Origin of the sequence: Mycobacterium sp. SM1 (genome assembly GCF_018361265.1) — a bacterium.
GTDB lineage: Bacteria > Actinomycetota > Actinomycetes > Mycobacteriales > Mycobacteriaceae > Mycobacterium.
This window is the reverse complement of the sequence record NZ_JAFLNH010000001.1, coordinates 344,978-401,355: the sequence shown is the minus strand read 5'-3', so window position 1 is coordinate 401,355 and position 56,378 is coordinate 344,978. Positions and strand designations below refer to the sequence as shown.

At 67.2% G+C, this 56,378-nt stretch carries 54 protein-coding genes, 1 tRNA gene and 4 pseudogenes (2 of these 59 running past the window's edge); 37 read left to right on the top strand and 22 right to left on the bottom strand.

Annotated elements, in window-relative coordinates:
- Together MSM1_RS01855 and lepA are read left to right on the top strand one after the other, a co-directional pair.
- Positions 1-194, top strand: the end of a protein-coding gene (locus MSM1_RS01855) for a CBS domain-containing protein (protein ID WP_213439934.1). The gene continues 235 nt to the left of window position 1, outside the view; 194 of the gene's 429 nt are visible here — the last part of the coding sequence; its start codon lies beyond the left edge, outside the window; the stop codon is at positions 192-194.
- An 83-nt stretch (positions 195-277) separates the two neighbouring features.
- On the top strand, positions 278-2,185 hold the full coding sequence (gene lepA / locus MSM1_RS01850) for a translation elongation factor 4 (protein ID WP_307857255.1): 1,908 nt from the start codon (positions 278-280) through the stop codon (positions 2,183-2,185).
- A 5-nt stretch (positions 2,186-2,190) separates the two neighbouring features.
- Here the strand turns inward: lepA and MSM1_RS01845 are convergent, their stop codons facing one another.
- On the bottom strand, positions 2,191-2,778 hold the full coding sequence (locus tag MSM1_RS01845; protein ID WP_374101681.1) for a PepSY domain-containing protein: 588 nt from the start codon (positions 2,776-2,778) through the stop codon (positions 2,191-2,193).
- Positions 2,779-2,990: 212 nt separating this feature from the next.
- On the opposite strand from MSM1_RS01845, the gene MSM1_RS01840 reads away from it, so the two are divergent.
- The 6 genes from MSM1_RS01840 (at position 2,991) to MSM1_RS01815 (ending at position 7,555) form a co-directional block, all read left to right on the top strand.
- Entirely contained in the window at positions 2,991-3,185 is a 195-nt protein-coding gene (locus tag MSM1_RS01840) for a hypothetical protein (protein ID WP_213439931.1), read from the top strand.
- Positions 3,186-3,376: 191 nt separating this feature from the next.
- Complete coding sequence (locus MSM1_RS01835; protein WP_374101680.1) at positions 3,377-4,357, top strand: sulfate ABC transporter substrate-binding protein; 981 nt, start codon at positions 3,377-3,379, stop codon at positions 4,355-4,357.
- 468 nt (positions 4,358-4,825) lie between these two features.
- Entirely contained in the window at positions 4,826-5,266 is a 441-nt protein-coding gene (locus MSM1_RS01830; protein WP_213439929.1) for a hypothetical protein, read from the top strand.
- Positions 5,263-5,697, top strand: coding sequence for a transglycosylase family protein (locus MSM1_RS01825; protein ID WP_213439928.1), 435 nt, complete (start codon positions 5,263-5,265; stop codon positions 5,695-5,697). The genes MSM1_RS01830 and MSM1_RS01825 overlap by 4 nt, the downstream gene beginning before the upstream one ends.
- 63 nt (positions 5,698-5,760) lie before the next feature.
- Positions 5,761-6,933 carry a radical SAM family heme chaperone HemW gene (gene hemW, locus MSM1_RS01820; protein WP_213439927.1) on the top strand — a complete coding sequence of 391 codons (1,173 nt, stop codon included), beginning with the start codon at positions 5,761-5,763 and terminating at the stop codon, positions 6,931-6,933.
- 124 nt (positions 6,934-7,057) lie between these two features.
- The gene (locus MSM1_RS01815; protein ID WP_213441272.1) at positions 7,058-7,555 is read left to right on the top strand and encodes a hypothetical protein; all 498 of its coding nucleotides are present in this window, start codon (positions 7,058-7,060) and stop codon (positions 7,553-7,555) included.
- 3 nt (positions 7,556-7,558) lie between these two features.
- On the opposite strand, the pseudogene MSM1_RS01810 reads toward MSM1_RS01815, so the two are convergent.
- The 3 genes and pseudogenes from MSM1_RS01810 to MSM1_RS01800 form a co-directional block, all read right to left on the bottom strand.
- Positions 7,559-8,234 (bottom strand): annotated as a pseudogene (locus MSM1_RS01810) (sigma-70 family RNA polymerase sigma factor).
- On the bottom strand, positions 8,231-8,839 hold the full coding sequence (locus tag MSM1_RS01805; RefSeq protein WP_213439926.1) for a carboxymuconolactone decarboxylase family protein: 609 nt from the start codon (positions 8,837-8,839) through the stop codon (positions 8,231-8,233). The pseudogene MSM1_RS01810 and the gene MSM1_RS01805 overlap by 4 nt, the downstream one beginning before the upstream one ends.
- Positions 8,840-8,908: 69 nt before the next feature.
- Positions 8,909-9,229: pseudogene (locus MSM1_RS01800) on the bottom strand (type II toxin-antitoxin system VapB family antitoxin).
- A 149-nt stretch (positions 9,230-9,378) separates the two neighbouring features.
- Between MSM1_RS01800 and hrcA the strand changes: the two are divergent.
- From hrcA to era, 8 genes are all read left to right on the top strand, one after another.
- Entirely contained in the window at positions 9,379-10,410 is a 1,032-nt protein-coding gene (hrcA, locus tag MSM1_RS01795) for a heat-inducible transcriptional repressor HrcA (RefSeq protein ID WP_213439925.1), read from the top strand.
- A gap of 69 nt (positions 10,411-10,479) precedes the next feature.
- Positions 10,480-11,628 carry a molecular chaperone DnaJ gene (gene dnaJ / locus MSM1_RS01790; protein WP_213439924.1) on the top strand — a complete coding sequence of 383 codons (1,149 nt, stop codon included), beginning with the start codon at positions 10,480-10,482 and terminating at the stop codon, positions 11,626-11,628.
- A gap of 12 nt (positions 11,629-11,640) precedes the next feature.
- Positions 11,641-12,456: a 16S rRNA (uracil(1498)-N(3))-methyltransferase gene (locus MSM1_RS01785; RefSeq protein ID WP_213439923.1), complete on the top strand. Its 816-nt coding sequence runs from the start codon at positions 11,641-11,643 to the stop codon at positions 12,454-12,456.
- A gap of 45 nt (positions 12,457-12,501) precedes the next feature.
- Positions 12,502-13,551 carry a PhoH family protein gene (locus MSM1_RS01780; protein ID WP_213439922.1) on the top strand — a complete coding sequence of 350 codons (1,050 nt, stop codon included), beginning with the start codon at positions 12,502-12,504 and terminating at the stop codon, positions 13,549-13,551.
- Positions 13,552-13,585: 34 nt separating this feature from the next.
- Positions 13,586-14,119 (top strand): rRNA maturation RNase YbeY, encoded by a 534-nt coding sequence (ybeY, locus tag MSM1_RS01775; RefSeq protein WP_213439921.1) that lies wholly within the window; start codon positions 13,586-13,588, stop codon positions 14,117-14,119.
- Positions 14,116-15,423, top strand: a complete 1,308-nt coding sequence (locus tag MSM1_RS01770; protein ID WP_213439920.1) for a hemolysin family protein — start codon at positions 14,116-14,118, stop codon at positions 15,421-15,423. The genes ybeY and MSM1_RS01770 overlap by 4 nt, the downstream gene beginning before the upstream one ends.
- Positions 15,424-15,472: 49 nt before the next feature.
- Positions 15,473-15,739 carry a cytidine deaminase gene (locus MSM1_RS01765; protein WP_236055033.1) on the top strand — a complete coding sequence of 89 codons (267 nt, stop codon included), beginning with the start codon at positions 15,473-15,475 and terminating at the stop codon, positions 15,737-15,739.
- Positions 15,740-15,872: 133 nt separating this feature from the next.
- Positions 15,873-16,787: a GTPase Era gene (gene era, locus MSM1_RS01760; RefSeq protein ID WP_213439918.1), complete on the top strand. Its 915-nt coding sequence runs from the start codon at positions 15,873-15,875 to the stop codon at positions 16,785-16,787.
- 12 nt (positions 16,788-16,799) lie between these two features.
- On the opposite strand, the gene MSM1_RS01755 is transcribed toward era, so the two are convergent.
- Complete coding sequence (locus tag MSM1_RS01755) at positions 16,800-18,275, bottom strand: amidase (protein WP_213439917.1); 1,476 nt, start codon at positions 18,273-18,275, stop codon at positions 16,800-16,802.
- A gap of 109 nt (positions 18,276-18,384) precedes the next feature.
- Between MSM1_RS01755 and recO the strand changes: the two genes are divergently transcribed.
- Genes recO through MSM1_RS01740 form a run of 3 tightly spaced genes read left to right on the top strand, consistent with a single transcriptional unit; the run spans position 18,385 to position 20,511 of the window.
- Complete coding sequence (recO, locus tag MSM1_RS01750) at positions 18,385-19,215, top strand: DNA repair protein RecO (RefSeq protein WP_213439916.1); 831 nt, start codon at positions 18,385-18,387, stop codon at positions 19,213-19,215.
- Positions 19,175-20,089, top strand: a complete 915-nt coding sequence (locus tag MSM1_RS01745) for a decaprenyl diphosphate synthase (RefSeq protein WP_213439915.1) — start codon at positions 19,175-19,177, stop codon at positions 20,087-20,089. The genes recO and MSM1_RS01745 overlap by 41 nt, the downstream gene beginning before the upstream one ends.
- The gene (locus tag MSM1_RS01740; protein ID WP_213439914.1) at positions 20,089-20,511 is read left to right on the top strand and encodes a hypothetical protein; all 423 of its coding nucleotides are present in this window, start codon (positions 20,089-20,091) and stop codon (positions 20,509-20,511) included. The genes MSM1_RS01745 and MSM1_RS01740 overlap by 1 nt, the downstream gene beginning before the upstream one ends.
- Here the strand turns inward: MSM1_RS01740 and MSM1_RS01735 are convergent.
- Both MSM1_RS01735 and MSM1_RS01730 read right to left on the bottom strand, forming a co-directional pair.
- Positions 20,508-20,906 carry a Fur family transcriptional regulator gene (locus tag MSM1_RS01735; RefSeq protein WP_213439913.1) on the bottom strand — a complete coding sequence of 133 codons (399 nt, stop codon included), beginning with the start codon at positions 20,904-20,906 and terminating at the stop codon, positions 20,508-20,510. The two genes, MSM1_RS01740 and MSM1_RS01735, sit on opposite strands and share 4 nt — an antisense overlap.
- Entirely contained in the window at positions 20,903-21,322 is a 420-nt protein-coding gene (locus MSM1_RS01730; protein WP_374101679.1) for an ArsR/SmtB family transcription factor, read from the bottom strand. Before MSM1_RS01730 ends, MSM1_RS01735 begins: the two co-directional genes overlap by 4 nt.
- A 199-nt stretch (positions 21,323-21,521) precedes the next feature.
- Between MSM1_RS01730 and MSM1_RS01725 the strand changes: the two genes are divergently transcribed.
- The gene (locus MSM1_RS01725; protein WP_213439911.1) at positions 21,522-22,913 is read left to right on the top strand and encodes a glycine--tRNA ligase; all 1,392 of its coding nucleotides are present in this window, start codon (positions 21,522-21,524) and stop codon (positions 22,911-22,913) included.
- 114 nt (positions 22,914-23,027) lie between these two features.
- Here the strand turns inward: MSM1_RS01725 and MSM1_RS01720 are convergent, their stop codons facing one another.
- Complete coding sequence (locus MSM1_RS01720) at positions 23,028-25,013, bottom strand: TPM domain-containing protein (RefSeq protein WP_213439910.1); 1,986 nt, start codon at positions 25,011-25,013, stop codon at positions 23,028-23,030.
- Between the two features lie 138 nt (positions 25,014-25,151).
- On the opposite strand from MSM1_RS01720, the gene MSM1_RS01715 reads away from it, so the two are divergent.
- Together MSM1_RS01715 and dnaG are read left to right on the top strand one after the other, a co-directional pair.
- Complete coding sequence (locus MSM1_RS01715; RefSeq protein WP_213439909.1) at positions 25,152-26,405, top strand: deoxyguanosinetriphosphate triphosphohydrolase; 1,254 nt, start codon at positions 25,152-25,154, stop codon at positions 26,403-26,405.
- Between the two features lie 132 nt (positions 26,406-26,537).
- Positions 26,538-28,451, top strand: coding sequence for a DNA primase (dnaG, locus tag MSM1_RS01710; protein WP_213439908.1), 1,914 nt, complete (start codon positions 26,538-26,540; stop codon positions 28,449-28,451).
- A gap of 12 nt (positions 28,452-28,463) precedes the next feature.
- Here the strand turns inward: dnaG and MSM1_RS01705 are convergent, their stop codons facing one another.
- Positions 28,464-28,712, bottom strand: a complete 249-nt coding sequence (locus MSM1_RS01705) for a hypothetical protein (protein WP_213439907.1) — start codon at positions 28,710-28,712, stop codon at positions 28,464-28,466.
- A gap of 137 nt (positions 28,713-28,849) precedes the next feature.
- Between MSM1_RS01705 and MSM1_RS01700 the strand changes: the two genes are divergently transcribed.
- The 5 genes from MSM1_RS01700 (at position 28,850) to MSM1_RS01680 (ending at position 33,648) form a co-directional block, all read left to right on the top strand.
- A tRNA-Asn gene (locus MSM1_RS01700) sits at positions 28,850-28,922 on the top strand.
- Between the two features lie 166 nt (positions 28,923-29,088).
- A complete protein-coding gene (gene mtnA / locus MSM1_RS01695) occupies positions 29,089-30,750 on the top strand; it encodes an S-methyl-5-thioribose-1-phosphate isomerase (RefSeq protein ID WP_307857254.1) in 1,662 nt (553 codons plus the stop codon).
- Positions 30,747-31,319, top strand: a complete 573-nt coding sequence (locus tag MSM1_RS01690; protein ID WP_213439905.1) for an acireductone dioxygenase — start codon at positions 30,747-30,749, stop codon at positions 31,317-31,319. The genes mtnA and MSM1_RS01690 overlap by 4 nt, the downstream gene beginning before the upstream one ends.
- Entirely contained in the window at positions 31,316-32,005 is a 690-nt protein-coding gene (mtnC, locus tag MSM1_RS01685) for an acireductone synthase (protein WP_213439904.1), read from the top strand. The genes MSM1_RS01690 and mtnC overlap by 4 nt, the downstream gene beginning before the upstream one ends.
- Before the next feature lie 215 nt (positions 32,006-32,220).
- Entirely contained in the window at positions 32,221-33,648 is a 1,428-nt protein-coding gene (locus tag MSM1_RS01680; RefSeq protein ID WP_213439903.1) for a NarK/NasA family nitrate transporter, read from the top strand.
- A 35-nt stretch (positions 33,649-33,683) separates the two neighbouring features.
- Here the strand turns inward: MSM1_RS01680 and MSM1_RS01675 are convergent, their stop codons facing one another.
- Positions 33,684-36,419, bottom strand: coding sequence for an ATP-binding cassette domain-containing protein (locus tag MSM1_RS01675; RefSeq protein ID WP_213439902.1), 2,736 nt, complete (start codon positions 36,417-36,419; stop codon positions 33,684-33,686).
- Positions 36,420-36,519: 100 nt separating this feature from the next.
- The gene (locus MSM1_RS01670; protein ID WP_213439901.1) at positions 36,520-37,020 is read right to left on the bottom strand and encodes a MarR family winged helix-turn-helix transcriptional regulator; all 501 of its coding nucleotides are present in this window, start codon (positions 37,018-37,020) and stop codon (positions 36,520-36,522) included.
- 110 nt (positions 37,021-37,130) lie between these two features.
- Here MSM1_RS01670 and MSM1_RS01665 point away from each other — a divergent pair, with 110 nt between their 5' ends.
- Both MSM1_RS01665 and MSM1_RS01660 read left to right on the top strand, forming a co-directional pair.
- On the top strand, positions 37,131-39,167 hold the full coding sequence (locus tag MSM1_RS01665; protein WP_213439900.1) for an ATP-binding cassette domain-containing protein: 2,037 nt from the start codon (positions 37,131-37,133) through the stop codon (positions 39,165-39,167).
- Entirely contained in the window at positions 39,164-40,009 is an 846-nt protein-coding gene (locus tag MSM1_RS01660) for an energy-coupling factor transporter transmembrane protein EcfT (protein ID WP_213439899.1), read from the top strand. The genes MSM1_RS01665 and MSM1_RS01660 overlap by 4 nt, the downstream gene beginning before the upstream one ends.
- 44 nt (positions 40,010-40,053) lie before the next feature.
- On the opposite strand, the gene MSM1_RS01655 is transcribed toward MSM1_RS01660, so the two are convergent.
- Positions 40,054-41,418 carry an HNH endonuclease signature motif containing protein gene (locus MSM1_RS01655; RefSeq protein WP_213439898.1) on the bottom strand — a complete coding sequence of 455 codons (1,365 nt, stop codon included), beginning with the start codon at positions 41,416-41,418 and terminating at the stop codon, positions 40,054-40,056.
- A gap of 115 nt (positions 41,419-41,533) precedes the next feature.
- On the opposite strand from MSM1_RS01655, the pseudogene MSM1_RS22845 reads away from it, so the two are divergent.
- Together MSM1_RS22845 and MSM1_RS01645 are read left to right on the top strand one after the other, a co-directional pair.
- Positions 41,534-41,784, top strand: a pseudogene (locus tag MSM1_RS22845) (ArsR/SmtB family transcription factor); the annotation flags it as partial.
- Between the two features lie 155 nt (positions 41,785-41,939).
- The gene (locus MSM1_RS01645) at positions 41,940-42,395 is read left to right on the top strand and encodes a maleylpyruvate isomerase family mycothiol-dependent enzyme (RefSeq protein ID WP_213439897.1); all 456 of its coding nucleotides are present in this window, start codon (positions 41,940-41,942) and stop codon (positions 42,393-42,395) included.
- Positions 42,396-42,445: 50 nt separating this feature from the next.
- Here the strand turns inward: MSM1_RS01645 and MSM1_RS01640 are convergent, their stop codons facing one another.
- The 4 genes from MSM1_RS01640 to MSM1_RS01625 all read right to left on the bottom strand — a co-directional run bounded on the left by MSM1_RS01640 (position 42,446) and on the right by MSM1_RS01625 (position 45,245).
- The gene (locus tag MSM1_RS01640) at positions 42,446-42,889 is read right to left on the bottom strand and encodes an anti-sigma factor antagonist (protein ID WP_213439896.1); all 444 of its coding nucleotides are present in this window, start codon (positions 42,887-42,889) and stop codon (positions 42,446-42,448) included.
- Positions 42,890-43,278: 389 nt separating this feature from the next.
- A complete protein-coding gene (locus MSM1_RS01635; RefSeq protein ID WP_213439895.1) occupies positions 43,279-43,935 on the bottom strand; it encodes a DedA family protein in 657 nt (218 codons plus the stop codon).
- 611 nt (positions 43,936-44,546) lie between these two features.
- On the bottom strand, positions 44,547-44,870 hold the full coding sequence (locus MSM1_RS01630) for a hypothetical protein (RefSeq protein WP_213439894.1): 324 nt from the start codon (positions 44,868-44,870) through the stop codon (positions 44,547-44,549).
- A 78-nt stretch (positions 44,871-44,948) separates the two neighbouring features.
- Positions 44,949-45,245, bottom strand: a complete 297-nt coding sequence (locus tag MSM1_RS01625; RefSeq protein ID WP_213439893.1) for a hypothetical protein — start codon at positions 45,243-45,245, stop codon at positions 44,949-44,951.
- 447 nt (positions 45,246-45,692) lie between these two features.
- Here MSM1_RS01625 and MSM1_RS01620 point away from each other — a divergent pair, with 447 nt between their 5' ends.
- Positions 45,693-46,121 (top strand): cellulose-binding domain-containing protein, encoded by a 429-nt coding sequence (locus MSM1_RS01620; protein ID WP_213439892.1) that lies wholly within the window; start codon positions 45,693-45,695, stop codon positions 46,119-46,121.
- 108 nt (positions 46,122-46,229) lie between these two features.
- Here the strand turns inward: MSM1_RS01620 and MSM1_RS21405 are convergent.
- From MSM1_RS21405 to MSM1_RS01595, 5 genes and pseudogenes are all read right to left on the bottom strand, one after another.
- Positions 46,230-46,528 (bottom strand): annotated as a pseudogene (locus MSM1_RS21405) (transposase family protein); the annotation flags it as partial.
- Between the two features lie 74 nt (positions 46,529-46,602).
- Positions 46,603-48,699: an adenosylcobalamin-dependent ribonucleoside-diphosphate reductase gene (locus tag MSM1_RS01610; protein ID WP_307857326.1), complete on the bottom strand. Its 2,097-nt coding sequence runs from the start codon at positions 48,697-48,699 to the stop codon at positions 46,603-46,605.
- A gap of 115 nt (positions 48,700-48,814) precedes the next feature.
- Positions 48,815-49,561 carry a GAF and ANTAR domain-containing protein gene (locus MSM1_RS01605; protein ID WP_213439889.1) on the bottom strand — a complete coding sequence of 249 codons (747 nt, stop codon included), beginning with the start codon at positions 49,559-49,561 and terminating at the stop codon, positions 48,815-48,817.
- Positions 49,558-50,148, bottom strand: a complete 591-nt coding sequence (locus MSM1_RS01600) for a GAF and ANTAR domain-containing protein (RefSeq protein WP_213439888.1) — start codon at positions 50,146-50,148, stop codon at positions 49,558-49,560. The genes MSM1_RS01605 and MSM1_RS01600 overlap by 4 nt, the downstream gene beginning before the upstream one ends.
- 276 nt (positions 50,149-50,424) lie before the next feature.
- Complete coding sequence (locus MSM1_RS01595) at positions 50,425-50,859, bottom strand: CBS domain-containing protein (protein ID WP_213439887.1); 435 nt, start codon at positions 50,857-50,859, stop codon at positions 50,425-50,427.
- A 200-nt stretch (positions 50,860-51,059) separates the two neighbouring features.
- Here MSM1_RS01595 and MSM1_RS01590 point away from each other — a divergent pair, with 200 nt between their 5' ends.
- On the top strand, positions 51,060-51,860 hold the full coding sequence (locus MSM1_RS01590; protein WP_213439886.1) for an HPF/RaiA family ribosome-associated protein: 801 nt from the start codon (positions 51,060-51,062) through the stop codon (positions 51,858-51,860).
- A gap of 296 nt (positions 51,861-52,156) precedes the next feature.
- Here MSM1_RS01590 and MSM1_RS01585 read toward each other — a convergent pair whose 3' ends face one another.
- Complete coding sequence (locus tag MSM1_RS01585) at positions 52,157-53,305, bottom strand: hypothetical protein (RefSeq protein WP_213439885.1); 1,149 nt, start codon at positions 53,303-53,305, stop codon at positions 52,157-52,159.
- A 258-nt stretch (positions 53,306-53,563) separates the two neighbouring features.
- Here MSM1_RS01585 and MSM1_RS01580 point away from each other — a divergent pair, with 258 nt between their 5' ends.
- The 4 genes from MSM1_RS01580 to MSM1_RS01565 all read left to right on the top strand — a co-directional run.
- A complete protein-coding gene (locus tag MSM1_RS01580) occupies positions 53,564-53,746 on the top strand; it encodes a hypothetical protein (RefSeq protein WP_213439884.1) in 183 nt (60 codons plus the stop codon).
- 360 nt (positions 53,747-54,106) lie between these two features.
- On the top strand, positions 54,107-55,135 hold the full coding sequence (gene gnd, locus MSM1_RS01575) for a phosphogluconate dehydrogenase (NAD(+)-dependent, decarboxylating) (RefSeq protein ID WP_213439883.1): 1,029 nt from the start codon (positions 54,107-54,109) through the stop codon (positions 55,133-55,135).
- 160 nt (positions 55,136-55,295) lie between these two features.
- A complete protein-coding gene (locus MSM1_RS01570) occupies positions 55,296-55,859 on the top strand; it encodes a mammalian cell entry protein (RefSeq protein WP_213439882.1) in 564 nt (187 codons plus the stop codon).
- A protein-coding gene (locus tag MSM1_RS01565; RefSeq protein WP_213439881.1) for a hypothetical protein crosses the window boundary here: on the top strand, positions 55,856-56,378 show its 5' portion. The gene runs 23 nt beyond the window's last position; 523 of the gene's 546 nt are visible here — the first part of the coding sequence; its start codon is at positions 55,856-55,858; its stop codon lies off the right edge, out of view. Before MSM1_RS01570 ends, MSM1_RS01565 begins: the two co-directional genes overlap by 4 nt.

The window sequence follows — 56,378 nt, the reverse complement described above, 5'->3', positions numbered from 1 at the left end:
TTGTCACGTGCACCAAGGCGGACACGGTGGACAACCTCAGCGTGTTGATGACCGAACACCGGGTGCGGCATGTGCCAGTGATCGAAAACGGACGGCTGGCCGGCATCGTCAGCATTGGCGACGTGGTCAAGACGCGGATGGAAGAACTTGAGGCCGAGCAGCGACAGTTGCAGTCCTACATCACGCAGGGTTAGCCGCCGGGTAGCTCTGATTGCCGTGATTGCCGGCGTTGCCTGCACGCTGGCGGGGCTTCGCCCGGCGTGATCGTGCCGTCGGTGTGCCGTCGCAACCGAGCGTGGATACGCTGGACGTGTCGTCGCTGGAGCACCGTTACCAGGAGATTCCCATCAACAGTTTCGCCGACCAGACCTTCACCGCGCCGGCGCAGATCAGGAACTTCTGCATCATCGCCCACATAGATCACGGCAAGTCCACGCTGGCGGACCGGATCCTGCAGCTCACCGGGGTCGTGGACGAGCGGTCGATGCGGGCGCAGTACCTGGACCGGATGGACATCGAGCGCGAACGCGGAATCACCATCAAAGCGCAGAATGTGCGCTTGCCCTGGCGGGTAGGGGATACCGACTATGTCCTGCACCTGATCGACACCCCCGGCCACGTTGACTTCACCTACGAGGTCTCTCGCGCGCTGGCCGCCTGCGAGGGGGCGGTGCTGCTGGTGGACGCGGCGCAGGGTATCGAGGCGCAGACGCTGGCCAACCTGTATCTGGCGCTGGATCGCGACCTGGTGATCATCCCGGTGCTGAACAAGATCGACCTGCCCGCTGCCGACCCCGACCGCTACGCCGGCGAGATCGCCCACATCATGGGCTGCCAACCCGGCGAGGTGCTGCGGGTATCCGGCAAGACCGGAGTGGGTGTGGCCGAACTGCTTGACGAGGTCGTCAAGCGGGTGCCGGCGCCGACGGGCGACCCGGACGCCCCGACGCGCGCGATGATCTTTGACTCCGTCTACGACATCTATCGGGGTGTGGTGACCTATGTGCGCGTGGTAGACGGCAAGATCACTCCGCGCGAGCGGATCACCATGATGTCCACCGGCGCTACCCACGAGCTGTTAGAGGTGGGCATCGTTTCGCCGGAGCCGAAGCCCACCGCCGGGCTGGGCGTGGGGGAGGTCGGCTATCTGATCACCGGAGTGAAAGACGTCCGCCAATCCAAGGTCGGTGACACGGTGACGACGGCGCGCCATGGCGCCAGCCGGCCGTTGACCGGTTACCGCGAGCCGAGGCCGATGGTGTATTCGGGGCTTTACCCGGTCGACGGGTCGGACTACCCCGCGTTGCGCGACGCGTTGGACCGGCTGCGACTCAACGACGCGGCACTGGCGTACGAGCCGGAAAACTCGGTGGCGCTGGGCTTTGGCTTCCGCTGCGGTTTTCTGGGATTGCTGCACATGGAGATCACCCGCGAGCGGCTGGAGCGTGAATTCGGCCTCGACCTGATCTCCACCTCACCTAACGTGGTCTACCGGGTAGTGCTCGACGACGGGACCGAGACTGTGGTGACAAATCCCTCGAACTGGCCCTCGGGCAAGAAGATCCGCGCCGTGTATGAACCCGTTGTCAAAACCACCATCATCGCCCCCAGCGAGTTCATTGGCACCATCATGGAACTCTGCCAATCCCGCCGCGGCGACCTCGGCGGCATGGACTACCTGTCCCCCGAACGCGTCGAGCTGCGTTACACGATGCCGTTGGGGGAGATCATCTTCGACTTCTTCGACGCGCTGAAGTCGCGCACCCGCGGCTACGCCAGCCTGGACTACGAGGAAGCTGGCGAGCAGGAAGCGGCACTGGTCAAGGTGGACATCCTGTTGCAGGGCGAGCCCGTCGACGCGTTCAGCGCGATCGTGCACAAGGATTCCGCGCAGGCCTACGGCAACAAGATGACCACCAAGCTCAAGGAACTCATTCCACGCCAGCAGTTCGAAGTGGCGGTTCAGGCTGCGATCGGCTCGAAAATCATTGCCCGCGAGAACATCCGGGCGCTGCGAAAGGACGTGCTGTCAAAATGCTACGGTGGCGACATCACCCGCAAGCGCAAACTGCTGGAAAAGCAGCGGGAAGGCAAGAAACGCATGAAGACCATCGGCCGGGTTGACGTGCCGCAGGAGGCCTTCGTTGCCGCGCTGTCCACCGATGCCGATAAGGCCAAGAAGTAAATCGGCTATACCTGGGTGTTGGCGATGAGCTCTCCGGACGCCGCGTTGATCGTGACTTTGTGCTCGACGATGTAGGTGTCCCACACATCGGCTTCCCAGACGGTGGCGCCGTTGCGCTCGGCGAGTTTCATTTCGGTGATAGCGCCGTCGTGCACCGCGGCCAGCATCTTGCCCACCGCCGCACGGTAATCCAGACGGGCGGCCTGTACGCGGGCGCGGATTTTGGCTTTGTCGGCGTCGCTTTCCCTCCTCGGGGTCGGCCCGACCATCACGGTGACGCCGTCGGATGAAACGTCCATCGACTCATCCGTCCCGTCCGGGGTGGCCACCTGGACCTTCCACGCCCCGCTTTGCTCGGATCTGATCGAGATCAGTGTGCCGCCCGGTACCTGCTTGACCGCAGCGGCGCCGGCGCGCAACAACACCTGCGGATCCGGCGGGGACGCCGGGCGGGACCAGGTCGCGGTCTTCGTGGTAGTGGCCGTCGAGGTGGCGCCGGGGTTGCCGCGGTGCGCGCACCCGGCCAGCCCGACGATCGCCCCGACGACTGCTACGGAAATAAGCGCTGCGCAAAGCCGGGACCGGCGTGTCATAACAGGCACCGGCGCATGCTACCGCAACGCCGGTGCCGCGGGTGACCTGGCGTGTGCGCCGTCCGAGACACAGCTTCCGTCACCGGCGCATGGGCAGGTTGATCTGGGCGAACAGCCCTTAGGGCACCCTGCGAGTCGCATCGGATGCCGCGGCCATCCGCGGACTGTGACACGTGTTGGCTTCGCGCACCAGGGCGCATAGTGTGAGCGGGGTGGGCGGGTTTCTGAGTTGGTGGGACAGCGTCGAGTTGTGGCTGTCGGGGCTCGGCTTTGTGCTGCAGACCATCGTGGTGATGCCCGTCGTGCTGGGGTTGGCCTACGTCGCTGCGGTCCTGCTGGACGGCCTGCTGGGCAAGGGCATCCGGCTGATGCGTCGCATCCGCCGCGCCGGGGAGGATTCCCGATGAGCGGGATGCCGCGCTCGCGGGTGACGTTGGTGCTGGTGGTGCTGGTGGCGCTGGTGATCGCCACCTGGCTGCTGACGCGCTGAGGCGCAGGAGTGACCGCCGGGAGACATGGCCGGGCAGCGAAATTGAGAGAGCGAAATGAGAGAAATCTGCTAGGAGCCGGGCGTTGGCGGCACGCCGTGTCCCTTGCTCTGACCGCGAGCCTGCTCGGGGCGTGTCACACAGGCACCGGCGGCGTTGCCGACGGCGCGCCGGGCGCCGCGCACATCAGTATCACCCTGGTGGCCTGCCCGGCTCCAGAACCTGGGTGGAGCAGAGTGATTGGCGCGTTCCAGGCTTCCGAGGCAGGTAAGGGCGTGCAGGTTCTCACCTCCTACGGAGCCTCCGCCGAGCAGTCGCGCGCCGTCGCCGATGGCAAGCCGGCAGACGTCGTGAATCTTTCAACAGGACCGGACATCACCCGCTTGGTCAAGGCTGGCAAGGTCTCTCAGGAGTGGGACAAAGATGCCACCAAGGGGCTTCCTTTCGGGTCGGTGATCACCTTGGTGGTGCGCACCGGTAACCCGAAGAACATCCATGACTGGGATGACCTCCTGCGGCCCGGCGTGGAAGTCGTGACTCCCAGTCCGCTGAATTCCGGCTCAGCCAAGTGGAACCTACTTGCCCCGTACGCCGCCAAAAGCAATGGTGGCCGGGACCCGCAAGCGGGCCTGGAGTTCATCAGCAAGTTGGTGCACGAGCACGTCAAACGGCGCCCAGGCTCCGCGCGGGAGGCAACCGACGTCTTTGTCCACGGTAGTGGTGATGTCCTGATCGCCTACGAGAGCGAGGCTATCGAGATTGAGCTGCGGGGCAAAGCAATTGAGCACACGAACCCACCGCAGACGATCAAAATCGAAAACCCGCTGGCGGTGGTGATCACTAGCGCGCACCTGAATGCCGCGACCGCGTTCAAAAACTTTCAGTACACCGTTCAGGCCCAGAAGCTGTGGGCCGAAGCCGGTTTCCGGCCGGTCGATCCGGCGGTCGCCGCCGAGGTCAGAAGCCGGTTTCCGGAACCGGTTCAGCTGTGGACCATCGCCGACCTGGGTGGCTGGGATGCCGTCGACCCGCAACTGTTCGACAAGAACACCGGCGCCATCACCAAGCTCTACCGGGGCGCTACCGGATGATCGGAAACCTGCTGCGGCGTAGCCCCGACCCGGAAAAGCTTCCGGACCGAACGCCGCCGCCCCAGGCGGCGTCGTGTCATGAGGAACTCGGCGATGGTGGCACGGCGACGGTAGACGCGGTCGACAGGTCATGATTCCCGACCCGCGCTGGCCTGTTGGCTCGTAACCGACGTGAAAACTCCGGGCGTGTCGATCGCCGCAGCAAAGGGGCGGGCAAGGGACAATCTGCTCTGATCGCAGAGAGGCTAGGTGATGGAACTGGACTCGTGGGCAGAGACCGCATCGGCTGATCCTCACAAATCAGCCGGGGGACCGCTTGGCCGGTCTCCTGCCGGCGGCTGCGCCGAGCCCGACGGGCCGGGACCGATCACCCCAGGCGTCGGCTCGCAGGCCGGCGGAGCCGCTGACGGCGACCGCGGCACTCGGTACCGGCGGCACAGCCCAACCCGCCTGCTGGTCGCTGCCGCGATGGCTGCCGCGCTGGGCGGAAGCTGCTATGCCGGGTGGCTGCTCTTTGAGCGGCACCAGCGGGATGTCGCTGGCCAGCAGGCGCTCGCCGCCGCCGAGAGATTCGTCGTCACACTGACCAGTGTCGACAGCGCGGACATCGACAAACACGTCTCCGATGTCCTCAACGGCTCGACCGGGGAGTTCAATGACAAGTACGCCAAAACCACCAGCGGGCAACACCGTCAGGCCGTCGTCGACAACAAGGTAGTAACGCATGGGAAGGTTGTCGAATCGGCGGTCAAATCCGCTACTCCCAACAAGGTTCAGGTGCTACTGATGGTCGATCAGTCGGTGAGCAGCCTGGCTGTTCCTGAGCCACAAATCGATCGCAGTCGCATCAAGATGACCATGCAGAAGGTCGACGGCCGCTGGCTCGTCAGCACGGTGGAGTTGTTGTGAAGGCGTGGCGCACGGTGTCCTCGGCCGCGGTCGCCGGATCAATCGCCGCGGCGCCAATCGCTTTCTCCAGCGGTGCCGCCCGCGCGGACAGCGTCAACTGGGAGGCAATCGCGCAATGCGAATCCGGCGGCAACTGGGCAGCCAACACCGGCAACGGTGATTACGGCGGCCTGCAGATCAGCTTGCCCACGTGGGATGCCAACGGCGGCGGCGCGTTATCCCCGTTGCCGTCGACCGCCAGCCCGCAGGAGCAGATCCTGATTGGGCAGCGGATCCTGGCCACCCAGGGACCCGGAGCATGGCCGAGATGCGCATCCTGCAGTCAGGATGAGGCCCCGGTGGGTTCTCTGACACATCTCCTGACATTCATGTGGAGTCAGGCCGGTGGGTGCCCGGGGTCGTCGCGCGCGGTCGAGGAGGGAGCGGCGTAGCGTCCGGCCGTATGGCGTCCGCGGATGCGGGTCGGTCGGCTCGCCGTGCGATGATGTGGTGGCATGGCACCGAATCCGGCACCGGTGGGCCTGCCCGATGTGCGGTTGGCAGCGGGCAGGCCGTTCGGGGTCTACGTGCACGTGCCGTTTTGCTTGACCCGCTGCGGGTATTGCGACTTCAACACCTACACCCCCGCCGAGTTGGGCGGCGTCAACCCCGACGGCTGGCTGGCGGCGCTGCGCGTGGAGCTCGAGCTGGCGGCGGCGCGGCTGGACCGGCCGACGGTGCACACCGTGTTCGTCGGCGGCGGGACGCCGTCCCTGCTGGGCGGTGAACGCTTGGCCGCGGTGCTTGACATGGTGCGAGCGCATTTTGCACTGGCGCCGGACGCGGAGGTCACCACCGAAGCCAACCCGGAATCGACTTGGCCGGAATTCTTCGCGACGATTCGCGCGGCCGGCTACACCCGGGTGTCGCTGGGCATGCAGTCGGTGGCGCCGCGGGTCCTCGCCGTGCTAGATCGGGTGCACTCGCCGGGCCGGGCGGCGGCCGCCGCCCGGGAGGCGCAGGCCGCGGGGTTCGAACACGTCAACCTCGACCTGATCTACGGCACGCCGGGGGAGTCGGACGAGGATTTGTTGCGCTCGGTGGACGCGGCGATCGAGGCCGGTGCCGATCACGTGTCGGCCTACGCCCTGGTGGTTGAGGACGGCACCGCTTTGGCCCGCCGGGTTCGGCGCGGCGAACTGGCCGCGCCCGACGACGATGTGCTGGCGCGCCGCTATGAGCTGGTGGACGCCCGGCTGTCGGCTGCCGGGTTGCACTGGTACGAGGTGTCCAACTGGTGCCGTCCCGGCGGTGAGTGCCGACACAACCTCGGGTACTGGAGCGGTGGGCAATGGTGGGGTGCCGGGCCGGGGGCGCACGGATACGTCGGCGTCACACGGTGGTGGAATGTCAAGCACCCCAACACTTATGCGCAGACGTTGGCGGATGCCAGGCTGCCGGTCGCGGGTTTCGAGCAGCTCGGCGCCGACGAGCGGCACACCGAGGACGTGTTGCTGGGCATTAGGCTGCGCCGCGGCCTGCCGCTGGGCCTTCTCGGCCCCGGGGAACGCGAGCGCGCGGGGGCCGCGGTCACTGCGGGCTTGCTGAGCTGTGAGGGCGACCGGCTGGTGCTCACCGAGCAGGGACGGCTGCTGGCCGACACCGTAGTGCGCACCCTGCTGGGCTAACGCAGTGGCGGGCGGGATCCCAGGCGCCCCGGACCGGCCTGCCGATCAGGCGACGCGGCACCCGCAACAGTCCGAACGGGTAACCTGCTGGAACGACAGCGACGTGACAGCAGAGAGGACCGCCATGACCGCGAAATTCCTTGCCACCGGGCTGGCAGCGGTAGCCGTAATCGGCGCCGCCGCCGACGGTGCCGCCAGCCACCCGGCCGTATTCCAGGTGCAGCCCGTCGCACTCGAGTCGCCGCTTCCGCTGGACCCACCACCCCCGCCGCCCGGCTTGCCGACCGCTGACCAGTTGTCCAGCCTTTGCGCCCAGGTTACCGATCCCGGCGTGTCGTACACGACCAAGACCAGCATGGTCCAGGGCGGCATCAGCCCGGAGGAGGGCCATGTAGCCGACCATGACCTGAGAAAGGCGTACCGGGACGGGAAGTTTCCGGAGTCGTTCACCGTGACAAATATCCAGCCGGCCGGTCCGAATGCGGCCACCGCCGACGTGGCCATCTCGGGTCCGAAGTTCGCGGGGCCGGTGACGAAGCACCTCTTGTTCGTCAATGAAGACGGCAACTGGGTCCTGTCGCATGATTCCGCGCTGGCGCTGCTGCAGGCGTCCACGGCCTGACGGTTATCGACGCGGCTTTCCGAGCACCGCGCTCACCTCGATTCGCGCGACGCGCGCCGGATCGGCCAGCACGTCGATCGCGGTGATCCGTCCTTGGCGCACGACGAATCCCATGATCGCGGTTGGCCGGCCGGCAAGGAAAATGACCGCGCCCGCGGCGCCGTTGACGGTGGCGGCCCGCGCCTGCCGCTCCGGCGTCGCGTAACCGCGGGCCAGCTTGCGTGTCGCTTCCGGTGACCGGTCCAGGATCGGCGCGATCTGATCGAACGGAACGGCGAAGACGTCGTGCAGCACGAAAGCCAGCCGCTCTGCGGGCGACAGGGTGTCCAGCACCACGAACAACGCCAACCCGCCGCGTCAGCCAGCATCGCCCGGTGCTCGGGGTCGAACTCCCCAACGAGATCCGCCACGGGGTCGGGCACCTGCGCGACGAGTTCCTCCCGGGCTCGGGCGCGGCGGGCACGCAACGTGCTCAGGCAGATCCGTGCCACCGCGGTGGTCAGCCAGGCGTCGAGATTGACGACGTTGTCAACACCCTGGGCGTCGTTGCGGCTCAACCGCAGCCACGCCTCCTGCACGGCGTCCTCGGCGTCGTCGATGAAGCCCAGCATGCGGTAGGCGAGCGCGCCCAGCTGCGGGCCGCCTGGAACCGCGCCGTCAGCGACGCATCTGCGGTCACGTGTTGCCCGCTGGCCGGCTGCCGTCGGGCAGCGCGCACACCCTGCCGGCGGAGAAGCCCGACGAACCGATACCGAGCGCAAGGTTGAACCGGCCCCGAAGATTAGCCAGCGTGATGATGTGGGTGAGCCCGACGAGCTGAGCCGTGTCGAAGTGGGCTCGCAGGCGGTCGAAAAGCTCGTCGCTCACCTCGACGGGTGTGCGGCTGATAGCCGTCGCGTAGGCCAGGATCAGCTTGTCGAGATCGGAGAAGCACGAGGCGTTCTGGTAATCGGACAGCGCAAGCAATTCCTCGTCGGTTATCCCCCAGCCGCGCGCGATCTGCGAACCGAGATCGATGCAGTACTCGCAGCGCACCGTCGCCGCCGCTTTGAGTTCGGCGAGCGCTCGGTGCCGCGGACTCAGAATGTCCAGTTTCGACTCCGCCAGCTCCAGTCGCCCGTAGGCGTTGAGCAACTTGGGGATATGCGCATACATCCGCAGCGGTTCGAGCATGGTCGCGGTTTGCAGTCCGGTCATCTGCTTGAAGCGTCGCCTGGTGAAAAAGAAGGCGATCTTCGCGCCTAGGCCGGCGTCGCGGTCGGAGACTCCGGTAAGCCGTGGCATCCTATTTCCTCCTGGAAGGTGGTCTCTACTATCTCGACACCCGGCCCGACCAGAACGTGACCACCCCGCTCAAGCCTGATCGCCCAGCGGCATGGCCATATCGAATACCGCGCGTGTAGCACGGTGCGGTTGCGCAGCGCCGCACGCCCGGCGCAGGCCGTCCTCCAGATAGACCCCTAGGCATTCAAGCCCTTCCATTTCACCGCATGCGGGAACAGATCGCCGTAAAACGTCGCGTCCTCGGAGAGCAGTCGGTCCAGCGCCAACACCGTCGTGGTGGTGACCAGTTCATCGAGCCGGATCTGCCGCGGCGGTATCTGAGACCAGTCCCGGTAGGACAGGCCATCGTCGGGGTATGGCCTGCCTTCCCCGCACGCCCTTGAAGATCATTCGACGATCGTCCTCGGTGCGTCTCCCGGCGTGAGCATGGGGAAAAGGCTAGCGCGGCGACGGTGCGCTCCGGGCAGCGGTGACGGCCGACGACGGCAAGTCCGCTGCTGATGCCCGTAAAATGGACCCGGTCAAGGAGGTGGACGTCGATGGGAAGCGCTGAGGAGCGACGCTTTGAAGTGCTGCGCGCCATCGTCGCCGACTTCGTCGCCACCAGGGAGCCGATCGGCTCGAAAGCGCTGGTGGAACGCCATAACCTGGGGGTGTCCAGCGCCACCGTGCGCAACGATATGGCGGTGCTGGAAGCCGAGGGTTACATCACGCAGCCGCACACCAGCTCCGGGCGGGTGCCGACGGAGAAGGGCTACCGCGAGTTCGTCGACCGGCTCGATGACATCAAGCCGCTCTCGGTCGCCGAGCGGCGTGCCATCCACAAGTTTCTGGAGTCCGGCGTCGACCTCGACGACGTGCTGCGCCGGGCGGTTCGGCTGCTGGCCCAGCTCACCCGCCAGGTGGCCATTGTGCAATACCCGACGTTGTCGACCTCGACGATCCGTCACGTGGAAGTGATCGCGCTGACGCCGGCGCGGCTGCTGATGGTCGTTATCACCGACAGTGGCCGGGTCGATCAACGCATCGTCGAGCTGGGGGACGTCATCGACGATCAGCAGCTATCCCGCCTGCGGGAGCTGCTGGGTCAGGCGCTGGAGGGCAAGAAGCTCCCGGTGGCGTCGGTGGCGGTGTCAGAGCTGGCCGGACATTTCGAGCACAGCGACGGGCTGGGCGACGCCGTTGGCCGCGCGGCGACGGTGCTGCTGGAGGCGTTGGTGGAGCATAATGAGGAACGGTTGCTGCTGGGCGGTACCGCCAACCTGACACGTAACGCGGCCGATTTCGGGGGATCGCTGCGACCCATCCTGGAAGCCCTCGAGGAGCAGGTCGTGGTGCTGCGGCTGCTGGCGGCTCAGCAGCAAGCCGGGAAAGTGACGGTGCGGATCGGCCGAGAGACGCAAGTAGAGGAGATGGCGGGCACGTCGATGGTGTCCACCGCCTACGGCACTTCGGATACGGTGTATGGCGGCATGGGCGTGTTGGGGCCCACCCGAATGGACTATCCGGGAACTATCGCTAGTGTCGCAGCAGTTGCTATGTACATCGGCGAAGTGCTGAGTGCCCGATGAGCACGCACGTGCCGCCGAACTCCAGGACAGCGGCGTAACGCGGACAAGACGCGGACAGAAAGGTCAAGCGTGGCACGCGACTACTACGGTCTGCTCGGTGTCAGCAGAAACGCGAGCGAGGCGGAGATCAAACGCGCTTACCGCAAGCTGGCGCGTGAGCTGCATCCCGACGTCAACCCGGATGAGGAAGCGCAGGCGAAGTTCAAGGAAGTCAGCATCGCCTACGAGGTGCTATCCGACCCGGAGAAACGCCGGATCGTCGACATGGGCGGTGATCCGCTGGAGAGCGCCGGCGCGTCGGCCAACGGGTTCCCCGGCTTTGGCGGGCTCGGCGACGTGTTCGAGGCGTTTTTCGGCGGCGGTTTCGGTGGTGCTACGGCCTCACGTGGCCCCACCGGGCGGGTGCGGCCCGGCTCGGACTCGCTGCTGCGGATGCGGCTGGACCTGGAAGAGTGCGCTGCCGGCGTGACCAAACGGGTGACCGTCGACACCGCGGTGCTATGCGACCGCTGCCACGGGACGGGCACCAACGGCGACTCCTCACCGGTGCGCTGCGACACCTGCGGCGGCAGCGGCCAACTGCAGATGGTCCAGCGCTCGCTGCTGGGGCAGGTGATGACATCGCGGCAGTGCCCGACCTGTCACGGTGTCGGTGAGGTCATCCTCGACCCGTGCTACCAGTGCGGCGGCGACGGCCGGGTGCGGGCCCGCCGGGAGATCAGCGTGAAGATCCCCCCCGGCGTGGCCGATGGGATGCGGATCCGGCTGGCCGCCCAAGGCGAAGTCGGACCCGGCGGGGGACCGGCGGGGGATCTGTACGTCGAGGTCCACGAACAACCCCACGACGTCTTTGTCCGCGAAGGCGACAACCTGCACTGCACGGTCTCGCTGCCGATGGTCGATGCCGCGTTGGGCACCACCGTCGTGATCGACGACATCCTCGACGGTGCCACCGAGGTCACCATTCCACCGGGAACCCAGCCGGGCTCGACCATTACCCTGCGCGGCCACGGCATGCCGCAGCTGCGTTCCAGCGCGCGCGGCGACCTGCAGGTCCACGTCGAGGTGGTGGTTCCCACCCGGCTGGATCATCGCGAAACCGAGTTGCTGCGCGAGCTGAAGATGCACCGCAACCGCGATGTCGCCGAAGTGCGATCGGTGCACGGCACCAGCAGCGGGCTGTTCAGCCGGCTGCGTGAGACCTTCACCGGCCGTTAGCCTCGGGCCGCGATGGTGGCGCCGTTGTTCTACGTCGACGCGCTGCCCGCTGCCGGTGCGCTGGCCATTGTCGGCGGTGACGAGGGTTTCCATGCTGCCAATGTGCGGCGGATTCGGGTTGGCGAGCAGCTCGTGCTCGGTGACGGCGCCGGCGTGCTGGCGCGCTGTGTGGTGGAGCGCGCCGGGCGCGACGGGCTGTGCGCCCGGGTGCTGGGCCGCTGGAGTGTGACACCCGGGCAGCCGCCGGTGACGGTGGTCCAGGCGCTGCCCAAGTCGGAGCGCTCCGAATTGGCGGTCGAACTGGCCACCGAAGCCGGTGCTGACGCCTTCGTAGCCTGGCAGGCGGCGCGATGTGTGGCCCGCTGGGACGGTGCCCGCGCTGCCAAGGGTCTGCGGCGGTGGCGCGCGGTGGTCCGCTCGGCTGCTCGGCAGGCTCGCCGCGCCCATATTCCGCCGGTCGACGGTCCGCTATCCACGGCGGAGCTGGCTCAGCGGGTCCGCGAGCAGGTCGCCTCGGGGACCGTGGTGCTCGCCTTGCATGGGTCGGCAACCAATAGGCTCACGGATCTTTCTCTGACACAAGCGAACTCGCTGATGCTCCTGGTCGGCCCAGAGGGTGGTATCGCCCCCGGCGAGCTCGCCGCGTTGACCGGCGCGGGCGCGGTCGCGGTGCGGCTGGGGTCCACGGTGCTGCGCACGTCGAGCGCGGCCGCGGTCACGCTGGGCGCGCTGGGCGTGCTGACCCCGCGCTGGGACGGAACCGGCTGCGATTGCGGGTCGCCGACGCTGCTGGGCGCTGACCGCCCCCAGCCCCCGGCGGTAGACTGAGGCGGCAAGCACCCGAAACCACAGAAAGCAGGCACCAGAAACCACGTGACGCCCCGCGAGACCGCTGCTGACCCTTCTTCGTCGTCGTCTTCTCAGGTGCGCAGCAGCATCGATGTTCCGTCCGACCTCGTCGTGGGCCTGCTGGGTTCCGCCGACGAGAATTTGCGGGCGCTTGAACGTACCTTGGCCGCCGACCTGCACGTGCGGGGCAATTCGGTCCGCCTGACTGGCGAGCCCGCCGATGTCGCGCTCGCCGAGCGGGTGATCTCCGAGCTGGTGGCGATCGTGGCCGGTGGGCAGACGCTGACGCCCGAGGCGGTGCGCCACAGTGTAGCCATGCTCGTCGGCACCGGTAACGAGTCACCGGCCGAGGTGCTGACCCTCGACATTTTGTCACGCCGCGGCAAGACAATCCGGCCGAAGACCCTCAACCAGAAACGCTACGTCGACGCGATCGACGCCAACACCATCGTCTTCGGGATCGGCCCGGCCGGCACCGGCAAGACCTATCTGGCGATGGCCAAGGCGGTCAACGCGCTGCAGACCAAGCAGGTCACCCGCATTATCTTGACCCGGCCCGCGGTGGAAGCCGGTGAGCGCCTTGGCTTTTTGCCGGGCACGTTGAGTGAGAAGATCGACCCGTATCTGCGGCCGCTCTACGACGCGCTCTACGACATGATGGAGCCGGAGCTGATCCCCAAGCTGATGACCGCCGGGGTGATCGAAGTAGCGCCGCTGGCGTACATGCGTGGGCGGACCCTAAACGACGCGTTCATCATCCTCGACGAGGCCCAGAACACCACCGCCGAGCAGATGAAGATGTTCCTCACCCGGCTGGGATTTGGCTCCAAGGTCGTGGTCACCGGCGATGTCACCCAGATCGACCTGCCCGGCGGCGCCACGTCGGGTTTGCGGGCCGCGGTCGACATCCTGGGGCACGTCGACGGCATCCACATCGTGGAGCTGACCAGCGTTGACGTGGTGCGCCATCGGCTGGTTTCGGAGATCGTCGAGGCCTACGCCAAACACGAGGCGCCCGGCCTGATGATGAACCGGGCCGCACGGCGCGCGGCCGGCGTCCGTCATCGCCGGTGATGGTGCAGTTGGAGCGCAAAAGGCAGGTCAGCGCGTGAGCATCGAGGTTGCCAACGAGTCGGGCTTTGACGTTTCCGAAACGGAGCTGATCAGCGTGGCTCGCTTCGTCCTCAACAGCATGGGCGTCCACCCGGCCGCCGAGCTGTCGCTGCTGCTGCTGGACACCGCGGCCATGGCCGATCTGCATATGCGCTGGATGGACCTGCCCGGGCCGACCGACGTGATGAGCTTCCCGATGGACGAGCTCGAGCCGGGGGGTCGCCCGGATGCCCCCGAGCCCGGGCCGTCGATGCTGGGCGACGTTGTGCTCTGCCCGGAATTCGCCGCGCAGCAGGCCGCCGCCGCAGGCCACAGCCTCGGCCAGGAACTGGCGCTGCTCACCATCCACGGTGTGCTTCATCTGCTCGGCTACGACCACGCCGAGCCGGACGAAGAAGAGGAAATGCTTGCCTTGCAGCATCGGTTGCTTGAAGAGTGGGTCGCTGACCAGGTCGAGGCCTACGAGCAAGATCGCCAGCGCGAAAAGGATCGCCGGTTGCTGGACAAGTCAAGGTATTTCGAGAATTGACCGGATTGGCTCCGCTGCTCGAGGCGATCGCTTTGATCGGTCTGGGCGGGTTGTTCGCGGCGATCGACGCCGCGATCAGCACGGTGTCGATGGCCCGGGTGCACGAGCTGGTCCGTGAGCAGCGACCCGGAGCGGTGCGGCTGGCCAAGGTGATGGACCAGCGGCCGAGCTACATCAACTTGGTGGTGCTGCTGCGGATCATCTGTGAGATCACCGCGACCGCATTGTTGGTGGCTTTCCTTTATGTGTACCTCAGCCTGGATTGGGGGTTGGTCGCCGCCGCGGCGATCATGGTAGTGACCAGCTTCATCGTCATCGGTGTCGGCCCGCGCACCCTCGGCCGTCAGCATGCGTATCCCATAGCGTTAGCGTCCGCTCTTCCGCTGCAAGCGATCTCGTGGCTATTGATGCCGATCAGCCGACTGCTGGTGATACTGGGCAACACGCTCACACCGGGCCGTGGATTTCACAACGGGCCGTTTGCATCCGAGATCGAGCTGCGCGAAGTCGTCGACCTGGCCCAGCAACGCGGGGTGGTCGCCGCCGACGAGCGCCGGATGATCCAATCGGTCTTCGAGCTGGCCGACACGCCGGCCCGCGAAGTGATGGTGCCGCGTACCGAGATGATCTGGATCGAAAGCAACAAACCGGTGAGTCGTGCGATATCCCTGGCGGTACGCAGCGGCCATTCGCGCATTCCGGTGATCGAGGAGAACGTCGACGACATTGTCGGGGTGGTGTATCTGAAAGACCTTGTGCAGCACACATATCACGCGACAAAGCGCAGCACCGAGCCAACCGTGGCGCAGGTGATGCGCCCGGCGGTGTTCGTTCCGGACTGCAAGCCCCTCGACGCTCTGCTCCGCGAAATGCAACGCGACCGCAACCATATGGCCTTGCTGGTCGACGAGTACGGCGCAATCGCCGGGCTGGTGACCATCGAGGACGTGCTGGAGGAAATCGTCGGTGAGATCGCCGACGAGTACGACCAGGCCGAGGTCGCACCGATAGAGGACTTGGGAGATAACCGTTACCGGGTGTCGGCGCGGCTGCCGATCGAAGACCTCGGCGAGCTTTACGGTGTGGAGTTCGGCGATGACCTCGACGTCGACACCGTGGGCGGCTTGTTGGCGCTGGAACTGGGCCGGGTTCCGCTGCCCGGCGCCGAGGTGGTGTCGCACGGCCTGCGGCTGCACGCCGAAGGCGGCCCGGATCATCGCGGCCGGGTCCGGGTCGGGACGGTGTTGTTGAGCCGGGTTGACTCCGACGGCCGGCACGATGCGGGGGCCGACCGTGCGGACTGAGCCGTTGGATGCCGAGGACGCCAAGCTGGTGACGCTGGCGCGGGCGGCCATGGCCCGTACCGAAGCCGGCAGCGGCGCCGCGGTGCGGGACAATGACGGGCGCAGCTACACCGGTGCGCCGGTGCGGCTGTCGAGCCTGGAGCTGACCGCGTTGCAGGCGGCGGTGGCGGCGGCGGTGTCCAGCGGAGCAACCGGGTTAGAGGCCGCGGTGCTGGTGGGGGGCTCCGCCGATGACCCCGGTGTCGCCGCGGTCCGGGAACTATCGGCTGCCGCCGAGGTCATCATCACCGATCGCAACGGTGTGGTGCAGCAGTGACCGTGCCGACGGTGCGCGCCGGGCGCGCAATCACGCGAAAAGACGCGCCGTGCGCAGGCTCGGCAAGCCGGGAAGAGCCGAGCGCCCGGCTTTTCCCCGCGCCGCTTCACGGCCCCCGTCGTCGCCGGCGCCTATGAGCGAGTTCCATTCGGGCTTTGTGTGTTTCGTCGGACGGCCGAACACCGGGAAGTCCACGCTGATGAACGCCCTCGTCGGTTCGAAGATAGCTATCACCTCGACTCGGCCACAGACCACCCGGCATGCGATCCGCGGCATCGTGCACCGGGAGAACTGCCAGATCGTCCTGGTGGACACCCCGGGCCTGCACCGGCCGCGCACCCTTTTGGGGCAGCGACTAGATGACCTGGTCCGGAACACCTACACGCAAGTCGACGTGATCGGGCTGTGCATTCCCGCCGACGAGGCGATCGGCCCCGGTGACCGATGGATCGCTCGGCAGCTCCGCACGGCAGCGCCGCAGACCACGCTCGTCGTCGTCGTCACCAAGATCGACAAGGTTCCCAAACAGCGGGTCGCCGCGCAGCTGGTGGCCGTCGACGAGCTGATGCAATCCGTTGGTGGCCAGCATGTCAGCGATATTGTCCCGGTGTCGGCGGTCACCGGCGAGCAGATCGAGGTGCTGATCGACGTGCTGGCCGCCGCGTTGCCGCCCGGCCCGGCCTATTACCCCGGCGGTGAGCTCACCGACCAACCCGAGGAGGTTCTCATGGCCGAGTTCATCCGCGAAGCCGCGTTAGAGGGCGTGCACGACGAGCTGCCACATTCGTTGGCGGTGGTCATCGACGAGGTCAGCCCGCGCCCGGGGCGCGATGACCTGATCGACGTGCGCGCCGTGCTCTACGTAGAGCGGCCCAGCCAGAAGGGCATCATCATCGGCAAGGGCGGGGAACGGCTGCGGCAAATCGGCACCGCCGCGCGCGGCCAAATCGAGCGGCTGCTGGGCAGCAAAGTCTATCTCGACGTGCACGTCAAGGTGGCCAAGAACTGGCAGCGTGATCCCAAACAGCTTGGCAGACTGGGATTTTGACCGATCCAGCCGTCATCGCACGGGCTGCTGCCCGGTGGGGACCGGAGGCATGTCTGTGTCGGTGTCCCACCACACATCCGGTTGCTTGGTCGCCCAACCGCAAAAAGCCTCCAGTTCGGCGGCCAGCGACACCAGTATGCCCTCGCTGTTGGCCGGCCCCATCAGCTGGACACCGATCGGCAGCCCCGTCGAGGTGAATCCGGCCGGGATGTTGATCGCCGGCCAGCCCAGCAGATTCCACGGCCATGTCACCGGGCAGGCGCTGATCATAAGTCGATCCGTCGCCCACCCGCCCAGCCCGTCGAAGGCATGCACCAGCGGTGGTGGCTGCGCCGTCGTGGGGGCCAGCACCACGTCGACATAAAGGAAGATCGAGCCCACCCGGAGCCGATCCGCGGCTTCGCGCGCCAGCGCGGCGCGCAACGCCGACTCCGAGAGCAGCCGGCCCAGGCGCATGTTGGCCACCGTGCGGGGATCCCACCTGATGTCGTGTCCCAGCCGTTCCGCCCAGTCCAGCAGGCCCGCGGTGGCCCGGCACAGAAAATCCCACGACAACCGCACACCGTAGTCCGGGTTGGCCGGCACCACGGTGTGGCCCAGCCGCTCCAGCTGCCCGGCCACGTGGTGCAGCGCGGCGCGGATCTCCGGGTGCAGTGAGGCCCGAAACCCGGTAAACGGGAACTGCGTCGACATCGCGATCTTCAGCGGGCCCGGTGCGGTGCCGACATAGTCGGACACGGTCAGCGGCGGGGGTTTGTGGCGATCACCCTCGACGTTGCCGGACGCGGCGTCGAGCACCAGCGCCGCATCGGCCACCGTGCGGGCCAGCACGCCGTGGACGGTGACGCCGTTGAACGCCTCCGGCAACGGCCAGGTGGAGATGCGGTCGCGTTGCGGCTTGATGCCCACCAGGTGCGTCCACGCCGCAGGGATGCGGACACTGCCGGCCCCGTCGGAACCGATCGCCGCGGTAACCAGGCCCGCGGCCACCGCAGCCGCGCTGCCACCCGACGACCCGCCCGGTGTGTGGATTCGCGACCAGGGGTTGCGGGTGTGCCCGAATCCGGGTCCACTGGTAAACGGCCACTGGCCGAGCTCGCAGGTGTTGGTCTTCCCGACGATCACCGCGCCCGCCGCCTTCAGCCGGCGCACCACCTCCGCGTCGGCGGTGGCCGGCGGCACGTATCCCAGGGTGCCGAAGGCCGTTGGCACTCCGGCGATGTCGACGTCGTCTTTGACCGCGATCGGCACACCCAGCAGCGGAGCCGTGTCACCGGCGGCCCGCCGCCGGTCCGCCTCAGCGGCATCGGCCAGCGCCGACTCGGTCAATACCACCCGGAACGCGTTGAGGGTGGGCTGGCTGAGGTTGATGGCGTGCAGCGAACGACGGACCAGCTCTTCGGAAGTCACCTCACCGTTGGCCAGCTGGTAGAGCTGATCGGTCAGGGTGGGAAGCCGCGGATTGCCGGAGCTGCAAGGGCGTGTCATCACCGTCAAGCGTATGGGCTATCAAGACGATTGGTGTGCATAACGTCTGCGGGCGCGCAATGCCGGGAGCATTCCCAGGATATTTCAGCACAAATGCGAGACTGGTGTGATGCGGCTATACCGGGATCGGGCGGTGGTGCTGCGCCAGCACAAGCTCGGCGAAGCCGACCGGATCGTCACCCTGCTGACCCACGACCATGGGCTGGTCCGCGCGGTGGCCAAGGGAGTGCGGCGCACCCGCAGCAAGTTTGGCGCCCGCTTGGAGCCGTTCGCGCACATCGACGTGCAGTTGCATCCCGGCCGTAATCTGGACATCGTCACCCAGGTCGTCTGCCTCGACGCGTTCGCGACCGGCATTGTCAGTGACTATGGCCGCTACACCAGTGCGTGCGCCATGCTTGAGACCGCCGAACGCCTCGCCGGTGAGGAGCGGGCCCCGGCCCCGGCCCTGCACCGGCTCACGGTGGCCGCGTTGCGGGCGGTGGCGGACGGGAACCGGCCCCGCGAGCTGGTGCTGGATGCCTACCTGCTGCGCGCCATGAGCATCGCCGGATGGGCGCCGGCGCTCACGGAGTGTGCCCGCTGTGCCACACCCGGTCCGCACCGGGCGTTTCACATCGCGGCCGGGGGCAGCGTCTGCTCACGCTGCCGGCCGGCCGGTTCGATCACGCCGCCGCCGGGTGCGCTGGGCCTGATGTCCGCGCTGCGCGACGGCGATTGGCAGACCGCCTTGGGCTCGCCGGTCTCCCACCGCCGCCACGTCAGCGGATTGGTGGCCGCGCATCTGCAATGGCATCTGGAGCGGCAGCTGCGAACACTGCCCCTGGTGGAGCGCACCTATCGGGTTGATCGCGACCTCACCGCCCGGCGAGTATCGCTGGTCGGGCAGGATGTGGCCCATGGCGAGGAACCGGGCTGGCGCCTGTCGGCGGGCGGCTGAGCGTTGGCCGGCAACCGGCTATCCTCAGCTGGATCCGGCGCCGCCCGACTACCCCACTTTTCCCGACACGTCGACCTGGCCGGTCGTGTTCCCGGAGCTGCCGCCATCTCCTGACGGCGGCCCGCGCCGGCCCCCGCAGCACACGTCGAAGGCGGCGGCCCCACGGATTCCGGCCACCCAGCTGCCCACCCATGTGGCCATCGTGATGGACGGCAACGGCCGCTGGGCTACTCAGCGCGGATTGCCCCGCACCGAGGGACACAAGATGGGTGAGGCGGTGGTGATCGACGTCGCCTGCGGTGCTATCGAACTCGGTATCAAGTGGCTGAGCCTGTATGCGTTCTCTACCGAGAACTGGAAACGCTCCGCGGAGGAGGTGCGTTTCCTGATGGGCTTCAATCGCGATGTGGTGCGCCGGCGCCGGGAGGACCTCAACGCGATTGGCGTGCGGATCCGGTGGGTGGGCTCGCGGCCGCGCTTGTGGCGCAGTGTCATCAAGGAACTCGAAATCGCCGAGAAGATGACGGCGCGCAACGACGTCATCACCATAAACTACTGTGTCAACTATGGTGGCCGCATAGAGATTACCGAAGCGGCAAGGGAAATCGCGCGTGAGGCCGCTGCCGGCAGGCTAAACCCGGATCGGATCACCGAGGCGACCGTCGCCCGCCACTTGTATCGCCCTGACACACCCGACGTGGACCTGCTGCTGCGCACCTCGGGTGAGCAGCGGTCCAGCAATTTCATGCTGTGGCAGTCGGCATATGCGGAGTACATCTTTCAGCACAAGCTGTGGCCCGACTATGACCGCCGCGACTTGTGGGCGGCCTGCGAGGAGTACGCGTCACGCCATCGGCGGTTTGGGCGGGCCTAATGCCATCCCTGCTAGAGCGATTGGCCGTGATACTGGGCGATATTGCCTTGCCCGTCGCGAGGGAACCCGATGGCGCGCTGACATTCCGTCACGAAGGCACGTTCGCGTCGTTGCGGGTGGTGACCATTTTCGAGGACCTCGACCTGGTGTCGCTCACCCAGATGGTGGCCTGGGATCTGCCGCTGACCAAGAAGATTCGCGACCGTGTGGCCCAGCAGGCGCGCAGTGCGCAGCTGGGCGCGGTGACCCTGGCCGAGAAGGCCGGCCAGGCACCCGTGACGGGGGGTCGCCCCGGCAAAACCGCGGACGTGATGCTGCGTTATAACTTTCCCGGTGCCGGCCTGAGCGACGACGCACTGCGCACGCTGATCTTGATCGTGCTTGACAACGGCGCCGCAATTCGGCGCGCGCTGATACGTTAGGCGGACTGTCGGCACTGCGAGCAGGTACCGAAGATCTCAATGGTGTGGCTGACGTCGGAGAACCCGTGTTCGGCCGCCACTGCGGCGGCCCACGTCTCGACCTCGCGGTCGCCCACCTCCACGGTGCAGCCGCAGTTGCGGCACACCAGGTGGTGGTGATGGTGCTCCGAGCAGCGCCGGTAGAGCGATTCGCCGGTGTCGGTGCGCAACGTGTCGAGCAGCCCCGCCGCCGCCATCGACTGCAGCGTCCGATACACGGTCGTCAGGCCGATGTTCTCGCCGCGCCGGCGCAGCTCGTCGTGCAGCTCCTGAGCCGAGCGGAAGTCGTCGAGCGTCTCCAGCAGCGTCGAGATCGCCACCCGCTGGCGGGTGGAGCGCACGCTGGGGCCGGTCACGGTGTCTCCTCGCCGGCGTGAGCGACCGCATCGAGGACGATGTGGGCAAGGTGGTGATCGGCCAGCCGGTAGAGCACTTCCCGGCCGGAGCGCTCGCCGGTGACCACGCCGGCGGCCTTGAGGATCTTCAGGTGCTGGCTGACCAGTGGCTGCGGCACCCCCAGCGCGTCGACGAGCTCGTGCACGCAGCGCTGGGATTCACGAAGCTGCAACACGATGGCGATCCGCACCGGCGCGGCCAGCGCGCGCAGCAGCTCACCGGCGGAGTCGAGGATTTCCCGCGGCGGCGGCGCGGGCAGCCCGGAAAACGCCGACGCCCCCTCTCGGTGGTCCTCGGCCAAACCGGTGCCCGGCCGGGACCCGAGCTCGCCGCCCGTCGCGGTGGACGTTGACCGGGACATGACCCTCACCTTCAAGCGACGAACGACTGGCCGAGAAACGCTGCCGGTTGACTCCACTGTCACATGCGTGATGATGCATGTCAAAGATCCCTGGTGCCGGTCGCTACGATGACTGGTGGTCTTGGGGCCAGCGGCGGGTCGCTGCCTGCGCTGCCCGCGGCGCGGCCTGAGATCGCCGTCTCGCGTCCCAGACAGTCCCGCGTCCCAGACAGGAGTGCACCACCCCGTGGCGTCCGTCATCGATACCGTCGTCAATTTGGCCAAACGGCGCGGCCTGGTCTACCCCTCGGGAGAGATTTACGGCGGCACCAAATCAGCGTGGGATTTCGGTCCGCTGGGGGTGGAACTCAAGGAGAACATCAAGCGGCAGTGGTGGCATTCGGTGGTCACCAGCCGCGAGGATGTCGTCGGGATCGACTCCTCGATCATCTTGCCCCGCGAGGTGTGGGTGGCCTCCGGCCATCTCGACGTGTTTCACGACCCCCTGGTGGAGTCGTTGATCACCCATAAGCGCTACCGCGCCGACGAGCTCATCGAGGCCTATGAGGCCAAGCACGGCCATCCGCCGCCCAACGGGCTGGCCGATATTCGCGACCCCGACACCGGCGAGCCCGGTCGGTGGACCGAGCCACGTGAGTTCAACATGATGCTCAAGACCTATCTGGGGCCGATCGAAACCGAGGAGGGGTTGCACTATTTGCGGCCGGAAACCGCGCAGGGCATCTTCATCAACTTCGCCAACGTCGTGACCACCGCGCGCAAAAAGCCGCCTTTCGGTATCGCCCAGGTGGGCAAAAGCTTCCGCAACGAGATCACCCCCGGCAACTTCATCTTCCGGACGCGCGAATTCGAGCAGATGGAGATGGAGTTCTTCGTCGAACCATCGACGGCGGCGGACTGGCACCAGTATTGGATCGACACTCGGCTGCAGTGGTATGTCGACCTGGGGATCAAGCCCGGCAACCTGCGGTTGTGGGAGCACCCCAAAGACAAGCTCTCGCACTACTCGGCGCGCACCGTCGACATCGAGTACAAGTTCGGCTTCACCGGCAACCCGTGGGGCGAGCTGGAAGGTGTCGCCAACCGTACTGACTTCGACTTGTCCACGCACTCAAAGCATTCCGGGGTTGACTTGTCGTTCTACGATCAGGCCAGCGACAGCCGCTATGTGCCGTATGTGATCGAGCCGGCGGCGGGCCTGACCCGGTCGTTCATGGCGTTTTTGATCGACGCCTACGCCGAGGATGAGGCGCCCAACGCCAAGGGCGGGATGGAAAAGCGCACCGTGCTGCGGCTGGACCCGCGGCTGGCGCCGGTCAAAGCCGCGGTGCTGCCGCTGTCGCGGCACGCCGACCTGAGCCCGAAAGCCCGTGATCTGGCGGCCGAGTTGCGGCAGTGCTGGAACATCGAGTTCGACGACGCCGGCGCGATCGGGCGGCGCTACCGACGCCAGGACGAGGTCGGCACGCCGTTTTGCGTGACGGTGGATTTCGAGTCACTCGACGACCAGGCCGTCACCGTGCGCGAGCGTGACAGCATGACCCAGGATCGCATCGCGATCGCCCACGTCGCCGATTACCTGGCGAAGCGGCTCAAGGGCTGCTGAATTCCGCCGGGCAATCCCGCGTGGCCTAGACAACGGCGCGACCTGGCTGAGCGCGGGCCTTCGCTGCGCCCGACTGACACGGCACAGCGCTGGGGCTGTAGAGCGGGCCCAATCTCAGAACCGCCCGCCGCCTCCCAGGAATCCGCCGTCACCCGGGCCGGGGGACCCGCCGTAGGAGGTGGGACTCCAACCGCCCCCAAAGCCGCCCCCGAAGCCGCCGAAGCCGCCCCCGAGCAGGTCACCGATGATGATCCCGCCGAGCATCGCGCCCATCGCGCTGCCGCCCCCGGGGTAGCGCGCACTATAGGCGCGCTGCGCGGCCTCGACATCGGCGTTGGCCAGCGACTGCGCCTGGGCGGCCAGGGCCGCCGCCTCGTTGGCATGGGTGATCGCCTCGGTCAGGCTGGTGGATTGCTTGTCCTGCGCGGCTTGCAGCGCCCGGTGCGCCTCGGCGAGCCGGGTGCGCGCCTCGGGCCCAACGCTGCCGCGACGGGTGTCGATGTAGTCGGACACCGCGCGCACCCGCGCCTGGGCGGTGAACAGCGCTTGCTCGTATGCGCGGGTGAGCCGGTCGGTGGCGGCCTGTTCTTCGGCGACGGTGGCCAGCAGCCGGTCCAGCTGCGCGGCTGCTTTGGTCAATTGGGTGAACGTGGCCAGCGGATCGGTGGAGCCGCGCGCGGCGGCGACGGCCTCGGCCGCCGAATCGCGCGCGGCGGCCAGGTCTCGGGTGTGCGGGGCCGAAGCGGGCTGGGCGTTGCGCAATTGCGCGCTGGCGTGCTCGATGCCCGCCTGGAGGTCGGCGATCAGCGACGGCAAGGTGGCGACGGCGTGGCGGATATCGCCCGACGCGCTATCGACGGCGTCAAGTAGCGCCCGGGCTTGCCCCAACGCCGACTCGGCGGCGCGGACGGCGTCTACCAGACCGCCCTGTTGCCCGGCGACCGGCCGGGCGGCAAGCTGGCGAGCCCGGTCGATGCTCTGCTCGGCGAACGCCAGCCGTTCCTTGGCGGCGTCGACGTTGCCCGATACCGACGTCAGGGCGGCATCGTCGAATTCGCGGTGCAGCTCGTCGAGTCGTTGCTGCGCCGGGGCAATGCGGGCAGTCAGCTCGACGAACTGCTGCGTCAGCCCGTCCAGCCGTGACGGCGCGTTGGTCACCAAATCCCGGAGCCGCTCGAACGCCTCGGTCTGCGACTCCAGTTCTCGATCGGCGCGCGCCGCGGAGACAATCACCCGGGTCAGCAGTTCGCGCCGCTGTGCCGGGCTTTCGGGTGGCGCGCCATCGAGTTGGTGGCGCACGGTGAACGCCTCGGCCAGCGCCGCTTTGGCGTTATTGACGGCACGAGTGAACGGCTCGGTTCGGTTTTCGCCGAACTCGTCGGTCGCCAGCGCAAGCTCGTTGACGCTGGTGCGCAACGCATTGTCGACGTCGACCACCATCGTTCGCGACAGATTGTCCAGCGCGTCCAACGACAGGGCGGACAGCGCGTCCGGGTCGGTCGGATCGACTTGCCGAGCCGCCGCCAACTCGGCTGCCCGGCGTCGTCTGCGCCGGTAGCCCATGACCACCAGCAGGGCCAGCAGCCCGATCGCGACGACACCCAACGCGGCCAGCAGCGACATCCATCCCGATGACGCGGGCGTCCCGTTGAGCCCGTTGGCCGCGGCCACTGCCGCACCGCTCCAGTCGCCACGGCGCAGCGCGGGTTCGATGCGGTCGCGCCGCAGATCCTCGACTTGGCGTGCGCTGATGCTCGTCACGGTCGAGGGCACCAGGAAGGCATACGAGCGGTCGACGGTGGCCACCGCGAGCAGGGCGTCGAAGTCACCCAGATCGCTGACCCGGCGGGTGCTCTGCGCCCAGCTCACCGCGCCCTGCCCGGAGAAGGTGTCGACATAGACCACCCACAGCCGGATACGCCGGTCGGCGTAGAGCCGGTCGATGGCCGACTGCACGGCGGCACGGCCGGAGCCGGTCAGCGCGTTGGCGTCGTCGGTGAGGTAGCCCGGCAGGCGCAACGGCGGCTGCGCGGCGGCCGGCGCCAGCGGCCCCGCTATCGCGAGCGCCAGGAAGACGGCGAGCAGACGAGCAACGCGCATGTGGCCAATCTAAACCCGGTGGCGATGCGGCCTGGTGGGCCCGCGGAGGCTACCACTTACCGGAGCGGGGTCAGGCCGGCACGGTCACCCTCGTCGGCTTCCGGGCAATTCCGGTCGCGGCTGGCAGACTGTGTCTCAATGAGCCAGCGGGACCCCTACGACGATTTCGACCGTCAACGGCGGGTGCGGGAGGCACCCAAGACGGCGGGGCTGCCGGGCACTGAAGGCCAGCACCGCTCCGCCTTCGCCCGCGACCGGGCCCGGGTGCTGCACAGCGCCGCGCTGCGCAGACTCGCGGATAAAACGCAGGTCGTCGGGCCCCGGGCAAGCGAGACCCCGCGCACCCGGCTCACCCACTCGCTGGAAGTCGCCCAGATCGGGCGGGGAATGGCCATTGGGCTGGGCTGTGATCCCGACCTGGTCGAGCTGGCCGGGCTGGCCCACGACATCGGGCATCCGCCGTACGGGCATAACGGCGAAGAGGCGCTCGACGAGATCGCCGCCATCTGCGGCGGCTTCGAGAGCAACGCGCAGAACTTCCGGATTCTCACCAGATTAGAGCCCAAAGTCATTGACACCCAGGGGTGTAGCGTTGGGCTGAATCTGACTCGGGCGGCTTTGGACGCGGCCACCAAATATCCGTGGACGCGTTCTGGCAACCGCGCCAAGTTCGGCTTCTACCACGAGGACGCCGAGGCGGCCAGGTGGGTTCGGCGGGGCGCGTCCGCAAATCGGGCGTGCCTGGAGGCCCAGGTGATGGACTGGGCCGACGATGTCGCCTATTCGGTGCATGACGTGGAAGACGGTGTCATCTCCGGGCGGATTGATCTGCGGGTGCTCGCCGATGACCACGCGGCCGCGGCGCTGGGGAAATTGGGGGAATCCGAATTCTCTCAGCTGAGTGCGGACGACCTGGTTGACGCCGCGCAACGCCTCGCCGGGCTGCCGGTGGTGGCCGCGGTCGGCAAGTACGACGCCACCCTGTCGGCGTCGGTGGCCCTCAAACGGTTGACCAGCGAGCTGGTGGGCCGGTTCGTCTCGGCCGCGATTGCCGCCACCCGCGCGGCTGCCGGCTCGCTGCCGGTGGCACGTTATCAGGCCGACCTGCAGGTGCCCGGCCTGGTCCGTGCCGAGGTTGCCGTGTTGAAAATCCTGGCGCTGCAATTCATCATGTCCGATCCACGACACCTGGAGATGCAGGCTGTGCAGCGCGAACGCATCCACCGGGTCGCGCACTGGCTGCTCGCCGGGGCACCGCGAACCCTCGACCCGATCTTCGTCCCGGCGTTCAACACCGCCGGTGACGACGGGGCCAGGCTGCGGGTCGTCATCGACCAGATCGCCTCCTATACCGAAGGACGGCTGGAACGGATCGAGGCGGATTGCGGTTAGCCCTCCGGCCGGGGCCCGGCTCCTTCTCGTCCCGCTTCGCGGGCCGCATCGTCGCCGGGCCCGGTGTGATTGCCCGGCTCCTTCTCGTCCCGCTTCGCGGGCCGCATCGTCGCCGGGCCCTACACTGAGCCGGTGGCCGGTCGTATCCCAGATCGCGATATCGCCGCCATCCGCGAACGAGTCCGCATTGACGAGGTCGTCGGCGATTACGTCCAGCTGCGGCGGGCCGGTGCGGATTCGCTCAAAGGCTTGTGCCCGTTCCACAACGAGAAGTCGCCGTCGTTTCATGTGCGCCCCAACCACGGCCATTTCCACTGCTTTGGCTGCGGGGAGGGCGGTGACGTCTACGCGTTCGTCCAGAAGATCGAGCACATCAGCTTCGTCGAGGCGGTCGAGCTGCTCGCCGACCGGATCGGCTACCGGATCAGCTACACCGGTGCGCCCAGCAGCGTGCAGCGCGACCGCGGCAGCCACAGCAGGCTGGTCGCGGCCAACGCTGCCGCCGCGGAGTTCTATATGCAGGCGCTGGCGTCCGAGGAGGCCGAGGCGGCCCGCCATTACCTGGCGCAGCGGAATTTCGACGCCGACGCGGCTCGGCGTTTCGGCTGCGGGTTTGCCCCGTCGGGTTGGGACTCGCTGACAAAACACCTGCAGCGCAAAGGTTTTGACTTCAAGGAGCTGGAAGCCGCCGGATTGTCTCGCGAGGGTCGCCATGGCCCCATGGATCGGTTTCACCGGCGGCTGCTGTGGCCGATCCGCAGCTCAGCGGGGGAGGTGCTCGGGTTCGGAGCCCGCCGGCTGTTCGACGACGACCCCATCGAGGCTAAGTACGTCAACACCCCCGAGACGCTGCTGTACAAGAAGTCCTCGGCGTTGTTCGGCATCGATCTGGCCAAACGAGACATCGCCAAGGGCCATCAGGCCGTGGTCGTCGAGGGTTACACCGACGTGATGGCGATGCACCTAGCCGGTGTCACCACGGCGGTGGCAGCCTGCGGAACGGCGTTCGGCAGCGAGCACCTGGCGATGCTGCGCCGATTGATGATGGACGACAACTTCTTTCGCGGCGAGCTGATCTACGTGTTCGACGGTGACAAGGCGGGCCAGGCCGCCGCGCTCAAGGCGTTCGAGGGCGAGCAGAACCTTGCGGGCCAATCCTTCGTCGCGGTGGTCTCCGGCGGCATGGATCCCTGCGAGCTGCGCGTGGAGTTTGGGGACGGCGCGGTGCGTGATTTGGTGGCTCGACGAACCCCGCTGTTCGAGTTCGCGATTCGCACCACGCTCGCCGATATGGATCTGGACAGCGCGGAGGGCAGGGTGGCCGCGCTGCGCCGGTGCGTGCCGATGGTGGCCCGCATCAAAGATCCGTCCCTGCGCGACGAGTACGCTCGCCAGCTCGCCGGTTGGGTCGGCTGGGCGGACGTCGCGCAGGTGATCGACCGGGTGCGTGCCGAGGCGCGCAGCCCCAAACGCCTCAGCCACGGCGGCCGCCCCCGCCGTGCCGTGGCCACACCCGCCGCCAGCAGCCCGGCCGAACCGGCCACCCTGCGTCCCGACCCGGGCGACCTGACGCTGTGGCCACAGCGTGAAGCGCTCAAGTCGGCGTTGCAATACCCCGCACTGGCCGGGCCGGTGTTCGACACGCTGGCCGCCGAGGGCTTCACGCATCCCGGTTACGCCGCCGTGCGTGCGGCCATCGCCGCGGCGGGGGGCGTCGCGGCCGGTGTCGGGGGCGCTCAATGGATCGAAGCGGTGCGCCAGCACGCCGGATCGGCTGTGACCGCTGCGCTGGTCAGCGAGCTGGGGGTGGAGGCGATACGTGTTGCCGACGAGGACAAGCTGCCGCGTTATATCACCGGGGTGCTGGCTCGCGTGCAGGAGGTCTGGGTGGGCCGGCAGATCGCTGAGGTGAAGTCCAAGCTGCAACGGATGTCGCCGGTCGACCAGGCCGACGAGTACCACGCGCTGTTCGGGGACCTGGTCGCGATGGAGGCCTATCGGCGCAGCCTGTTAGAGCAGGCCACCGGTGATGATCTAAGCCCGTGACACCTTCAGGCCTCAGGTTGCGCGTCGTGGCTTCCGCGGTTCGACCACGCTGGTTTGGCTGTCGATCTCGGCCAGGGTCACCATCCGGGTGTCCGGCGAGAGGCGATTGGCGATGACGCGCCGCGCCGCCTCGATCGCGGACTTGGCCGCGGGGTTACCGACCACGGCGCGGTAGGTGCCAACGATCTGCTCATAGCGGCGGCGCCCGGCTTTCGCGCCCATCACGTAGCCGAGTCCCAGCGCGACGGCATACCGGATCATGGGTCCATCCTGCCCCACGGGCCCGGCCCGGCGCGGCACCGGGCCGATCTCCCCAGCTGGACGTCGGTACGCTAGAGTCGTCGCGCGAACGGCGCTTATCCGTGCGGATAGGCCGTGCGGATAGGCGGATAGGGCGGTCCCCTGTAGCTCAACTGGCAGAGCGTTCGGCTGTTAACCGAAGGGTTGAAGGTTCGAGTCCTTCCGGGGGAGCGGGTGTTCACGGTCGCCTGCGCCGCCGTAAGCCGGGGTATAGAGCGAATTCACCTGCGCGGCAGGAGAACAGCCGAGCCCGGCCCGTGGCAAGGTGGGGGTGAAGCTCCGAAGATTGTCATGGCTGTGGTCCATGGCTGTGGTCCGCGATCGACGTGTTACGCGGGTGGGTGAGAGTTCGATCACATGGGCGGGGGACGCGCTGGTGGTCATCGACCAGCGCGCGCTGCCGCGCGAGGTGCGCCTGTTGCGGCTCACGAGTGTCGACGAGGTCATCGAGGCGATCAAGACGCTGGCCATACGGGGAGCGCCCGCGCTCGGGGTGTCCGGGGCGTTCGCGGTGGTGCTGGCGGCGTTCGCGCACGCTGGGGATATCACGAAGGTGACGGCGGAGGCCGAGCGGGTCGCTGCGGCGCGGCCGACGGCGGTCAACCTGGCCCGCGGTGTGCAGCGCGCGCTGGCCAGGCTGCCGCTGGGCGCACCGGCCGTCCTGCACGAGGCCCTGGAGATGCTGGCCGAGGACGGCCGCGTCAACCGGGCTGCCGCCACCCACGCGGCGGACCTGGTGCAGCGGCTGTGCCCCGATCGGCCGCTGCGGATGCTCACCCACTGCAACACCGGACGACTGGCAACCGCCGGGTTCGGCACGGCTATGGGCGCGCTGCGGGTGCTGCATGCCCGAGGCAAGATCGAGAACGTGCTGGTCGGTGAGACGCGCCCGCTGCTTCAGGGGGCCCGGCTGACGACGTGGGAGCTGGCCGAGGCCGGCATCCCGCACCGGCTGATGATCGACTCGGCCGCGCCGTGGGCGATGGCCACCGGACAGGTCGACTGCGTGATCGTCGGCGCAGACCGCATCGCGGCAGACGGCTCGGTGGCCAACAAGATCGGCACCTACGCGCTTGCGCTGGCGGCACACCGTCACGCTATCCCCTTCATCGTGGTCGCGCCCGAGTCGACCCGTGATCCGGCTACCGTGACGGGTCGCCAGATCGTTGTGGAGGAACGAGACCCGGCCGAGATTACCCATGTCGGTGGCGTGCCCACCGCCCCCCAGGGCACCAGGGTGCTCAACCCTGCCTTCGATATCACCCCGCCGGAGCTGATCACCGCCGTCGTCACCGAAAACGGCGTGGTGAGTAGCGTCAACATCCCTGCAGGACAACGTGATCTAGATAGCGCCCCCGCTGCGAGCGCCGAGAGCCAGATTCCCGAGGTCGCCCGTCGGCTGTATGCGCGCGGCTGGATGGCGGGCAGCGCAGGCAATATCTCGGTGCGCACCGGGCAGACCGCGGTGATCACGGGCAGCGGGCTGTCCAAGGGTGAGCTCACCTCGCACGACCTGGTTACGGTGAATATCGCTGACTCGCAGCAGGTCTCAGGAACGCGGCAGCCATCGGCGGAGACCGCCATCCACACCGCTATCTACCGGGCCACCGGTGCCGGTGCCGTCGTGCACGTCCACTCGCCGTACGCGACCGCGCAGTCCATCGATGCGCCACCGACACTGCGGTTCAGCGGCTACGAGCTCATCAAGGGACTGCAGCCCGATCGCTCGGCGGAGGCCATCGAAATTCCGGTGTTCGCCAACCACGTCGACGTGGCGCGCATCGGCGCCGACGTCGAGCATTATCTGCTAGAGCACCCCGACGCGGCACCGGTGATATTCGTCGCGGGTCACGGCATCACCTCCTGGGGCGCGGACCTCGAGCAGGCCCGCAATCACGCGGAATGCCTGGAGGCGATGTGCAAGCTGGCGAGCCTCACCGGCCGCCGCGAGCTCGCATCCCCGCGTCGTGGAAAGGAGCCGGGAAAGGAACCGAGATGACGTTGCTGCAGGTGATGGCCGCCAGCGACGCCACCGACGTGCGGCTGCGCAGCGACGATGCCACCGTGATCGGCACCGAGCTCGCCGAGCGTGGCGTCGGCTTCGGCCGCTGGCCCACGATGCCCGGTCTTAGCCCGGCGACTCCGGCCGCCGAGATCCTTTCCTATTACGGCGACCGCGTCGCCGCGCTCAACGCCGACGGCCGCTACCGCTACATCGACGTCGCCCGACTGCAGCCCGGCGACAGCGATCCGGGATGGGCGGAGAAGGCCAGGGCCGCCCGCGAAAAGTTCCGGTCCGAGCACCGGCATGCCGAGGGCGAGGTGCGGTTTTTTGTCGCCGGCCGGGGCTGCTTCTACCTGCGCCTGGAGCCGGAGGTGGTGGCGCTGGTCTGTACCGCAGGCGACTTGGTGTCGGTGCCGGCCGGGACTCGCCACTGGTTCGACACGGGCGAGCGCCCGGATTTTGTGGCGATCCGGTTCTTTGAGGAGCCCAACGGCTGGGTTGGCGACTTCACCGGCGACCCTATCGGTGAGCGGTTCCCCACGCTCGATCAGCTCATCGCATGATCGCTGCGGTCGTTCTCGACATCGAGGGCACGGTCAGCCCGACCGATTCGGTGCGCGAGCGCCTGTATGGCTACACCCGAGAACATCTTCGGCGGTGGCTGACCGACAACCGCGACGGTGCGGCCGCTGCGGTGATCGCCCAAACCCGTGCTCAGGCCGGGCGACCCGATGCCGACACGACGGCGGTGGCCGACATCTTGTGCGGCTGGCTGAACTCTGATGTCAAGGCCGAACCGCTGAAAACCGCGCAAGGCCTGATCTGTGCGGAGGGGTTTCGCAGCGGCGTGCTGCACGGGGAGTTCTTCGACGACGTGGCGCCGGCGCTGCGCCGATGGCACGATGCCGATATCGCCTTGTACGTGTTCTCGTCGGGCTCTGTACGCAACCAACAGGATTGGTTCACTTATGCCCGCGGGGAAGAACTGGCATCGTTGATCAGCGGGTGGTTCGACCTGAGCACCGCCGGTGGGAAGCGCGACAGCGCCTCCTACCAGCGGATCGCGCGCGTCATCGGTGTGCCCGCCGAGGACATCTTGTTCCTCTCGGATCAGCCCGACGAGCTCGACGCCGCGGCGGCCGCCGGGTGGTCGGTGCTGGGCGTCACCCGGCCGGGCGAGCTGAATTCGCCACGCCCCCCGCACCGGTGGATCGCCTCATTCAACGAGGTCGACCTGCACCGGCGGTGAGGGTGTTGCGGGTGCCAGGGTGCTCGACGGCGCGGGATACCGGCTTGGGGCCAACGGTCTGGCATCCTGGGAGGCGCCCGGGCTGGGGGACGACGCCGTCGCCGATGCGATCGACCCACTCGGAGCAGGCTGCGCGACAACCCCGGCTAGCCTTCGGGGTGACCCGGCAGCCAGGGCCGCTAACCGCGGGGCGTTTCGAGAAGGGCAGGGATCGCATGGGGCACTCGCATCGCATCGCGCACTGGGATCCAGAAGATGTGCTGGCCTGGGAGGGCGGCAACAAGGTCATCGCCCGGCGCAACCTGATCTGGTCGGTGATGGCCGTGCACCTCGGCTACTCGGTGTGGTCCCTCTGGTCGGTGATGGTGCTGTTCATGCCCCAGAGCGTCTATGGGTTTTCGGTGGCCGACAAGTTCTTGCTCGGTACCGTCGCCACCCTGGTCGGCGCCTTCCTGCGGCTGCCTTACGCGCTGGCGACGGCGACCTTCGGCGGCCGCAACTGGACCGCCGTCTCGGCGTTTCTGCTGCTGATCCCCACCCTGGGCACGATGGTGCTGCTGGCTCACCCGGGGCTGCCGCTGTGGCCATATCTGGTGTGCGCGGCGCTGACGGGATTGGGCGGCGGCAATTTCGCGGCGTCGACCGCCGTCGCCAACGCGTTCTACCCCCAGCGACTCAAGGGCACGGTGCTGGGGTTTACCGGCGGGGCCGGCAATCTGGGGGTGCCGACGATCCAGTTAGTCGGGCTGCTGGTCATCGCCGTCGCCGGCAACCGGCAGCCCTATTGGGTTGGCGCCGTCTACTTGGTGCTGCTGGCGATCACCGCCATCGGAGCGACCCGATTCATGAACAACCTCGAGCAGCACCGCGTCGAGGCGACCCATCTCCGGGCGATCCTGTCGGCTGTCCTGTCCGAGCGCGACACCTGGCTGCTCGCGCTGCTCTACCTCGGCACGTTCGGTTCGTTCATCGGTTTCGCGTTCGCGTTCGGCGAGGTGTTGCAGCTCAACTTCCTTGCCGGTGGGCAAAGCCATCGGCAGGCCGCGCTGCACGCCGCTCAGATCGCCTTCCTGGGGCCGCTGCTGGCATCGTTGGCCCGGGTGTATGGCGGGCGGCTGGCCGACCGGGCCGGCGGGGGTCGTGTCACCCTGATGGCCTTCGTCGCCATGTTTCTCGCCACCGGGCTGCTGGTCGGCGTCAGCACCATTGACGATCACACCCCGGGTCCGGCCGGTGGTGCGCTGCTGGCCGGCTACATCGTCAGTTTTTTCACCCTGTTCGTGTTGTCCGGGATCGGCAATGCCTCGGTGTACAAGATGATCCCGACCGTCTTCGAGGAGTGCCGCCGCGAGCTGGGAGTCGGCGACGCCGCAGAACGTGACTGGTCTCGTGTGCTATCGGGGGTGGTCATGGGCGTCGTTGCGGCGTTTGGCGCACTCGGTGGCTTCGGCATCAATCTGGCGCTGCGGCAGTCCTACCTGAGCACCGGCACGGGGACGGGGGCGTTCTGGATCTTCATGATGTGCTATGTGGCCGCTGCGCTGTTGACCTGGACGGTGTATGTGCGCAGGCCCTTTCCGCGGCCCGGATCGCAGGAGCCGCCGATGCGTCCGCAGCTGGCGAAAAGCCCGTCGCGTAGCTGAGGCGGGCTTTGCCGGGGTCGGGGCGTTGAGCTCCTTTAAGCCCGGGCGGGGCCGGTGGCCGACGGCTCACCCGCCGCCGTTGGCCGGGGCCCGCTTCGGTGTGGCAGCGATCGGTCGCCAGGACTCACCGTCCGGCTGGCGGCGCCGTGGCTTTGCCGGTAATCGGGCGGCAACAGCCGCCAGAGCAGGAACCCGAGGCACACCGCGCCCAAGGCAACCAACGCGGTCATGTCGAACAGCCACCAGCCCCAGTAGTGGGTCCACAGCTCGTCATGCGGGGCCAGCGGATCAGCCCTGCGCAAATCAATGGTGGCGGCCGACGCCGCGAACCCCCACCGGGAGGGAATGAACCAGGAGATCTGGTCGAATCCCGGCTTGCCCACCACCGGAACCAGTCCCCCGGCGAACACCAGTGACATCAGGATCACCAGCACCAGCATCGGCAGGATCTGCTGGGTGGAGGTTGCCAGCGCCGACAGGGTCAGTCCCACGATCGCCGAGACAATGGCCGTCGCGGCTACCGCGGCATACAACTCGACAACGGCGTTGCCCAGAACCACGGCGCCGTGGCCCGGTGCGCCTTTGCGGAGGACCACGATGGCGGTGACGACGGCGGTCTCGATCGCCGCGGCCACGGTGAAAACGAAGACCTTGCCCGCCAGGTACGCGAACGGCGATAGCCCTGCGGCTTCTTCACGCCGAAAGATCGCGCGTTCGCCAACGAGGTCGTAGATGGTCAGCGCGGTGCCGATGATCACCGCCGCGATGGTGAGCAGGACCAGGAGCTCACTGGCTTCATGAGGGTTGTTCCCGTAGGGATCTGCCTGGCCCAGGCCGGTGCTGCCGGGCACCGCGAATGCCAGCGACCCCAGCGCGAACGGCAGGATCGCCGAAAACAGCAGGTGGGGGTGGTTAGCGGTGAGCAGACGGGCCTGGCGGCGGACCACCAGGATGATCTGGCGCCACAGCCCGAGGTGCGCGGGCGGCGGTGGAAGGGCGCTGGCCGCAGCAGGTGCCGGGGGGCTCGGCGCAGGCCGGCGGGTCAGGGACGCTTGGTGGCCGCTGTCGCGGTGGCTGCGCAACCGCGACAGCATGTCCGGCCAGTCGGTCGTGCCCATCGCCTCGGCGATCCCTGCGGGTGGTCCCGCGTAGGCGACGGTGCCGGAGGAGAGCAGCACCACTCGGTCGCACAGTTCCGGGTGACTCGGCGCTGCGGTCGCTACCACGACAACGCGCCCGGCGTCGGCGAGTCGCCGCAGCATCGCCATCACCCGGCGGCCCGGCGCCGGATCCAGTCCGGCCATTGGATCGTCGAGGACGAGCAACGCCGGCGCGGCCAGTAATTCCACGGCCATCGATGCTCGTCGGCGTTCCTCGGCGGACAGCTTGCCCACCCGGGTAGCGCGGTGCGGACTTAACTCCAGCTCGCCCAGAACGTGGTCCACCGCACGCTGGCGATCCTCGGCGGAGGCGCCGGGCGGCAGCCGCAGTTCGGCGGCGTAGGCCAAGGCTTGTTCGACGGTGAGCTGACGGTGCGCCAGGTCGCTACGCGGCACCATCCCGATACGGGAGCGCACGCCCTGGGCGCGCACGTTGTGACCGTCGAGGGTGACCTCGCCGGACGTGGGCCGCTGGGCGCCGGCCAGCAGGTTGATCAGGGCCGTGTTGCGAGCGGCGGACGGTCCGATGACGGCGATCAGGTCTCCCGGGCGTGCACTGAGGGAAATGTCCGCGAGCATCTGATGGCCATCGACGACGAGGCCCAGCCGGTCGGCGTTTAGCCCGGCCGGGCCGGTCGGCGGCGCCGGCGCAGTTATGCCGCTCTCGGCGTGAGCCGGGGCCGACGCCGGCGGCTCTTGCGCACCGCTGTCGGCGGGTAGCGGGGCCACCGCCGGCGGCTCTTGCGCACCGCTGTCACCGCTGTCGGCGGCCACCGCCGGTGACGGGCGGGAGGTCACCGTCTCCCCGGCGACGACATCTGGGCGTCGTAACGGCTCGGTCGGAGGGGCCTCGTCTAGTTGGGGGTCTAGTTGGGGGTCTAGTTGGGGGTCGAGTTGGGGGTCTGGTCGGGAGTCCGGTTGGGAAGCTGACCGGCGGGAGAACAGGTCCCGCATCGCACCGGACACCCTCGCGGGGAGAGCCTGACGGCCGTCGTCGGTGCCTGTCGGCGGGGAACGGCGCATCGGCCTGGTGGTTGGCTGCTCGAGCCGCCGCGGCCGGGCCGTCGGCGGGGGTGGCTGAGCCGGGCGCTGACCCGGCGGCGCAGTCACCGGGTCGTGGGGGTGGCTGAATCGGATCGGCGTGGCCGAGCGACCCGGGTCGGTAGGGGGCTGCTGCGCCAGGGGCCTGGGCAGCGTGGGTTGACCGGGGCGCACACCGGAGGGCAACGCGGTGGTGAGCCCTGCGGAGCCGGGGGGTTGAGCCGGAGGTCGTGCCGGCACGCCGGCCGGATCGCCGAGCCGGAAAAGCAGCCGCGGCCCGTCCCGCGGATCGCCGAGGGTGATGGTTTGACCATCGTGAATATTGATGGTCGACACCCGGATGCCGTCGAGGTAGCTGCCGTTGAGGCTGCTGTCGATGGCCACCCAGTGGGTGCCGGTGAAGCGCAGTACCAGGTGGATGCGCGATGTCCATGTGCTGTTGTCCCGCTCGTCGAGGCGGATGTCGCATCGACTGTCACGGCCCACCAGGACATCACGGCCAGGGGGGAATACATACCTCGCAGGCCCCGCCCATACGGTCAACGTTGAGGCAAACGCCTCGGTCCGCATCGCCCGCCACCTTTCCTCACCCCGTCTTGCCGGGCCGATCGATGCTTCTCTACCCACCGGGCAAACGACCTACCCCGAGTATGCGCTGCGCAGCGCGGTCCTATCGAGTGACGCCCTCTGGCGCGGATGCGGCGTCTTCGACGAGACGGCGCAACACCGTGACGGCATCGGCCAGTAGCTGACGCTCTGCCGGCTGCAGCCGGGCCAACAGCGGGTCGATCGCGGCCGCACGGTCCACCCGTACCCGGTTGAGTGTGCGCACCCCCTGCGGGGTGATGCGGATCCGGACCGCCCGAGCATCGCCGGGGTCGGGGGTCCGGCTGACCAGACCGGCTTCCTCGAGCCGACGCACCTGCGTGGTCATTGTCGGCTGCGAGCAATGATCGATCGCGGCCAGGTCGCAGATGCGTGCTTCGCCGTGCGCCTCGATGGTGGACAGCAGCCGCGCCTGCGCCACCGGCAACGGCAGCTGGATGCGCTGGTTAGCCAACCGGTTGAGCCGGGCGACCACGGCCAGCAGCTCCACCCCCAGGCCGGATCCGGGTCCGGCGCCCGCGACGTGGTCGACCACAGCGGGGCCTGTGGTGGTAGCCGATGCCATACCCCCATGATTTCATAGCTTTGCTATGTAGATCAACGTCGGCTGCCACGCGGCACGCGTGCCCGTGCGCACCGGCGAGACCGGCTCCGACAACTGGCAGAATCGATGCAATGATCGCCGCCGACGCAGCCTCCCCGTCTCGCCAGGGCGGGTCGCTGCGGCCGGGTGAACTGGCGCAGGCATCGGTCATGGCCGCGCTGTGCGCCGCGACCGCGATTATCGCGGTGGTCGTGCCGTTCGCGGCGGGACTCGCGCTGCTAGGCACCGTGCCCATGGGGCTGCTGGCCTACCGCTACCGGTTGCGCGTCCTGATCGCGGCGACGGCAGCCGCCGGGGTGATCGCCTTCCTGATATCCGGCATGGGCGGCTTCATGACGGTCATCAACAGCGCCTATATCGGTGGGCTGACCGGGGCCGTCAAACGTAGCCGCCGCGGCACGCCAACCGTGATCGTGACATCCCTGGTGGCCGGCGCGATTTTCGGCGCCGCGGTGGTGGGCGCATTAGCCGTCCTGGCGCGACTGCGGCACCTGATCTTCGACACGATCACCGCAAACGTGGACGGGGTCGCCGCAGTCCTCGCCCGGGCACGCCTGGAGGCGGCCGCAGAAGATCTGACGCGATTCGTCGCCGGCGCGCTGCATCACTGGCCGTTGCTGATTCTCGGCTTTTTCGTCGTGTCGATCATGGTCATGTCCTTCATTGGTTGGTGGGCATTGTCGCGGGTCCTGGAGCGCATGCACGGCATCCCCGACGTGCACAAACTGGACGCGCCGGCCGAGACCGGGCCAATCGCGCCGGTCCCGGTGCGTTTGGACGGGGTGGGTTTCCGTTACCCCGGCAGCGATCACGACGCGCTACACGCAATCAGCCTGGAGGTGCGGGTCGGCGAACACGTTGCCGTCACCGGTGCCAACGGGTCGGGGAAGACCACACTGATGCTGATCTTGGCCGGGCGTGAACCGACCTCGGGCCGCGTCGACCGTGCCGGAGCGGTGGGCCTGGGTCGACCGGGTGGCACCGCGGTCGTGATGCAGCACCCGGAAAGTCAGGTGTTGGGTACGCGGGTCGCCGACGACGTCGTCTGGGGGCTGCCGCCGGAAAAGGGCATCGACGTCAACCAGTTGCTCGCCGAGGTTGGGCTCGATGGTCTCGCCGAACGCGACACCGGAAGCCTGTCCGGCGGGGAGTTGCAACGGCTTGCGGTAGCCGCGGCCCTGGCACGGGAGCCGGCGCTGCTTATCGCCGACGAGGTCACCAGCATGATCGACCAGCGGGGCCGAGATGCCTTGATGGGTGTCCTGTCTGGCCTGACAAAGCGGCACCGGACGGCGCTGGTGCACATCACCCACTACAACTGCGAGGCTGCTTGCGCTGACCGCACGATCAACCTCAGTCACTCGGCGGACAATACGGCAATGGTCGAGGCGAGGACCGCGCCGGTGAGCGGCCCGGCGGTGACTCACCGGCGGCAGGCTCCGCTGCTCGAACTCACCGATGTCGGCCACGAATACGGCAGCGGCACCCCATGGGCTAAATCCGCGCTGCGGAACGTCAGCTTCGTGGTGGAGCAGGGAGACGGGGTGCTGATCCATGGCGGCAACGGTTCGGGTAAGTCGACCCTGGCCTGGATCATGGCGGGGCTGACGATCCCCACAACGGGCACCTGCCTGCTTGACGGTCACCCGACGCACGAGCAGGTCGGCGCCGTTGCCCTGTCGTTTCAGGCGGCGAGGCTGCAGCTGATGCGCGGCCGCGTCGACCTGGAGGTGGCTTCCGCCGCCGGCTTTCCGCCCAACGACCACGCCCGCGTGGTGGCGGCGCTGGCCGTTGTGGGCCTGGATGCGGCGCTGGCCAAGCGGCGCATCGACCAGCTGAGCGGCGGCCAGATGCGCCGCGTCGTGCTAGCCGGGCTGCTCGCACGCTCGCCGCGGGCATTGATCCTCGATGAGCCATTGGCGGGGCTGGATACGGCCACCGCGCGCGGTTTGCTGCGGTTGCTAGAAGATCTGCGCCGCGAGCGGGGGTTGACCCTAGTGGTTATTTCGCACGACGTCGCCGGGCTGGCGGATCTGTGCCCGCGAATCCTGCACCTGCGCGATGGCGTGCTGGAGCCGGCGTCGACCGTGGCGCGGGGGGCACCATGACCGCGACCGACCCGGTGGGCCACCCGACTCGCCGCAGCTCCCGCCCGGTTGTGTTGTTGCGTCCGGTACCCGGGCGGTCACCCGTTCACGAGCTGTGGGCAGGAACCAAATTGCTTGTTGTATTTGGTATTTCGGTGCTACTAACCTTCTATCCAGGATGGGTGACAATCGGCCTCGTGTCGGTTCTGGTTTTGGCTGCGGCCCGGATCGCGCGTATTCCCCGCGGCGCCCTGCCGTCGGTCCCGCGCTGGCTGTGGATCCTGTTGGGTGTCGGTGGCATTACGGCCACGCTGGCCGGCGGCAGGCCGGTGATCGAGTTCGGCACGTTGTCCGTCGGAATTGGGGGGCTCCTGAACTTCTTGCGCGTCACCGCGCTCTCGATCGTGTTGCTCGGGCTGGGGGCGATGGTGTCGTGGACCACCAACATCGCCGACATCGCGCCCGCCGTAGCAGTTCTGGGTCGTCCGCTGCGGGCATTGCGGATTCCGGTCGATGAGTGGGCCGTGGCTTTAGCGTTGGCACTGCGCGCCTTTCCAATGCTGATCGAGGAATTTCGGGTGCTATACGCCGCCCGCCGGCTACGACCCAAAGAGGTGCCGCGAAGCCGCCGAGCCCGCCGCAAGCGGTGGGCGTTGGACCGGATTGACCTTCTTGCCACCGCTATCGCTGTGACGCTGCGACGCGCCGACGAGATGGGTGACGCCATCACTGCCCGTGGTGGCACCGGCCAGATCTCGGCTGCGCCGTCTCGGCCGAAGCTCGCTGATTGGGTTGCACTTTCGATTGTCGCCGCGATGAGTGGCGCTGCGCTGGCAATCGAATTGATCTTGCTCGCTGCTTAGCGGTTGTTGAGGCACACGGGGATGGCCGACCGGCGTGACTGTGCTCAAGGATCGTCTTCATCGTCGTCGCGTAAGAGCTTCTCGGGATGATGGAACGTATTCGTTCGTGGCCGTCCATAATCGAGATGCGCTGGCGGAATCCATTCGGTGTCGCCGTTTGCGAGTTTACGGGTTTGCCAGCCGCCGGACGTGACTAACCTGTGGTGCGGTCCGCATCCCAGGGTCAAGCCGTCGATGTGGGTTTCCCGGCATTTGGCATACTCGGTGACGTGGTGCACCTCGGTGAGATAGCCGGGCACATCACAACCCGGGTGTGAGCAGCCACGATCCTTGGCGTACAACACTATTCGTTGCCCAGGCGAAGCCAGTCGGCTGGTGTGATAGAGGCCGATGGCGCGGCCCTTGTCGAAGATGGCGAGGTAATGGTGGGCGTGGCCTGCCAGGCGGATCACGTCGGACATGGGCAGCAGCGACCCGCCGCCGGTCAGCGCACGCCCCGCAGCCGATTCCAGTTCGCCCAGAGTGGTGGTGACGACGATGGAGGCTGGTAAGCCGTTGTGTTGGCCGAGTTTTCCGCTGCACAGCAACGCACGCAGGGCGGCATTGAACCCATCGTGGTTACGCTGCGCCGTTGAGCGGTGGTCGCGGTGGATGGCTTCCTCACCGGGTGAGCCATCCACCGTCGGGGTTTCCTCGTCGGGGTTGGCCATCCCAGGGGCTGCCAGCTTGGCCAGCACGGCCTCCAGGCCCGCCCGCGCCTCCGGGGTGAGCCAGCCCCGCAGCGGCGACATACCATCGATATCTTGCCGGCCCAATGTCAGTCCACGCCGGCGGGCTCGATCCTCGTCCGTGAAATTCCCGTCGGGATTGACGCAGTCGGCGAGCTTTTCCGCGAGCTTGCTCACTTGCTCGGGCCGGAACTGTTCGGCATGGCGGACCAGATGGGCTTCGGCTCGCGCCCGCGTCTCGGGGTCTACCCAGCCGGGCAACTGGTGCCAGAAGTCGCGGATCACGCGCACATGAGCCGACCCAATGGTCCCCGACCGCTGCGCGAGCGCGGTGGCTGCCAACAGCGGTTCCAGCCATTCGCCGGTGAGCGCTCGTTGCCGACCTAGGTCCTGGGCGTCATGGATCCGCCGACTCGCCTCGGCGCGAGTGATGCGCAATCGGTCGGCCAGCGCATGGCAGAGCTTGCCGCCCAGCTCAACCGGAGTGGCCTGGGCTTTGATCTCGTTGATCAGTTCGTGCGCCGGCACCGGCAGGCGGCGCGTTTCCCGTTCGAGCAGTTCCAGCAGCCGCAATCGTTCCGGAGTTGTCAGTGCGTCGAACGACAGCCCGAGCAACCGCGACACGGTCGCGTGCAGCGCGTCGAAGACCTCGGCGATCTCCTCACGACTACTCGAACTCATATTCGAAAACTAGCGTGCCTGTCTGACATCGATGGCCTGGACCGGCGTGAATGACGAGGATTCGCGCGGGTTATCCGCAGACACAGATTGATCCACAGGCACTCCGGCACGCGAGGTGCCGCCCCAGCTGGCGGCCGGGCCTAAGGCCGTGGGGGTGCGGGCCGAGCAATTGCCGGTTTCGCGGCCGGCGGTGTCGCAGCACTTGCCGGTGCTCAAAGGCGCCGAGCTGGTGGTCGAATCGATCGCGGAACCCGCCGACTGTATCGCCTCAACCGATCGGGGCTTCAAGTCGTGCGCGACCACTTCGACCGTTTCTGGGAAACGGCTTTGGACAACTTCGCCATCCTGGCAGCGGCCGAAGCGGACGCTGACATCCAAGCATTTGGACCGAACCCGATGCGGTCCGGCGAGTGCGGAGCATCAATGGCAGCGACTCAGCGGCAGCCGTGGAGGTTGTCCGATCGATGAGCGTTCCGCGCCCATGTGCTGAGCTATGACGAGCTCAGCCCCTTGGGGCTGCTGTGGCGATTCGCCACGGGCGGGTTTATTCCGAACCGTGTCAACGCGATTGGTGTCGCCGAGTAAGCCGGTCGATCCCTGGAGCGGCTGACCGAGCTGATGCGAGCCGCTATCCCACCGCGGGTCTGGCGTCAGGTTTCGGAGGGATGATCGCCCTGGTCGACGGCATGATCCACCAGCAGGACATCCGTCGGCCCGTCGGCCTCCCGCGCACGATTCCGCAGCAGCGTCTGCGCGTGGTGCTGGACTATGCGCTGACGGCTCCTGCGGTGCGTGGCGCGAAACGCGCCCGCGGGATACGGCTGGTCGCAACCGACCTCGACTGGACCCACGGCAACGGCCCCGAGGTAAGCGGCCCCGGAGAAGCGCTGTTAATGGCCATGGCCGCGCGCCCGGACGATCTCAATCAACTTTTTGGTCCAGGCAAAACACCCCTAGCCCAACGCATCTGCCGATAGGCTGAAAGAGCTGGCCGGACTGCTGAGCGTCGCGCCCCACGCGTATGTTTTCAGCCCTGCGGAAGCCCGGTAGCCGCCGACAGGGCGGAGTCCATCGTCGGATGAACGGGCAGCAAGTCGCTGAGCCCACAGGTCCTGACGACGCGGGCGACGATCGGTTGGCGGCTGACCAGGCGCAGATCCACTCCGCGACGGCGGCACCGATACGCCACGTCGGCCAGGGCCGCGAACGCGCAACAACCCATGAATTCCACACCGCTCGTGTCGATGACAAAGGGTCCGGGTGGGACCGCAGCGGTGGCCGCCTCGTCCAGCAGACGTCGCCAGGTGCCCTCGTTGCAGGCGTCGATCTCACCGCCGGCGTGGACCGCCACCGCTGAGCCGCTACGCTCCGTGGTCGCCCTCAGAGTGCTGCGCGCAGCGCCTAGTTCCGTCGTCAGACGTGTGCTTAGCATCAAGTGGCTGGGAAATAATTCTGCTGTGGCCAGGTCCATGGTGGACTCCTACTCGACTAGCGCCGAGGCGCCGCGATGGATGCCCGTCCTATGTGTCCGAAGATAGGATCGATGTCCGTCTCGCCCATGTGAAGATGGGGTTGATGCCTGTCCCCGGCGGAACGACAGGGCGTCACTTCCTATATTTCATTTGTATAACGAGACGTGCCGTCTGTCTATATGACGGTCTTAAGAGAACGGTAAGGCCGATTACGCGGAACGTGGTCCGCAATACCGTCGCTACCCATCCCGAGGCATGCTGAACATGGCCGGCTACCCGCCGCGTAATCTCCGGTCGGCTCGCGCAGAGTGCCGACCCGGCCTGCCCACGGCCCAATGCTGGCCATTCAGCGGTGTTTCCGGTCGGCTCGGCTAGATCGCCGGATCGGTCAGGCGCCCGATGTATCCGACTTGCGGGCGTGCTCGGCTTCGAGTTCGGTGATTACGCGCGAGGTGCGTTCCCGCAGCAAAGCGGCAGCGCCCAGGCCACACACGATGGCGACGATGAGCGCAAACCACGAGAAACGCTCCAGCCAGCGCTCAGCGGCAACTCCGGCGTAATAGACCAGGGCCGTAGTGCCGCCGGCCCAGCAGATCGCACCCGAGACGTTAGCCACCAAAAACCGCGGGTAGCGCATCTTCAGGGCGCCGGCGAGCGGCCCGGCGAATATCCGCAGCAACGCGATAAAACGCCCGAAAAACACCGCTCGCACGCCCCAGCGATCGAACAACCGTTCAGCAAGCATGACGTGTCCGGGACCGAAATGCTTGGGAAAGCGCCGTGCGAGCCAATCGAACAGCGGCATCCCGAGCCGGCGACCTACCGCGTAGCCGATCGAGTCACCGATCGCCGCTCCGAGTACCCCGGCAGCGCCGACGGCAAACGGATGCACGGCCAGCTCGTGACGTGACGACAGCAGTGCCGCGCTGACGAGTACGATCTCGCCCGGGAGCGGAACACCCAGGCTCTCGATCCCAACCACGGCGCCGACCACCAGATACACCGTCAGCGGCGGGATCGACTGCAGCAGGGAGTCCACGCTCATGCGTCAAGCATGCCTGACCCCGTGCGCCCAGGTCGCCCGGCCTGCCCGCGGGCCGCCCTCCCGTCTCACGTTATACCCTGCACGCCGGCAAACAGCCCACCGTACCAGACTCTCGCCTGGCTCGGAGTGGCATCGGAACACGTGTTACACCAACAGCATTAGCGATTTCGCCCGAGCCACAGTGGCCTTCTTCGAACACGATCGCCATGGGTGTGCGGCATCACTGCCTCACGTGCGGCTCGCCTCCATCCTGAGCACACTGTCTTGGAGGCGAAATGTATTTTCACACTGACTATTTAGTGATTACACCTTCGGTTCAATGCCCGCAGGAAACAGAAGCCGCGTGTCTTCGGCGCCGGTAGCGAGCGCGCTCGGCACAGCGCTTGGTTTAAAGCCGTCATGCTGCAGGTGTGCATGTGCTCTGGGTCGTATGGCGGCGACGCGTGGTAACCACGCTCCCGGGCGAGATGACGATTCACCATGCGCGATTCGGGAAATCGCCGATCCGCTGCTGCCCGAGTTCATCCCGCATCCGCAGGGCGGCAGAGCCGCGCCAGCCGAGAAGGGAGCCGTGTTCACCGCGATCCGGTCCGTGCTGGCCTGCGGGTGCGCTAGGGGAATTTGCCGCCGGAATTCGGGGTCACCGTGCCGACCTCCCATCGACGGTTTCCGTGGTGGGCCAAGGCTGGGCCTTCGGCAAGATCCATCGCGCGCTGCCGGGTCGGATCGGCGCGGCCGTCGAGCCGGGCTGGCCCGAACCAGTGGGCCGGGCAAACCCGCAATGCCAGATCCACGCGGATGGTGTAGGCGGCCTCGTCGATGGCCTGGATCGCGGTGGTGATGCGCTTGCTTCTCACCGACAAGGAGAACTCGGCGCCTTGGGAAACGCAGGTGGTGAACACCTTGTTGGTGCCGAATGCCGAGTTGCCGCGCACCAGGATCGTGCTCGCAGGGCCCGCAGGCGCGGTAGGCTCCCGAATCGCATTTCGGTTAAGTGGCTTTGGTGTTCTGGTCTATCTGTCGGGATACAGAATCAAGGTGACGAGTGCGACCACATTGAACGCGACGCCGACGATCCCCAGTCCGACCAGCGACAGATAGCCGGAATTCATTCCCCACCACAGCATCCAGCAGCTCGTGGGGATTATGACGGCCAGACCGGCCCAGAGGCGGATCTTGCTGGTTCGGATTTCTTTCGCCGCATGCCGGGGTGGATTCCCGCGGGGGTGCTCCCCGCCGCCTTCGGCTTTCGCTTCGCGGTGCTCGCGCCACGCGGCCACGATCATCCAGATGGCGCCGGCGATGAGCATGACACCCGTGACGGGTGTAGAGAATGACTCCTGCGAAACCCGGGCGGCCCCGGGTTGAACGCCACCATCGCGCCACCAACCACACACACCACACCCAGCGGAATACGAAGGAACGGTGGCGCCATCCCGCCATTATCTGGGGAGGGAAGCTGTCAGGACTTTGGTTCTGGGTTAGTAGGTTGCGCTGGTTCAGTTGAGTATGGTGCGTGGCGGGCGGTGCCGAGCCGGGTAGTCGGTTGCTGTCGCCGTGATGTGCGCTTAGTAGTCGCATGTGGTTTTTGGCAGGCCGGCTTACTCGCCGCCCGCAAGGTCACCGGCGGCCAGGTCGATACCTGGTTCCGGGTGTCGAGGTTCAAATTTCATGACGGTTTCGGTTGGGCAAAGTTACCGTAGCTTGCTCACGACGGGACGGTCGACATCGTTTGGATAGCTGTAGTGTCGACTGTCGTGGGCGGACTGAGCAATTGCGTGAAGCGCTGGCGGACAGCGCTTCACGCAATTGTGTCGGCATCGACAGCTGCCATTCTCGGACTCGCCATCACCCCTGTAGCTCATGCGGCTGCAGCCACGGCGACGTTGTCGGTGACCTCGACGTGGCAGACCGGCTTTATCGCCCACTTCACCGTCACGAACTTAAGCACGGTGCCGCTAACCGATTGGAAGCTTGAATTCGACTTGCCGGTGGGGGAATCCATTTCGCACACGTGGAATAGCACTGTTGCACGATCTGGTACGCATTATGTTCTCCGGCCCGCTAATTGGAATCGCATCATTGCACCTGGTGGTTCGGCCACGGGCGGTCTACGAGGTGTGCTGACCGGTACTTACTCGCCACCGTCGAATTGTCTGCTCAATGGGCAATATCCTTGCACCTAGAGCAGGGTACGGCCGATGCCATGTGGGCTCTGATTCTGCTCTGGTGAAGCCTCAGCCGCTCCGGCGCCGGTGACTGAGTCCGCCCGCATCCACCCCCGGGGCAGTTCACCGTGGCGCCTCGGCCTCCAGCACCACCTGCACGGTGCCCCAATCCAGGCCCGGCCAGCGGCGCCGGCCCTCACCACGGTCGACACATAGCAGGCCGCCCTGCGCTGACAGCGTCCACAGCGGCGCGAAACACCGCTTCGTGACCGCACCCGCCCCACCACCAGCTCGACCCATCGACCCGTTCCGCGCGGAGACTCGATGCCCTCGACCACCGTCCGTTTATCGACACCCAACAGCCCACGCCATAACCCCACATTGCGCCCGTCGTTGCCCGCCCCTTTGGTCCTTACCTGCGACAAGCCAGAAACCTTAAGCGGCAACGACGTGCGCCTCCGCAAACAGGCAACTTACCCACAGAACTGTCACAAGAGCCCTAAAATTCGCAGGTTCCGGCTGCGCAACCACCGCTGAACGTGGCATCGGCACGCGGCGGGCCGGAGTCGTGTTCCGCTAGCGTGAGAACCTGGTCTTCACGGCTGCCGTAGCGATAAACCGTGATGCCCTTGACCTTCGCTTTCCACGCGCCGAGGTAGATGGCCCGGACGTCGTCGGGGGTGGCGGTGGCCGGAAGGTTGATGGTCTTGGACACGGCGGCGTCGACATGGCGTTGCACCGCCGCCTGCATGCGCAGATGCCATTCGGGTGCGACTTCCAGTGCTGTGGGGAAGCAGGCGCGAACGGTTTCGGGAACGCGGGGGTTGGCGCGTATCGTGCCGCTGCGGGCGATCTCGGCGATGAGTTCATCGCTGTAGAAGCCCTGGTCGCGTGCGAGGCGCTCGAAGTAGGAGTTGACTTCCAGCAGGTGGCTGCCGAGCACGGCGCGGACATAGGCGACCGCGAACATCGGCTCAATCCCCGAAGTGGTGCCGGCGATCAACGAGATGGTTCCGGTCGGGGCCACCGCGGTGAGCTGCGCATTGCGCAGCGGGATCGCGGGTGCCAGCTTGCTGTCCGCGAAGGTCGGGAAGCATCCCCGGGCACGGGCCAGCTCCGCGGACGTGGCGCGGGCAGCCTGCTGGATGTGACGCGCGATCCTGCCGGCCAGCCGAACCGCTTGCGGGCTGTCGTAGGGGATGCCGAGGCTCGCTAGCAGCTCTGCCAAGCCCATCACGCCCAGACCGATCTTGCGGGTGGCTCTGCTGGCGTCGGCGAGTTGGGGGAAGGGATACCTGCTGACGTCGATCACATCGTCGAGAAACCGTGTCGCCAGCGCCGCCACCCCGGCAAGACGGTCCCAGTCGATCCTGCCGTCGGTGGTCATCCGCGCTAAGTTGATTGAGCCGAGATTGCAGGACTCGTAGGGCAGTAGCGGAACCTCCCCGCACGGGTTGGTCGCTTCGATGCGGCCGAGGTTGGGTACCGGATTGGCCCGGTTGATGGTGTCCAGGAATAACAGGCCGGGGTCGCCGCAGGCGTGGGCGGCTTCACAGATCGCGGTGAACAGATCGGCAGCGTTCACCCGGCCAACCGTCCTGCCGGTGCGAGGATTGACCAGGGGGTGGGTGTCGTGGCGTTCGACGGCGCGCATGAAAGCGTCGCTGACTCCGACGGAGAGGTTGAACTGCGTCAGGTTTGCGGGCGCGCCGGCCTTGGCGGTGACGAAGTCATAAATGTCGGGGTGGGTCACGTCGAGCACCGCCATCGACGCGCTGCGGCGACGCCCACCCATGCGGACCACGGTCGCGGCGGCGTCGAAGAGCCGCAGGAATGACAGCGGCCCGCTGGCGACGCCGCCGGTGCCGGCCACCGGATCCCCCGCGGGACGCAGTTGTGAAAAGCTGTACCCGGTGCCCCCGCCTGCCTGATGTATTTCGGCAGCCTGTCCCAGGGTCGTGAAGATCGACCGCAGCGAATCCTCTAGGGGCAGTACGACGCAGGCCGACAGCAGGCCCAGCGACGTGCCGGCGTTCATCAGGGTTGGTGAATTCGGGAGAAACTCCAGGCTGCGCAGCAGCGCCGAGAAACGCTCCGCCCATCGTGCCGAGGATCCCCGCCGATAGCCATCCTCGGCTGAGGCAACGAAAAACGCCGCGCGGTCCATCATTTCACCGGTCGACTCCATCGGCTTGCCGTGCTCGTCCCGGCGCAGATAACGTTCCCGCAGCACGGTCACCGCGGCGAGGCTCAACTTGAGCTCATCGCGCACCCCCAGCAGCGCCTTGGTGGCCCGCAGCTCCGCGCGGCGCTGCCGGTAGATGATGTAGGCGCGAGCGACGTCTTCATACCCGGCCGAGTTGAGCTGCTTCTCGACCAGGTTCTGGATGTCCTCGACGCTGACCGGCGATCCTTGCGGGTGGCGGGCGAGGGTGTCGGCGACCGCTTTGGCCACGCTGGGCGCCAGCCCGGGATCGGCATGCCCTGTTTCGCGCGCGGCGCGCATCACCGCGGCCTCGATCCGCGAAACGTCAAACGGCACCACACGCCCGTCCCGGCGCCGAACCTTGGTTGGCCACGCCGCCGCGTGCAGCACGGTTTTCACCGATCGTCCTTCCAGCCTCGCACCGTTTAGCCCCGCACCGTCTAGCCTCGCACCGTTTAGCCTTGCACGTCGCGGGGATCCGGTGTGGTCGCTAGGTGGCCGGTAGCTAATCGGCCACGCCGGCGCCTGGCCCGGAAACCAGGTCGGCGACCGTGGGGTCGTGGCGCACGATGGCATCGGCCAGGTCGGTCAGTTTCTGGTGGCGAGTGTGGGCGTGGGTGCGCAGCAGCTCAAATGCCTCGGGGATGGTTACGCCGGCGCGCTGGGCCAGGATCCCTTTTGCTTGTTCGATGGTCAGCCGGTTATGCAGCGCGGTCTGAAGCTGCTCGGTGAGCAGTTCGCGCTGGCGCATGGCGCGTTCCTGCAGCAGCCCAATAGCGGCCACGTCGGTAAAGGCCTGTGCGACGGCAAGGAGCTCTTCATCGAGGTCACCCGGTGTCGCGGTGAGCAGGGTCATGGCCCCAATGACCTTGTCACGCAACCTCATCGGAAAGGCAAATGCCCCGGCGTACCCGGCATCGAGGGTGCGGGGCACGAACCGCGGCCACCGGCCGGATGCGATCGAGAGATCGGGGCAGCTCACGGGGTGGCCGCTGCGGTAGCAGTCCAAGAACGGGCCCTCGGCAGTCCGTGCCGAAAACAGCTCGAGCACGCGGTCCTGCTCGGTGGATGCCGCAATGAGGTTGAGGCCGCCATGGTTGTCGGCCACCAGGAGCGCGACCACCTCGACCCCAAGGGCCCCCCGACTGCGCACGGCCACCAGATGCAAAAAGTCGACCAGGTCGAAATCGGCGACAAGGGTGTCGACTATTTCAACGAATGTTGTTGCGACAGTTGGCTGCCCGCCCGTCATGGGTGTCCTTTCCGATCGTGGCCGGTCGCAGGGGCGTCGGGGTGGAATCGCAGCCGTCGTTCCACTACGGAACGTGCGACATCGGTGAGCTGCTGGCCATGACCGTAGGCGTGGGCGCGCAGGCGCACCAACGCGTCGAGCACCGATATGCCGAGTTGTTCGGATACCATCCCGGCTGCCTGGTGCACCTCGGCGTGCCACAGCATCGGCCCATCGGTGGCCGCGGTGCTCCCATCCGTCGGGGTGGCGATGCCGCTGCGGGAATCCAGCACCAGCAGCAGCGCGGTATCGGCATAGACCAAAGCGTCCAGCAATTGATCTTGGGTGAGCTCGCGCGGGGTGTCGTGGTAGAGGTCGAGTACCCCTACCCGGATGGCGCCCAGCGCCAGCGGAAGGCTATACATGGCGCGCACACCGATCCGGGTCATCTCGGGGGCAAACGCCGGCCATCGCCGGAGACTCGTCGGGGAAGCTAAATCATCGCCAATGATCGGCATACCCGAGTCCAGCGCGTCGATCGCCGGGCCCTGGCCCACCGTTGCCTGCAACTCCTCCACCTCGGTGGCACGCCCGTCAGTGGTGTACACGGGCTCTAAGGTTCCCATGTTACTGGTGAGCACCAGTCCGGCGCCCCTGACGGCAACCTCCTCCACGCACGCATGGCACGCGTGCCCGGGTGATACGGGCGACGCGTCGCGGCGCGCGCGCAGCGCGATCGTCGTCCAGACACGCGAGGCACGATCACCGTCCACCGCTACCCACCCCGCTGTTGGCGATATCCTGCCCCGGCTCCGTTAGAGGTGGGTTAAGAATAGCCACTCGGTGGCGTGCGCAACGCCGCGGCATAGACACAGTCGTATGTATTACCTGCCGGGGATCGCCGGCTGGGCAGTGATCGCCCTGACGAACTGGACGATAGCGTGCTCGGGAAGATGGCGCGCAATGTCTGCTTCGCTGACAATGCCCACCAGACGGTGGTTTTCGATAACCGGCAACCTGCGAACCTGGTGCTCTTCCATCACGTTGAGCATTTCTTCCACGCCAGCGTCGGCATCGACGTAATAGGGGGCCCCCTGGGCGAGTTCGCCGGCGGTCATCAGCTGGGGATCGTGGCCTTCGGCGAGGCACTTGATGACGATGTCGCGGTCGGTGATCATGCCATGCAGCCGATCGTCGTCACCGCAGATCGGTAAGGCGCCCATACCCAGCTCACGCATCTTTTGAGCTGCGGCGGCCAAAGTTTCGTGCTCGCCGATGCAGGTGGCTCCGGCATGCATGATGTCGCGGGCGGTGGTCATGGTGTTCTCCTCATCGCTGAGCTGATGCCATTTTCCTTGCGGTCTCACGTTATTGCGGAGTCGGTGCGCTTCCTAGGGCCGTTAGGCCCTGCTGCCCGGAGACCTTTGACGGCTTTCACCGGCGACGCGCGACCGTCGGCCATGGTCGCGGTGACCTTCGGCCCTACGATGGGCAACCGCTAGGGCGTAACAACGAAGGTGTGCGACACAAACCTGATTTACCGGCGGTTCTCGACGTCGAGGTGACAACCCACGGACAGCTGTCCGACGGTGTGGGCTATGCGCGGCGAAAGATCGCTGCACTTGGTCGCTTCGCGCATCAACCTGTTCTCCATGCGCATGTCAAACTCAGCCAGCACGGCGATCCGGCGGTGGCCCGCCGGATAATCGCACAGGCGAACCTCGACGTCAACGGCCGACTGGTGCGTGCCCAGGTCGAGGGCAGGACGGTGCGTGAGGCGATCGATCGGCTGGAAGCGCGGCTGCGCCATCAGCTGGAGCGCGTGGCCGAACACTGGGAAGTCCGTCGGGGCAGGACGCCTTCGGGACAGCCGCAGGAGTGGCGCCACCAGTCCGAGCCTGCGCACCGGCCGAGCTATTTCCCCCGGCCGCCAGAGCAACGTCAGATCATTCGGCACAAGTCGTTCACCCTGGGGACCCTCTCGATCGACGAGGCGGCCGAGGAGATGGAGCTGCTGGATTACGACTTTCACCTGTTCACCGAGAGGGGCACGCAACAGGCCAGCGTGCTGTACCGGTCAGGCCCGACCGGCTACCGCCTCGCTCAGGTCAAGCCGTCGCCGCAAGAGTTGGCGCCGCATGAGTTGCCGGTGACCGTCAGCTCGCAACCGCCCCCGCGGGTCACGGTTCAGGAGGCCACCGAGCGGCTGTCTTTGCTGGGTTTGCCGTTCCTGTTCTTCATCGACGCGGCGGAAGGTCGCGCCGGTGTCCTGTATCACCGCTACGACGGGCATTACGGGCTTATCAGCCCTGCCGGTTGATGTCGGTGCCGGGCTTTCCCCGAAGGCTGGCGAGGGCAGGCGCGATCGGCAGAGCCTGATTGCGAGGCGGTCCCGGAGACATGCCCCACTCCGGGACCGCTGCCTCAGCGCAGTCATCGATCATCCCGGCACGGCTGATCTGCCGGGAAGCGTCGTATGACGTCCTGACCCTTGACAGCTGCGTGGCTAGTGTGATCGGCCGTGATCGGCCGTGATCGGCATGGCCCTCGCCGTATCCGGCGGCAGAGGGAGGCAAGGAGCTGCCGAGAGGGCCCTTCGACGTGTGGAGTTGGGTCCTAGAGCCTGTCCTCGGCGCCCGTTCGCCGCCTGCCGGTACGCCCATCGGCCGCGGCGTATCGCCGTAAAGCCCCGATTCCGTCGGCCGGTGCTATCCGGCTGTCGGTCCTGACCAACGAGGCGCCGACGGCGATAGCGGCGAATGGCAATGCCTCGTCGGCCCGCGCCACCCGCTGCACCGGTTCCCCGAGCTCGGACAGCGTGTCGGGATCGGTTGCGATAGTGGTACGTGCGTTGCCGGTGACCACGGTGGCATCGCCGAGTTCGCCCACAATCAGGGTGTCGACGTCGCCGCCGCGCAGGGCCGCGCACACCGGCGCCAACCCCTCGACCGCCAGCCCCGACCGGCGGCCTATTTCGGCTTGGAACCGCTCGGCAACATCGGCGGCTTCGGCCCGCCGCCGGCGGGTGAACTCCGCGTCAATCAAGTCGCGGACCTCATCCTCGGTGGTGCGTCCGTCGCGCGCTCCGCGGGGTAACTGCGATACCCGCGCGGCAACGCGCTCAGGCAGTTCCGAAAGCAGATCCGTGCGCGACCGGACCTCGCCGCAGACGAACACCACCTGGGGATCGGCAGTGTCCACCAGCCGGGTGAGATAGTCGGCGACCGCGCGGATGTTCGTGCGCCGGGCTTCCTCGGCGGTGTGCTGATAGTCGCCATAGCCGCTCCACCCTGCGGTGACCGGTTTATGCACCGGGTAGCCGCCGCCGTCGACGGTCTCGGTCCTGGTGCTGGTATCGCCCTCGTGGAGCGTGACATCGGCGCCGGCGTGGTCGACCGAGGCGAACACGTAGGTCGGTCGCCACATCTCTTCCCCTATCAAGGGCACGATGTACGGGTAATCCGATACGCGAACCACGGGGACCCACGGGGGGCTGACCAGGTACTCGTCGACGAGCACCCGCTCGTCGGTCGCAACCAGCGCCCGGCCGCGCCGGCCAACCGCCGGTCGATGGTGCCAGATGGCATCCTCAAGCTTGCCGACCAGGTCATTGCCAGCGCCCTGGTCCTTCAGATATTTGCGAATGTCGCGCCACTCGGCTTCTAGCCGCTCGACGGCATCCGGGGAGTCACGTGAGTCGTCGAAAAACACCGATGCGAACGGCCCGTGCGCACTTATTAGGGGCCGGAAACGTGCCGACTGCATATCGCCCTGCTTTGCCTTCTCGTGTGTCGTGTGATCAGCGTGCACCCACTCGGGTGGTGATCAAACCCTATCGAGATGTGGCCCCCTCACTCAGGAGTCGAAAGGCCCCTTGCCGGGCGGGCGGAAGTCCCGGGGGCAGGCCACGGTCCGGGCAGCGCATTCGCCGGTCACAGTTTCTCGCGATTCCACACCTGGCCGCAGCCGGTGAAGAACACGATGGGAGTGCGCGCGTCCACTCGTGAGCTCACGGAGTGCCCGATGACCCCCACCGATTGCTCCACCGAAGCAACCCACCCATCGAACTTGGCTGCGCTTTTCCGCACTCGGGTCAGGGCTACGCCGGACAAAGAAGCGTTTCGCTACCCGGACGACGGGCGGTGGGTCTCGATGACTTGGCGAGACACCGCGGCCCGGGCGGAGCCGTTGGCGGCGGGCCTTTAACGCTGCTCCCCGGTTCGCGGTGGGGCCGACCCGACCCGTGCGCTGGCGCGAAAGTGCAACTACCGACGCATTTCCCAAGTGGAGGCGTCGCCGATTGCACTTTCGCGGCAAACCGCCGCGGGACGTGGGTGGTCATTGTCCGCCGGCGGTGATCACTCGTGGCACGATGGGTTTCTGGTGCCGGCCTACGAACGTCTGCGCGCGCCGGGTTCAGCGGACAGCATCGACGAGACCTGGGTCGGGTGCCCTGGCCGCACCCGGCTCAACGGGCCGGGCCCCAGCCCGCGGGACCACCACCGTCGGCGCCAGCCACGGCGGCCCAAGCGAACATGCGTCGAGAAGTAAGGAGAACAGCAGAAAATGCGGCTAGCAATGATCGGCCTCGGGCGGATGGGTGCGAACATCGTCCGCCGTCTGGTCACCGGCGGTCACGAATGTGTGGTCTATGACCACAATCCGGATGCCGTTACGGCGGTGGCTGGCGAAGACAACACCATCGCGGTGTCCTCGCTCCCGGAGATGGCCGAAAAGCTCAGCACCCCAAGGATAGTCTGGGTGATGGTACCTGCGGGGGACATCACGACCGGGGTGATCAAAGAGCTGGCTAAGACGCTGGATTCCGGCGACATCGTGATCGACGGTGGCAACTCCTACTACCGTGACGACATCCGGCACGCAACGATCCTGTCCGAAAGGGGGATCCGTCTGCTCGACTGCGGCACCAGCGGTGGGGTGTGGGGCCGTGAGCGCGGCTACTGCCTGATGATCGGCGGGGATGCGGACGCGTTTGCGCATGCCGAGCCGATCTTCGCCACCGTGGCACCCGGGGTGGCAGCCGCACCGCGCACCCCCGGCCGAGACGGTGAGGTCGCGCAATCGGAGAAGGGCTACCTGCATTGTGGGCCTAATGGGGCCGGGCATTTTGTCAAGATGGTGCACAACGGCATCGAGTACGGGATGATGGCTTCGCTCGCCGAAGGCCTGAACATTCTGCGCAACGCCGACATCGGCATCCGAGCCAACAAGGGCGGGGGAGACGCGGAGACCGCGCCGCTGACCGATCCCGAGTTCTACCGATACACCTTCGATATCCCCCAAGTTGCCGAACTGTGGCGGCGCGGCAGCGTGATCGATTCCTGGCTTTTGGATTTGACGGCTATCGCGCTGCTCCAATCGCCCGAGCTCACCGACTTCGCAGGGCGGGTTTCTGACTCCGGGGAAGGCCGCTGGACCTCGATCGCGGCCATCGACGAGGGTGTGCCGGCGCCGGTGCTCACCTCGGCGCTGTATTCCCGCTTCGCTTCGCGGCGTCTCGACGAATTCGCCGACAAGGCGCTGTCGGCGATGCGTAAGCAGTTCGGCGGGCACGATGAGAAACCCGCTCACTGACGGCGCCGAACGCCTTGTCGTGCCACGGGTTTCCGGGTCGGCGCCTGGTGACGCGCCGGCGTGCCACGGTTAACCGTCGCCGATTTGCAGCGACCGGCACGTAACGTTGCAGCGTAGGGCGTGGGCACACACGGGCGGGGTATGCCGAACAGGAGCAGAGATGGCAGATGACGGTGGCGTTCGTGGCTCGAGCACGAGCGGGCCGACAGCACCGCCCACCGAAGGTCGCGAGGGGCAAGCGGCGCGCGCTCAGCGGTGGGCGATGGCCTTCGGGCTGACAGTGGTGGCGGTGTTAGCCGGGCTGGCCGGCTGGCTTGGCGCGGGCGCGTACCACGCTCACGCCACCGAGGCCAAGCGCCACCTATTCCTGCAGGTGGCGCGCCAATGTGCGGTGAACCTGAGCACCGTCGACTACGAGCATGCCGACACCGATGTGCAGCGCATTCTCGACTTGGCGGCCGGCACCTTCTATGACAATTTCTCCCGGCGGTCAACGGCCTATGTGGAAAACGTCAAGCAAGCGCGATCGAGGTCGGTGGGCACGGTGACCGAGGCCGGACTTGAGGCCGAAACGGGCGACCAAGGTCTGGTGCTGGTGGCGGTGCTGGTGAAGGCGTTGAGTCCCGGGCCGGGGGAGGAGCAGTCGCAGGCGTGGCGACTGCGGATCACGGTGCAAAAGCGGGGTGCGGGGGCGAAGGTGTCCAACGTCACGTTCGTGTCATGACCGGGTCGCGGGTCTGTGAGCCCGCCGCGGCGGCGAGAAACGCTGGGCCCGCGCGGCGCGTCACCTGGCTGCGCCTGCTGGTCTACGGCATGCTTCCCGGCGCGGCGCTGCTGCTGGCGATGGCGGCGGGCTTCTTGAGGTGGCAGGATTCGTCGGTCCGCGACGTCGACCTGGCTCGTGTCGAATCTGTCGCGGCCGCAAAGGAAGCCACTGTTGCGCTGTTGTCCTTTCGGCCCGACACCATTGAGCAGGATGTGCAGGCGGTGCGTCATCGGTTGACCGGTGGCTTTCGTGAGACCTACCTGCAGGTGACTCGCGACGTGCTGATTCCCAACTGCAAAGAAAGGAAGATCTCCGCCGCCGCACGGGTACCCGGCGCGGCTGCGGTATCGGTGGCCGAGAACCACGCGGTGGTCCTGGTGTTCGTCGACCAGACCGTCGTTGTCGGCACTTCCCCGCCCACCGATGCGGCCTCCAGTGTCCGGGTGACGCTCGACAAGGTGGGCGGGCACTGGCTGA

Excerpts from the sequence above, each read along its gene's own strand:
- MSM1_RS01845 (WP_374101681.1), bottom strand. The coding sequence starts at position 2,778 with ATGACACGCCGGTCCCGGCTTTGCGCAGCGCTTATTTCCGTAGCAGTC.
- MSM1_RS01830 (WP_213439929.1), top strand. The coding sequence starts at position 4,826 with ATGGCTGCCGCGCTGGGCGGAAGCTGCTATGCCGGGTGGCTGCTCTTT.
- hemW (WP_213439927.1), top strand. The coding sequence starts at position 5,761 with ATGGCACCGAATCCGGCACCGGTGGGCCTGCCCGATGTGCGGTTGGCA.
- MSM1_RS01815 (WP_213441272.1), top strand. The coding sequence starts at position 7,058 with ATGACCGCGAAATTCCTTGCCACCGGGCTGGCAGCGGTAGCCGTAATC.
- MSM1_RS01805 (WP_213439926.1), bottom strand. The coding sequence starts at position 8,839 with ATGCCACGGCTTACCGGAGTCTCCGACCGCGACGCCGGCCTAGGCGCG.
- hrcA (WP_213439925.1), top strand. The coding sequence starts at position 9,379 with ATGGGAAGCGCTGAGGAGCGACGCTTTGAAGTGCTGCGCGCCATCGTC.
- MSM1_RS01785 (WP_213439923.1), top strand. The coding sequence starts at position 11,641 with ATGGTGGCGCCGTTGTTCTACGTCGACGCGCTGCCCGCTGCCGGTGCG.
- MSM1_RS01765 (WP_236055033.1), top strand. The coding sequence starts at position 15,473 with ATGGCCCGTACCGAAGCCGGCAGCGGCGCCGCGGTGCGGGACAATGAC.
- era (WP_213439918.1), top strand. The coding sequence starts at position 15,873 with ATGAGCGAGTTCCATTCGGGCTTTGTGTGTTTCGTCGGACGGCCGAAC.
- MSM1_RS01755 (WP_213439917.1), bottom strand. The coding sequence starts at position 18,275 with ATGACACGCCCTTGCAGCTCCGGCAATCCGCGGCTTCCCACCCTGACC.
- recO (WP_213439916.1), top strand. The coding sequence starts at position 18,385 with ATGCGGCTATACCGGGATCGGGCGGTGGTGCTGCGCCAGCACAAGCTC.
- MSM1_RS01745 (WP_213439915.1), top strand. The coding sequence starts at position 19,175 with ATGGCGAGGAACCGGGCTGGCGCCTGTCGGCGGGCGGCTGAGCGTTGG.
- MSM1_RS01740 (WP_213439914.1), top strand. The coding sequence starts at position 20,089 with ATGCCATCCCTGCTAGAGCGATTGGCCGTGATACTGGGCGATATTGCC.
- MSM1_RS01720 (WP_213439910.1), bottom strand. The coding sequence starts at position 25,013 with ATGCGCGTTGCTCGTCTGCTCGCCGTCTTCCTGGCGCTCGCGATAGCG.
- MSM1_RS01715 (WP_213439909.1), top strand. The coding sequence starts at position 25,152 with ATGAGCCAGCGGGACCCCTACGACGATTTCGACCGTCAACGGCGGGTG.
- MSM1_RS01705 (WP_213439907.1), bottom strand. The coding sequence starts at position 28,712 with ATGATCCGGTATGCCGTCGCGCTGGGACTCGGCTACGTGATGGGCGCG.
- MSM1_RS01690 (WP_213439905.1), top strand. The coding sequence starts at position 30,747 with ATGACGTTGCTGCAGGTGATGGCCGCCAGCGACGCCACCGACGTGCGG.
- mtnC (WP_213439904.1), top strand. The coding sequence starts at position 31,316 with ATGATCGCTGCGGTCGTTCTCGACATCGAGGGCACGGTCAGCCCGACC.
- MSM1_RS01680 (WP_213439903.1), top strand. The coding sequence starts at position 32,221 with ATGGGGCACTCGCATCGCATCGCGCACTGGGATCCAGAAGATGTGCTG.
- MSM1_RS01675 (WP_213439902.1), bottom strand. The coding sequence starts at position 36,419 with ATGCGGACCGAGGCGTTTGCCTCAACGTTGACCGTATGGGCGGGGCCT.
- MSM1_RS01670 (WP_213439901.1), bottom strand. The coding sequence starts at position 37,020 with ATGGCATCGGCTACCACCACAGGCCCCGCTGTGGTCGACCACGTCGCG.
- MSM1_RS01665 (WP_213439900.1), top strand. The coding sequence starts at position 37,131 with ATGATCGCCGCCGACGCAGCCTCCCCGTCTCGCCAGGGCGGGTCGCTG.
- MSM1_RS01660 (WP_213439899.1), top strand. The coding sequence starts at position 39,164 with ATGACCGCGACCGACCCGGTGGGCCACCCGACTCGCCGCAGCTCCCGC.
- MSM1_RS01655 (WP_213439898.1), bottom strand. The coding sequence starts at position 41,418 with ATGAGTTCGAGTAGTCGTGAGGAGATCGCCGAGGTCTTCGACGCGCTG.
- MSM1_RS01640 (WP_213439896.1), bottom strand. The coding sequence starts at position 42,889 with ATGGACCTGGCCACAGCAGAATTATTTCCCAGCCACTTGATGCTAAGC.
- MSM1_RS01635 (WP_213439895.1), bottom strand. The coding sequence starts at position 43,935 with ATGAGCGTGGACTCCCTGCTGCAGTCGATCCCGCCGCTGACGGTGTAT.
- MSM1_RS01625 (WP_213439893.1), bottom strand. The coding sequence starts at position 45,245 with ATGCTCATCGCCGGCGCCATCTGGATGATCGTGGCCGCGTGGCGCGAG.
- MSM1_RS01605 (WP_213439889.1), bottom strand. The coding sequence starts at position 49,561 with ATGACGGGCGGGCAGCCAACTGTCGCAACAACATTCGTTGAAATAGTC.
- MSM1_RS01595 (WP_213439887.1), bottom strand. The coding sequence starts at position 50,859 with ATGACCACCGCCCGCGACATCATGCATGCCGGAGCCACCTGCATCGGC.
- MSM1_RS01585 (WP_213439885.1), bottom strand. The coding sequence starts at position 53,305 with ATGCAGTCGGCACGTTTCCGGCCCCTAATAAGTGCGCACGGGCCGTTC.
- MSM1_RS01580 (WP_213439884.1), top strand. The coding sequence starts at position 53,564 with ATGACCCCCACCGATTGCTCCACCGAAGCAACCCACCCATCGAACTTG.
- gnd (WP_213439883.1), top strand. The coding sequence starts at position 54,107 with ATGCGGCTAGCAATGATCGGCCTCGGGCGGATGGGTGCGAACATCGTC.
- MSM1_RS01570 (WP_213439882.1), top strand. The coding sequence starts at position 55,296 with ATGGCAGATGACGGTGGCGTTCGTGGCTCGAGCACGAGCGGGCCGACA.